This window comes from Terasakiella pusilla DSM 6293 (assembly GCF_000688235.1).
Taxonomy (GTDB): domain Bacteria; phylum Pseudomonadota; class Alphaproteobacteria; order Rhodospirillales; family Terasakiellaceae; genus Terasakiella; species Terasakiella pusilla.
This window is the reverse complement of sequence record NZ_JHYO01000005.1, coordinates 115,344-173,014: the sequence shown is the minus strand read 5'-3', so window position 1 is coordinate 173,014 and position 57,671 is coordinate 115,344. Positions and strand designations below refer to the sequence as shown.

General features: G+C 49.7%; 43 protein-coding genes, 4 tRNA genes and 2 riboswitches (2 of these 49 cut by a window edge). Of the genes, 23 read left to right on the top strand and 24 right to left on the bottom strand.

Annotated features, from left to right (window positions below):
* The 8 genes from Q397_RS23885 to Q397_RS0105045 all read left to right on the top strand — a co-directional run.
* Nucleotides 1-74 carry the 3' portion of an OmpA family protein gene (locus Q397_RS23885; protein WP_028878474.1) on the top strand. Its footprint begins 1,063 nt before the window's first position, so the window shows 74 of its 1,137 coding nt (coding positions 1,064-1,137); its start codon lies beyond the left edge, outside the window; its stop codon occupies nt 72-74.
* A gap of 137 nt (nt 75-211) precedes the next feature.
* Nucleotides 212-1,408 (top strand): LL-diaminopimelate aminotransferase, encoded by a 1,197-nt coding sequence (locus tag Q397_RS21195; protein ID WP_038012873.1) that lies wholly within the window; start codon nt 212-214, stop codon nt 1,406-1,408.
* Nucleotides 1,409-1,449: 41 nt separating this feature from the next.
* Nucleotides 1,450-2,742: a homoserine dehydrogenase gene (locus tag Q397_RS0105070; RefSeq protein ID WP_028878473.1), complete on the top strand. Its 1,293-nt coding sequence runs from the start codon at nt 1,450-1,452 to the stop codon at nt 2,740-2,742.
* Nucleotides 2,743-2,751: 9 nt separating this feature from the next.
* A complete protein-coding gene (gene glpX / locus Q397_RS0105065) occupies nt 2,752-3,735 on the top strand; it encodes a class II fructose-bisphosphatase (protein WP_205618795.1) in 984 nt (327 codons plus the stop codon).
* A 19-nt stretch (nt 3,736-3,754) separates the two neighbouring features.
* Nucleotides 3,755-5,515: a single-stranded-DNA-specific exonuclease RecJ gene (gene recJ, locus Q397_RS0105060; protein WP_028878471.1), complete on the top strand. Its 1,761-nt coding sequence runs from the start codon at nt 3,755-3,757 to the stop codon at nt 5,513-5,515.
* Nucleotides 5,516-5,627: 112 nt separating this feature from the next.
* Nucleotides 5,628-5,703 (top strand) — tRNA-Glu (locus tag Q397_RS0105055).
* A gap of 28 nt (nt 5,704-5,731) precedes the next feature.
* Nucleotides 5,732-5,807: transfer RNA gene (locus Q397_RS0105050), tRNA-Glu, on the top strand.
* 22 nt (nt 5,808-5,829) lie between these two features.
* Nucleotides 5,830-5,905: transfer RNA gene (locus Q397_RS0105045), tRNA-Glu, on the top strand.
* A 64-nt stretch (nt 5,906-5,969) separates the two neighbouring features.
* On the opposite strand, the gene Q397_RS0105040 is transcribed toward Q397_RS0105045, so the two are convergent.
* The 8 genes from Q397_RS0105040 to Q397_RS0105005 form a co-directional block, all read right to left on the bottom strand.
* Nucleotides 5,970-6,965: a response regulator gene (locus tag Q397_RS0105040; protein ID WP_028878470.1), complete on the bottom strand. Its 996-nt coding sequence runs from the start codon at nt 6,963-6,965 to the stop codon at nt 5,970-5,972.
* A gap of 23 nt (nt 6,966-6,988) precedes the next feature.
* Entirely contained in the window at nt 6,989-9,391 is a 2,403-nt protein-coding gene (locus Q397_RS21190) for a response regulator (RefSeq protein ID WP_051609732.1), read from the bottom strand.
* Between the two features lie 4 nt (nt 9,392-9,395).
* Nucleotides 9,396-9,932 carry a heme NO-binding domain-containing protein gene (locus Q397_RS0105030; RefSeq protein WP_028878469.1) on the bottom strand — a complete coding sequence of 179 codons (537 nt, stop codon included), beginning with the start codon at nt 9,930-9,932 and terminating at the stop codon, nt 9,396-9,398.
* Nucleotides 9,933-10,077: 145 nt separating this feature from the next.
* The gene (locus tag Q397_RS0105025; protein ID WP_028878468.1) at nt 10,078-10,746 is read right to left on the bottom strand and encodes a hypothetical protein; all 669 of its coding nucleotides are present in this window, start codon (nt 10,744-10,746) and stop codon (nt 10,078-10,080) included.
* A 10-nt stretch (nt 10,747-10,756) separates the two neighbouring features.
* Nucleotides 10,757-11,077 carry a peptidylprolyl isomerase gene (locus Q397_RS0105020; protein ID WP_028878467.1) on the bottom strand — a complete coding sequence of 107 codons (321 nt, stop codon included), beginning with the start codon at nt 11,075-11,077 and terminating at the stop codon, nt 10,757-10,759.
* A 92-nt stretch (nt 11,078-11,169) separates the two neighbouring features.
* Nucleotides 11,170-11,334 carry a hypothetical protein gene (locus Q397_RS24950; protein ID WP_156950635.1) on the bottom strand — a complete coding sequence of 55 codons (165 nt, stop codon included), beginning with the start codon at nt 11,332-11,334 and terminating at the stop codon, nt 11,170-11,172.
* Between the two features lie 116 nt (nt 11,335-11,450).
* Complete coding sequence (locus Q397_RS0105010; protein WP_028878466.1) at nt 11,451-12,080, bottom strand: TetR/AcrR family transcriptional regulator; 630 nt, start codon at nt 12,078-12,080, stop codon at nt 11,451-11,453.
* Nucleotides 12,081-12,130: 50 nt separating this feature from the next.
* Nucleotides 12,131-12,541 carry an HIT domain-containing protein gene (locus Q397_RS0105005; protein ID WP_028878465.1) on the bottom strand — a complete coding sequence of 137 codons (411 nt, stop codon included), beginning with the start codon at nt 12,539-12,541 and terminating at the stop codon, nt 12,131-12,133.
* Between the two features lie 31 nt (nt 12,542-12,572).
* On the opposite strand from Q397_RS0105005, the gene Q397_RS0105000 reads away from it, so the two are divergent.
* The 3 genes from Q397_RS0105000 to Q397_RS0104990 all read left to right on the top strand — a co-directional run bounded on the left by Q397_RS0105000 (nt 12,573) and on the right by Q397_RS0104990 (nt 15,803).
* Entirely contained in the window at nt 12,573-12,911 is a 339-nt protein-coding gene (locus Q397_RS0105000) for a DUF1491 family protein (RefSeq protein WP_028878464.1), read from the top strand.
* Between the two features lie 142 nt (nt 12,912-13,053).
* Nucleotides 13,054-13,818 carry a histidinol-phosphatase gene (gene hisN / locus Q397_RS0104995; protein ID WP_028878463.1) on the top strand — a complete coding sequence of 255 codons (765 nt, stop codon included), beginning with the start codon at nt 13,054-13,056 and terminating at the stop codon, nt 13,816-13,818.
* 185 nt (nt 13,819-14,003) lie between these two features.
* Complete coding sequence (locus Q397_RS0104990) at nt 14,004-15,803, top strand: PHA/PHB synthase family protein (protein ID WP_338056274.1); 1,800 nt, start codon at nt 14,004-14,006, stop codon at nt 15,801-15,803.
* A 58-nt stretch (nt 15,804-15,861) separates the two neighbouring features.
* On the opposite strand, the gene Q397_RS0104985 is transcribed toward Q397_RS0104990, so the two are convergent.
* Nucleotides 15,862-18,225 (bottom strand): LPS-assembly protein LptD, encoded by a 2,364-nt coding sequence (locus Q397_RS0104985; RefSeq protein WP_028878461.1) that lies wholly within the window; start codon nt 18,223-18,225, stop codon nt 15,862-15,864.
* Between the two features lie 127 nt (nt 18,226-18,352).
* Nucleotides 18,353-18,877, bottom strand: coding sequence for a glycine cleavage system transcriptional repressor (locus Q397_RS0104980; protein WP_028878460.1), 525 nt, complete (start codon nt 18,875-18,877; stop codon nt 18,353-18,355).
* A 214-nt stretch (nt 18,878-19,091) separates the two neighbouring features.
* On the opposite strand from Q397_RS0104980, the gene Q397_RS21185 reads away from it, so the two are divergent.
* The 3 genes from Q397_RS21185 to Q397_RS0104965 are packed head-to-tail and all read left to right on the top strand — an operon-like array spanning nt 19,092 to nt 24,641.
* Nucleotides 19,092-21,077 (top strand): peptidase domain-containing ABC transporter, encoded by a 1,986-nt coding sequence (locus Q397_RS21185; protein WP_051609731.1) that lies wholly within the window; start codon nt 19,092-19,094, stop codon nt 21,075-21,077.
* Nucleotides 21,070-23,268, top strand: a complete 2,199-nt coding sequence (locus tag Q397_RS21180; protein WP_084148948.1) for a peptidase domain-containing ABC transporter — start codon at nt 21,070-21,072, stop codon at nt 23,266-23,268. Before Q397_RS21185 ends, Q397_RS21180 begins: the two co-directional genes overlap by 8 nt.
* Entirely contained in the window at nt 23,265-24,641 is a 1,377-nt protein-coding gene (locus Q397_RS0104965; RefSeq protein WP_051609730.1) for an HlyD family type I secretion periplasmic adaptor subunit, read from the top strand. Before Q397_RS21180 ends, Q397_RS0104965 begins: the two co-directional genes overlap by 4 nt.
* On the opposite strand, the gene Q397_RS21175 is transcribed toward Q397_RS0104965, so the two are convergent.
* Nucleotides 24,605-25,048: an NUDIX hydrolase gene (locus Q397_RS21175; RefSeq protein ID WP_038012872.1), complete on the bottom strand. Its 444-nt coding sequence runs from the start codon at nt 25,046-25,048 to the stop codon at nt 24,605-24,607. The genes Q397_RS0104965 and Q397_RS21175 overlap by 37 nt on opposite strands.
* Nucleotides 25,049-25,154: 106 nt before the next feature.
* On the opposite strand from Q397_RS21175, the gene Q397_RS0104955 reads away from it, so the two are divergent.
* On the top strand, nt 25,155-25,538 hold the full coding sequence (locus Q397_RS0104955; RefSeq protein ID WP_038012871.1) for a cyclic nucleotide-binding domain-containing protein: 384 nt from the start codon (nt 25,155-25,157) through the stop codon (nt 25,536-25,538).
* On the opposite strand, the gene Q397_RS0104950 is transcribed toward Q397_RS0104955, so the two are convergent.
* Complete coding sequence (locus Q397_RS0104950) at nt 25,535-25,783, bottom strand: hypothetical protein (RefSeq protein ID WP_028878457.1); 249 nt, start codon at nt 25,781-25,783, stop codon at nt 25,535-25,537. The genes Q397_RS0104955 and Q397_RS0104950 overlap by 4 nt on opposite strands.
* A 95-nt stretch (nt 25,784-25,878) precedes the next feature.
* Here Q397_RS0104950 and Q397_RS21170 point away from each other — a divergent pair, with 95 nt between their 5' ends.
* Complete coding sequence (locus Q397_RS21170; protein WP_084148945.1) at nt 25,879-26,664, top strand: DUF502 domain-containing protein; 786 nt, start codon at nt 25,879-25,881, stop codon at nt 26,662-26,664.
* Nucleotides 26,665-26,672: 8 nt separating this feature from the next.
* On the opposite strand, the gene Q397_RS21165 is transcribed toward Q397_RS21170, so the two are convergent.
* Together Q397_RS21165 and recG are read right to left on the bottom strand one after the other, a co-directional pair.
* The gene (locus Q397_RS21165) at nt 26,673-27,533 is read right to left on the bottom strand and encodes a type 2 periplasmic-binding domain-containing protein (RefSeq protein ID WP_051609729.1); all 861 of its coding nucleotides are present in this window, start codon (nt 27,531-27,533) and stop codon (nt 26,673-26,675) included.
* A 70-nt stretch (nt 27,534-27,603) separates the two neighbouring features.
* Nucleotides 27,604-29,685 carry an ATP-dependent DNA helicase RecG gene (recG, locus tag Q397_RS0104935; RefSeq protein ID WP_028878456.1) on the bottom strand — a complete coding sequence of 694 codons (2,082 nt, stop codon included), beginning with the start codon at nt 29,683-29,685 and terminating at the stop codon, nt 27,604-27,606.
* Between the two features lie 74 nt (nt 29,686-29,759).
* On the opposite strand from recG, the gene Q397_RS0104930 reads away from it, so the two are divergent.
* On the top strand, nt 29,760-30,017 hold the full coding sequence (locus Q397_RS0104930; protein ID WP_028878455.1) for a succinate dehydrogenase assembly factor 2: 258 nt from the start codon (nt 29,760-29,762) through the stop codon (nt 30,015-30,017).
* Complete coding sequence (mfd, locus tag Q397_RS0104925; protein ID WP_028878454.1) at nt 30,017-33,490, top strand: transcription-repair coupling factor; 3,474 nt, start codon at nt 30,017-30,019, stop codon at nt 33,488-33,490. Before Q397_RS0104930 ends, mfd begins: the two co-directional genes overlap by 1 nt.
* 4 nt (nt 33,491-33,494) lie before the next feature.
* Here the strand turns inward: mfd and Q397_RS0104920 are convergent, their stop codons facing one another.
* The 4 genes from Q397_RS0104920 to Q397_RS25490 all read right to left on the bottom strand — a co-directional run bounded on the left by Q397_RS0104920 (nt 33,495) and on the right by Q397_RS25490 (nt 36,981).
* The gene (locus Q397_RS0104920; protein WP_028878453.1) at nt 33,495-34,121 is read right to left on the bottom strand and encodes a DsbA family oxidoreductase; all 627 of its coding nucleotides are present in this window, start codon (nt 34,119-34,121) and stop codon (nt 33,495-33,497) included.
* Between the two features lie 17 nt (nt 34,122-34,138).
* The gene (locus Q397_RS0104915) at nt 34,139-35,470 is read right to left on the bottom strand and encodes a diguanylate cyclase domain-containing protein (protein ID WP_028878452.1); all 1,332 of its coding nucleotides are present in this window, start codon (nt 35,468-35,470) and stop codon (nt 34,139-34,141) included.
* A 114-nt stretch (nt 35,471-35,584) separates the two neighbouring features.
* Complete coding sequence (locus Q397_RS21160) at nt 35,585-36,763, bottom strand: adenylate/guanylate cyclase domain-containing protein (protein ID WP_051609728.1); 1,179 nt, start codon at nt 36,761-36,763, stop codon at nt 35,585-35,587.
* 95 nt (nt 36,764-36,858) lie between these two features.
* Nucleotides 36,859-36,981, bottom strand: coding sequence for a hypothetical protein (locus tag Q397_RS25490; RefSeq protein WP_276202107.1), 123 nt, complete (start codon nt 36,979-36,981; stop codon nt 36,859-36,861).
* 238 nt (nt 36,982-37,219) lie between these two features.
* Here Q397_RS25490 and Q397_RS0104895 point away from each other — a divergent pair, with 238 nt between their 5' ends.
* Together Q397_RS0104895 and Q397_RS0104885 are read left to right on the top strand one after the other, a co-directional pair.
* Nucleotides 37,220-37,927, top strand: coding sequence for a Crp/Fnr family transcriptional regulator (locus Q397_RS0104895; RefSeq protein ID WP_028878451.1), 708 nt, complete (start codon nt 37,220-37,222; stop codon nt 37,925-37,927).
* Between the two features lie 278 nt (nt 37,928-38,205).
* Nucleotides 38,206-39,081, top strand: coding sequence for a pirin family protein (locus Q397_RS0104885; RefSeq protein WP_028878450.1), 876 nt, complete (start codon nt 38,206-38,208; stop codon nt 39,079-39,081).
* On the opposite strand, the gene Q397_RS0104880 is transcribed toward Q397_RS0104885, so the two are convergent.
* The 6 genes from Q397_RS0104880 to Q397_RS0104855 form a co-directional block, all read right to left on the bottom strand.
* Nucleotides 39,082-41,046 (bottom strand): metallophosphoesterase family protein, encoded by a 1,965-nt coding sequence (locus Q397_RS0104880; RefSeq protein WP_028878449.1) that lies wholly within the window; start codon nt 41,044-41,046, stop codon nt 39,082-39,084.
* A 122-nt stretch (nt 41,047-41,168) separates the two neighbouring features.
* Nucleotides 41,169-42,728 carry an inorganic phosphate transporter gene (locus Q397_RS0104875; protein ID WP_028878448.1) on the bottom strand — a complete coding sequence of 520 codons (1,560 nt, stop codon included), beginning with the start codon at nt 42,726-42,728 and terminating at the stop codon, nt 41,169-41,171.
* Between the two features lie 508 nt (nt 42,729-43,236).
* Nucleotides 43,237-43,324, bottom strand: a tRNA-Ser gene (locus Q397_RS0104870).
* A 124-nt stretch (nt 43,325-43,448) separates the two neighbouring features.
* The gene (locus Q397_RS0104865) at nt 43,449-43,640 is read right to left on the bottom strand and encodes a DUF2783 domain-containing protein (protein ID WP_028878447.1); all 192 of its coding nucleotides are present in this window, start codon (nt 43,638-43,640) and stop codon (nt 43,449-43,451) included.
* A 17-nt stretch (nt 43,641-43,657) separates the two neighbouring features.
* A complete protein-coding gene (locus tag Q397_RS0104860) occupies nt 43,658-45,277 on the bottom strand; it encodes an FAD-dependent oxidoreductase (protein WP_028878446.1) in 1,620 nt (539 codons plus the stop codon).
* A 24-nt stretch (nt 45,278-45,301) separates the two neighbouring features.
* Complete coding sequence (locus Q397_RS0104855) at nt 45,302-45,838, bottom strand: VOC family protein (RefSeq protein WP_028878445.1); 537 nt, start codon at nt 45,836-45,838, stop codon at nt 45,302-45,304.
* Between the two features lie 170 nt (nt 45,839-46,008).
* Here Q397_RS0104855 and Q397_RS0104850 point away from each other — a divergent pair, with 170 nt between their 5' ends.
* The 3 genes from Q397_RS0104850 to Q397_RS21155 all read left to right on the top strand — a co-directional run.
* A complete protein-coding gene (locus Q397_RS0104850; protein ID WP_028878444.1) occupies nt 46,009-46,497 on the top strand; it encodes a MarR family winged helix-turn-helix transcriptional regulator in 489 nt (162 codons plus the stop codon).
* Between the two features lie 48 nt (nt 46,498-46,545).
* Nucleotides 46,546-46,637, top strand: a riboswitch (glycine riboswitch).
* A 3-nt stretch (nt 46,638-46,640) separates the two neighbouring features.
* A riboswitch (glycine riboswitch) is annotated at nt 46,641-46,730 on the top strand.
* A gap of 55 nt (nt 46,731-46,785) precedes the next feature.
* Nucleotides 46,786-48,195 (top strand): L-serine ammonia-lyase, encoded by a 1,410-nt coding sequence (locus tag Q397_RS0104845; RefSeq protein ID WP_051609727.1) that lies wholly within the window; start codon nt 46,786-46,788, stop codon nt 48,193-48,195.
* 439 nt (nt 48,196-48,634) lie between these two features.
* On the top strand, nt 48,635-57,671 hold the 5' portion of the coding sequence (locus Q397_RS21155; RefSeq protein WP_038012870.1) for a tandem-95 repeat protein. 11,762 nt of this gene lie beyond the right edge of the window; only the first 9,037 of its 20,799 coding nucleotides appear in the window; its start codon is at nt 48,635-48,637; the stop codon falls past the right edge of the window.

Here is a 57,671-nt window from a genome sequence, read left to right as displayed (position 1 = left end):
AGCCCCTCTATCGCGAGGTGATGCCGTCCGGTGAAGCGGGCAACCGACGGACGGAAATTTTCGTGGATTACTGATTTTTTTAAAAATCCACCCTAATTCAAATTTTAGGCTTTCCGTTTTGCCGGACCTGTGTTCTAAAACAGAGGTGCGCTCCTTATACGGAAAGCCTATTTTATTTTAAAACCCCCAGTTAGAAAGGTCTCTCGAGGTCATGGAACAAGAGTTTCACCGCATTAAGCGTCTGCCCCCATATGTTTTTGCTGAAGTAAATGCGATGAAGGCAGCGGCGCGAGCGGCGGGGGAAGATATTATCGACTTTGGCATGGGCAACCCGGACAGCCCAACCCCGCAACATATCGTCGATAAACTCGTTGAAACTGTCAAAAATCCGAAGGCGCATGGATATTCCGTTTCGCGCGGGATTAAAGGTCTGCGCAATGCAAACGCAGCCTATTATGAGCGTCGTTTCGGTGTGACCATTGACCCGGAAACGGAAACAGTTGTCACACTTGGGTCAAAAGAAGGGCTGGCGAACCTTGCGTCTGCAATTACGACGCCCGGTGACGTCATTCTGGTGCCGAACCCAAGCTATCCGATCCACCATTTTGGGTTCATGATCGCGGGCGCATCTGTGCGTAACATCCCGGCTATCCCGGGTGAAGATATGATCGAAGCGTTGAAGCGCGCGGTTCAGCACAGCTTGCCGAAGCCGTCTGCCATCGTTTTGAACTACCCAAGCAACCCGACCGCCTGTGTGTGTGATCTCGGTTTCTATGAAGAGATCGTGGATTTTTGTCGTGCGCATGGCATCTGGATCCTGTCCGATCTGGCCTATGCTGAAATTTATTTTGATGACAACCCACCGCCCAGCATCCTGCAAGTTAAAAATGCGTGGGACGTTGCTGTTGAATTTACGTCCATGTCCAAGACCTACTCCATGGCGGGGTGGCGTATTGGCTATGCGACCGGTAACAAGCAACTGATCGGTGCGTTGACCCGTATTAAATCCTATCTGGATTATGGCGCATTTACACCGGTTCAGGTCGCTGCTGCAGCGGCTTTGAATGGCCCGCAAGACTGTGTTGATGAAATTCGCGCGCTTTACAAACAGCGCCGTGATGTGTTGATTGAAGGGTTGGCGCAAGCTGGCTGGGATATCCCAAGCCCGCCCGCAACCATGTTTGCGTGGGCACCTATCCCTGAGAAATTCGCGCATTTAGGCTCGCTTGAGTTTTCCAAACTATTGCTGAAGGAAGCACAGGTCGCTGTGGCTCCGGGCGTTGGTTTTGGGGAACATGGCGAAGGCTATGTGCGTATTGGTCTGGTTGAAAATGTCCATCGGATCCGTCAGGCGGTACGCAACATCAAGACGTTTATGCGCAACCACAACGCTGGCGAAGCGCTTTAACTCATCCTTCCTTTTTATACCTAGAATATTGTAAGTGAACCATGGACAAGCCTATTAAAATTGCCATTGCCGGCCTTGGTACTGTTGGTGCCGGTGTCATCAAAGTTTTGAACGATAACGCGGAGGCGATCGCAGCACGTTGTGGTCGCACGATTGAAGTGTCGGCAGTCAGTGCACGTGATCGCAATCGTGACCGCGGTGTGTCGTTGGATGCGATGACATGGTATGACAATCCGGTTGAAATGGCGGCGGATGAAAATGTTGACGTTGTCGTGGAATTGATCGGCGGCTCGGACGGGATTGCCAAGGCGATGTGTGAAGCGGCGATTGCCAATGGAAAACACGTCGTAACAGCCAACAAAGCCTTGATCGCACATCATGGGACGGCCCTTGCAAAAGCGGCAGAAGCCCAAGGCGTCAGCCTGTCTTATGAAGCGGCGGTCGCGGGTGGTATTCCCATCATCAAGGCGCTGCGTGAAGGCTTGGCAGGGAATACGTTTAACCGTGTGTACGGTATCCTGAACGGGACTTGTAACTATATGCTGACCAATATGCGTGAGACAGGTCGTGACTTTGACGTCATCCTGTCTGAAGCGCAAGAACTTGGGTATGCTGAATCTGATCCAAGCTTCGATGTGGACGGGATTGATGCCGCTCATAAGCTAGCGATCTTGAGCAGTGTTGCCTTTGGATGTGAAGTCGATTTTGACGGGGTGCAGGTGGAAGGGATCCGCCATGTCTCCCCGATCGATATCGACTTTGCAGAAGAACTGGGCTATCGCATTAAGTTGCTGGGCATCACATCTTGTCAGGATGGTCGTTTGGAACAACGTGTCCATCCGTGCATGGTCTCTAAAGAGACACCGATTTCCCGTGTGGAAGATGTGTTCAATGCGGTTGTCGTTGAAGGTAACTTTGTTGATCGTTGCGTCTTTGAAGGCCGTGGGGCAGGGGAAGGCCCGACCGCATCAGCTGTGGTTGGTGACCTTGTGGATATTGCCCGTGGGCTGGTTGTGCCGACATTCTCCACACCTGCGGAGAAATTGGTGAAAATGGAATCAGCTTCTCTTGCGCGCCATCAAGGGGCTTACTATGTGCGTCTTATGGTGCTGGATAAGCCGGGCGTATTTGCGGATGTCGCAAATGTGTTGAAGCGCAACGAAGTTTCTATGGAAACGATTGTTCAACGCAACCGCGCACCGGGCGGTCATGTGCCGTTGGTTCTGACGTTGCACGAAACAAATGAGACTGCAATGCTGAAGGCGCTTGAAGAAATTGATGCACTGGATAGCGTTGTTGAAACACCAAGGATGATCCGCATCGAAGACTTTTAAAGGAATCTGATGATGGCACAATTAGGTGGGGTAAACCGCAATCTGGCTCTCGAAGCTGTGCGGGCAACCGAAGCGGCGGCGATTGCCTCTTCTTCCGTGATGGGCCGTGGGGATGAGGAGTTGGCAGACAGATCTGCCGCTGAAGCCCTGCGCACGGCCTTGAACGGGATGTATATCGACGGTCGTGTCGTCATCGGTGAAGGTGATGAGGACCACACGTCCGTCTTATTTACGGGCGAAAAAGTGGGGACAGGTGAAGGGGCGAAAATCGATTTCGCCCTTGAACCGCTAGAATGTATCACGTCGGCTGCCAAGGGTGGGCCGAATGCGCTGTCTATCGTTGCGATGGCAGGACGTGGGCAATTGTTTCAGGCGCCCCCTGTCTATATGAACAAAATCGCTGTTGGTGGCGGCTTGCCGGATGGGATCATTGATCTGGATGCGACACCGGAAGAAAATCTACGTGCCATTGCGGACGCTAAAGGGTGTGAAGTTTCTGATCTTGTGGTCTGTGTGTTGGAACGCCCCCGCCACGAAGCGATTATCAGCAGCATCCGCGAGACGGGTGCGCGCATTAAATTGATCCCGGATGGGGATGTTTCAGCCGTCATCGCGACGAGCCAACAGCAAAGTGGCATTGACGTCTATATCGGTATCGGCGGCGCGCTTGAGGGGGTATTGGGCGCTGTTGCGCTTAAATGCATCGGCGGGCAGTTTCAAGGCCGTTTGGTCTTTCGTAGCCCGGAAGAACGCAAAATTGCACATGATATGGATATCGAAGACCTCGATAGGAAATATGCATTGGACGACCTGGTAAAAGGCAATGTGATGTTTGCCGCAACCGGTGTGACGGATGGGGCGTTGCTGCGCGGCGTGCAACGGGTGGGGAGCTATGCCCAGACCCATTCGCTGGTTATGAACTCCCAAAGTGGGACTGTACGGTTTGTTGAGGCCCATCACGACCTTGACCGCGCCGGTATCTTAGAACTCTAGAACAAAGACGAAGTAGGATATGGATTACCTTCTGAATGTAGAAAAATCCGTTTCCGGTAAAAGATGGGTTGGGCGTGCGTATGACGAACGTACCGCCATGGCATTATCGCAACGCCTTGGTGTTTCCGAACTGACCGGACGGGTAATGGCGGCACGTAATGTGACGCTGGACGACGCACAAACGTTTCTCAACCCCACTTTGCGCGACCTTTTGCCGGACCCGAACCAGTTTCAAGGCATGGCAGACGGTGTCGCCCGTGTGGCTGAGGCTATCCAGAATCAGGAGCTTATCGCCATTTTTGGGGATTACGACGTGGATGGTGCAACGTCGTCTGCGCTCTTTCGACGGTTTCTCAATGGGGTGGGGGCTAAATCCACGATCTATATCCCTGATCGTATGACTGAAGGCTATGGTCCCAATGTGGATGCCATGGATGTGTTGAAGAAACAGGGCGTCGATGTCATTGTAACCGTGGATTGTGGGACAACATCGTTTGAACCGTTGGCCCGTGCGGCTGAGTTAGGTATGGATGTCATCGTGGTTGATCACCATGAGGCCGAAGTGAAATTGCCAGAGTGTGTAGCGCTGATCAACCCCAAGCGGTTGGATGAAGATGGCCGTTATGGGCATCTGGCAGCCGTGGGAATGACCTTTATCTTTGCGGTAGGGATCAACCGCGCACTGCGTGAGGCTGACTGGTTTAAGGAGGGACGTAACGAGCCTGATCTGCGCTCTTTGCTGGATCTCGTGGCTTTGGGGACTGTTTGTGATGTGGTTCCCTTAAAGGGCTTGAACAGAGCTTTTGTGATGCAGGGGTTGAAGGTTATGGCCCGTCGGGGGAACGCAGGGCTAGCCGCCCTTGCCGATACGGCTGGTGTGAATGAACCACCCGAAGCTTATCACGCCGGATATATTCTGGGGCCGCGGGTTAATGCTGGCGGTCGTGTTGGGGAATCATATTTGGGGGCAAACTTGCTGTCCACCGACAATGCTGGATTAGCGGCAGAGATTGCTGCGCAACTGGATGGGTATAACGCAGAACGCAAAGAGCTGGAACAGCTCGTACTGGATGAAGCGATCACCCAAGTCGATCAGCAGGATAATGGTAGCTTTATTATCGCCGTAGGCGAGGGCTGGCACCCCGGTGTGATCGGGATTGTCGCGTCGCGCCTAAAAGAGCGTTACAGCCTGCCAGCATGCGTTATATCGCTTTCTGAGGGCAAAGGGCATGGATCTGGCCGTTCGGTAACAGGTGTTGATCTGGGGACGGCGATTATTGCGGCGCGTCAGTCAGGCTTGCTGGTCAAAGGTGGTGGACATGCGATGGCAGCAGGTTTCACGGTCTCTCAAGACAAACTGGAAGAGTTTAAGGCCTTTATGGTAGATCGGATCGGAAGTCAGATCGAAGAACAGAATGTGATCCCGACCTATAGCTGCGATGGCGTGATTTCCCCAAGCGGCGTTACGCCTGCGTTGGTGGAAGAACTTGAACAAGTCGGTCCATTTGGGGCAGGCAATGCCCAGCCACGCTTTGTGTTGGGCGATGTCACCGTCCAGCGTGCAGATGTGGTCGGGCGTGATCATGTGCGTTGTTTTTTAAGTGATCAATTTGGTGTGCGTCTTAAGGCAATTGCGTTTCGTGCATTGGATAGCGAACTGGGGCAGGCCCTGTTGCAACATAATGGTCAAAAATTGCATATTGCGGGTCGTTTAAAGCTGGATACGTGGGGCGGCGGGACGTCCGTACAGATGTTAATTGATGATGCAGCACGTGCTTAATGGACTGTTTTTAAGTCTTATTTCAATAAAATGAAAAAAGTTTGAAAAAAATTAAAATTAGCACTTGCCATGATCCGCAACCATCGTCTATAACCCGCTCACCAACGCCGATGACCCCTTCGTCTAGTGGCCTAGGACACCGCCCTTTCACGGCGGTAACACGGGTTCGAGTCCCGTAGGGGTCGCCATCGCGCTTGGTAAATGAAGTTGAATAGTGACCCCTTCGTCTAGTGGCCTAGGACACCGCCCTTTCACGGCGGCAACACGGGTTCGAGTCCCGTAGGGGTCGCCACTCAACTTAAAAAAACATATATGACCCCTTCGTCTAGTGGCCTAGGACACCGCCCTTTCACGGCGGCAACACGGGTTCGAGTCCCGTAGGGGTCGCCATTAAAAAGCGCTTTCCAGTCTCTGGTAGCGCTTTTTTATTGTCCGTTTTTTAGGGGGAGTGTGATCACTCCGCGGTGTTTTCCCAAGCGTCTTTGATTTGGACCAGATCGTCCTTCATGGCGCAAAACAGGGCCGCAAGGTCAGGGTCCAAGTGTGTGCCTGCGCTGTTGCTGATTTCTGCGAGCGCGTCATCGACGCTCCAGGGGGCCTTGTAAGGACGTTTCATGGTCAAGGCATCAAAAACATCGGCAATCGCCACCAGTCGCGCAGATAAGGGGATATCAGCACCTTTGGTGCCGGTGGGATAGCCTGTGCCGTCCCATTTCTCATGATGAAACAGGGCGATTTCTGCTGCAATCTCAAAAACGGGATTCTTTGAATGACTGAGAATTTCAAATCCGATTCTGGAATGATCTTTCATCACGGTCCATTCTTGCGCGTCTAATTTGCGCGGGGCCTTGAGGACGTTATCGGGAATACCGATTTTTCCTGTGTCATGAAGGGGGGCCGCTAACTCCAGCATTTCGGCATACTCGGGTGATTTTCCTGCCTTTAACGCCAATGCTTTGGCGTAAGCCGCCATGCGCCAGATATGTTGCCCGGTATCGGTATCATTGTAATGTCCTGCTTCCCCCAGCATCCGAATGGAGGCCCGCGCCAGTTCCTCCAACTGTTCTGTTTTTACCAGCGATAGATGGTTTTGGACACGGCGCAGCACGATTGGGGCAGAAACGGGTTTGGTAATGTAATCAACCGCACCGACATCAAACCCTTTCGATTCGTCCACCTCTTCGGTTTTGGCAGTCACAAAAATCACCGGTATACGGTGGGTCGAGGTATTTTCTTTGAGGGCCTGACAGACCTGATAGCCGTCCATGCCGGGCATCATGACATCTAGTAAAATGAGGTGGGGTTGCGTCTTTTGAGCGATCTTAAGAGCCGTTTCGCCATTTTTGGCAACGCGGATATTGTAATCATCAATGAGGATATCTTTGAGTACATCGATATTGGCTGAAATATCATCCACAATCAGGATGCTTTTTTTCTCACTGTTGCTCAAATCTGCCCCCTGTTCGATTTATCTCAATCCATTGTTTCAAGGATTTTGCGGACTATATTGGATGCTTCTTCGTATTCGTATGTATCGACGCTTTCTTGCGCTTTTATGAGCTTCTGGCGTATTTTTTTATCTGTGATCATGCGTTGGATCGATTTTAACTGTTCCTCTGATTGCACATCGTACTGGTCTAACATGTCCAAAAGAATGAGGAGATCGGCTTTCAAGCTTGTCTGGTCGGGTCGATCCGTCGCGGTGATGGTCGATGGTTGAGTTCCTTCATAAAAGTGGTCTTCAATCTGGTCGACGATATGGAGAAGTTCACGATTGAGTTTATCATAAAGATCGCAACGGGTGTATGATTCTGTTTCTTTGAGGGTCGATTCCAAGTCACGGGTATGGGCGTACAGTTTTGTTGCCCCGACAGTGGCGGCCAAGCCCTTGAGCGTATGCGCCGCGCGAACAGTCATGTCGTGATCTTTGTCGGCAATGGCTTTGCTTAAATCATGATGAAGGCCCCGCGCAACAATCCCAAAGGTGCGCAGAACTTCAATATAGATAGATACTTGGCCACCCAGATTGTTTAAGCTGCCTTTAACGTCAAGGCCTGCAATATCCGGGAGGTGAGCGGCCTCCTGATCATCTGTCTGGCTGCGGGTGATGGGGATCGGGCGTTTCTTGTGGGGGATGACGTTGTGCAATACTTGAAAAAGTGTCTTTGTATTAATCGGTTTCGAAATGTGATCGTTCATCCCCGCCTTAAGTGCGGCTTGCTTGTCAGATACCATCGCATTTGCGGTCATGGCGACAATGGGGAGGTCGGCAAAGCGTTTTTGGGCACGGATCAGCTTGGTCGCTTCATATCCCCCCATTACCGGCATTTGAATATCCATGAGGACGCAGTCATAGCTGTCGGTGTTCAGTTTATTTAACGCCTCTTTACCATTTTCGGCGATCTCTACGCTGAATTTTGCTTGTTCCAGTAATTCTTGTGCGACTTGCTGGTTGATGCGGTTGTCCTCTACGAGCAAAATGTGTGCGCCTTGAATATTTTCCACCGCGAGGTTTTTAACAGTCTCGAAGTTTGTTTCGACCACTTCCTTAAGAACTTCGTTCCCGAAAGCTTCAAGAATACTATCAAACAGGAAGGATGGATCGACTGGTTTTTGAATAAAAGAGGTCAGGGGAGTGGGGGTAACAGTCTCCTTCAATTCATCCGTATCTTCGTTGGTGATCAGGATAAGGCGGGCTTGTCCCTGAACGGCCAATTGGTTGCAAAAAGACAGCAGGTCCGGAGTTAGGTCATTTTCGAGATCGGATAGGCAGAGGATAATAAGGTCGTGTTGTTCCGTCTGATACATCCGTTGAATAGTGTCAACGCACAGACTGCTAACTGGTGTGACGTTTAAACCACAGCCGTTTAGATAGAGATGAAGACTGGCGAGGGAAACATCATGGGGATCAATCAGTAAGGCTGATTTGTCATTCAGTGCCTGAGGGAAACGATGTAAATCTGCCTCTATATCAGGGTTCTGGGAGAGCACGACACTAAAGCTGAAGGTGGAACCAACGCCTTGTTCGCTTTGAACGCGGATATCCTCATTCATTTTTTGTATGAAATCTTTGGCAATCACCAATCCAAGTCCGGTGCCTTCATACTTGCGGGTGTCGGTGTTATCGACTTGAGAGAAAGGTTTAAACAGTAATTTCTGCTGTTCTTGCGTCATGCCGATTCCGGTATCGGACACGGCAAATTCCAGTCGGCATTGCCCGTCTATTTCTTCGCACTTGGTAACGGCGAGTTTGACGTACCCGGTGTCGGTGAATTTAATTGCATTATAGGTCAAGTTTAATAAGACCTGCCCCAAACGGCCGGGATCGCCGATAAAGTGATCGTTAAGGTCAGGGGAGCGTTCGATAATGAAATCAAGGTCTTTCTTGCGCACCTTTTCAGACAGCATGTTTGTGAGATTTTGGAAAACTTGTCCCAAGGTAAAAGGGATGCGCTCCATCTTCATTTCCCCGGCCTCAATTTTTGAAAAATCGAGAATATCATTAATGATGCCAAGTAAGGCGACGGCGGATTGATGGATCTTTTTTAGATATTGCTTTTGCTTGGGACTGGGGGAGGTTTTGGTCATGCAAAGTTCGCTCAGCCCGATCATGGCATTCATCGGGGTGCGAATTTCATGGCTCATGTTTGCAAGGAAAGCGGATTTAGCTTTATTGGCTTTCTGTGCTTCCTGAACAGCGACGCTGAGTTCGATGGTGCGTTCGGCAACGCGTTTTTCAAGATGTTCCAGCGTTTTTTGCAGTTGCTGGTTCACCTCATAAAGTTCTTTGCTTTTGAGTTCCAGAATGTTCTCGGCTTCTTTTCGCGCTTTTCTTTCACGCTCGAAGCGTTTTTTCCATTTTTCTGCATCATCCATGGAATTAGGCTTTTGTGATGTTGAATTGTACTTTGTTACTACCATCCAGATCGACACGCTCAACAAGGAGCGGTTCGTTGAAATGCTCGCCGCACCCGGCAATTAGCCCATGAGCGAGATCGCCAAATGGTCGGGTGGAGGTGTATGTCATTTCCAGTTGGGTTTCAGAAATGCGCATGCAGTCAAATTTTGGAAGTTCCGCATTCGGGTACAGCTTGAGGACTTGGCGATGTATTTTGTCTTCAATCCCTTCAAGGAAATCAAGGGAGCAACCATTATCGGCAAAGAACATGGGGTATTTTTTGACGAATTGTCCAAATAGGTGGGCGCCAAAGACCTTGATGAGGTCGTCAATCGGTGTGCCGGTTTCCTCACTAAGTGCGACGACAAGTTTCACCATCTGTTTGTGGTCGTAATTTCCAACAGCGGTAAAGGCGGCGGTATCGCCTAAGCCCGCGTTTTCCAGGACTTTATCCGCCAGATCGTAAGAGAATCTCTCTTCGACCATTTCAAGAAATTCCGTAAATACAGCACCAAGCATTGAGCCCTCCTGAGAACAACAGAAAAATAGACCAATCGATCAACTTTATATGGGGTTCAATTTTTATAAAGTTGAGCTAAATCAATTTTGTATCAATTTGTTCAGGTGGGTTGTCTTTATCTGTAATCAAGGGAAGAGTTGCTATCTATCGATTTCTTTCGATAAGCTGACCTTTACGATTTAAAGTAAAGGCATGACATTCTACGCCAACGCCCTGATGTTCATGTTCAAGGGGGGTCGGCAGTCCGGTCATAATAGAAGGGGTGCGCTTGTAAAGGCGATAGATAAGCTGGGGGAGCCAGACTTGTCGGGTCGGCGGTTTGCTTGCTAGCCGTTTAAACTCTTCCGGGCTATCAAAAAAGGTACAGAGGCCGCCGCCTTCTGCTTTTGCCCCTAAAATAATGGCAAGGGGATAGCCGGGATGTTCTAGAAATTCGAAGCCTTCTCGCAAGGTGACATCATCGCCTACTTGTTCAATGACCACGCATTGCGGTACTTCTTCGCCCCACTTGGTCTCCGCAACACAGGAAGCCGCGACGCAGCGTGCCGCATCAATACCGGCGGCATCTTCCCAGTTGGGGTCGAACACTTTTTCTATGGAGGTGAGGGAGGCTTTTAAACAGAGTTCGCCTACATTCTTGGGTGTTTTCTGTTTTTCTTCGGATTCTTGTCGAATGCGCTCTTTGATCGGATAGATAAATCCGTCAGCGGCATTGTCGAATTGTGCAGGCGTTGAATAGAAAAAACCATAGCCAGTTCCGTCAAGACGTTTGACGAAAATAACTTCGGGATGTTCGAGATCAACGCCTGTCACAATGCACCTGTTAGGCTGTACGTTTGATCAGGTGATAACCGAAATCGGTTTCAACCACGTCACTTGTCGCGCCAACTTCCATGCTGAATGCGGCTTGCTCAAATTCCGGTACCATTTGGCCACGGCCAAACATGCCGAGATCGCCACCGTTTGCACCTGACGGGCAATCAGAATTTTTCTGCGCCACTTCAGCAAAGTCCGCACCGCCATCAATGTCAGACTTCATCTGGTTGATTTGTTCCAGTGCTTCTTCTTTTGTACGCGTTGCTGTTGAACGGGCAGAACCCGCATACATTAATAGAATATGGGCGGCGCCAACTTGACCTGACATAATGATTCTCCAGTTATATAAAAACAGAAGCGCCCAAACATTTGGACGCTTTTGCTTCAATCTACAACTGTCTTGTCAAAAAGAAAAGGGGGCTAGGCGGCTTTTTTGTCCAAGTGCTGCCTCGCTTTTTCAACCACCTGCAGAACATCATCTGCTTTAAGGTTGTCGCGCGCCATCACAAGTTCAACGATTGGATCGTTCAACAAATCTTTTAAATCAGGTTCTTCACCACGTTGGGACCATTTCGCCATAGTCATTTTCTATCTCCGTTTCGACGGTACCTTATTTTTTTGCTTCCTCGCTCACGGCGAGAAATCACACTATAGGTACGTCTTTCGTATAATGGCGTGACCTGGATCACACAAGTGACGAATTAATTAAGGTTGCATAACGAAAATATTGCACTGACGATCATGTCGGTGGCGATGTCGTAATCTTTATCCTCAAGTTTATCTTTATGCAGGACGACTTCCATCTGGGTGGCGAAGTCGGCGTAAGTTTGTGTCATCGACCAGATCAGGAAAAACATATGGGGAATATTAACTTCGCCCATTTTGCCTTCACGGATCCAGCATTTGATCACCTCGGTTTTACGCATCATCCATGGATTGATGTCGTCTTCCAGATGTTTTTTCAGGAAGGGGGCACCGCTGATAACCTCTTTTGCAAAGATGCGCGAGGCTTCCGGGCGGGCGCGAGATAGTGCAATTTTTGCCCGAATATAGTTTTCCAACGCTGTTTTGGGATCGTGACCTTCGACAAAATCATCGGCGGCCGTCAACCATGTGGTCAGGATATTTTCCATGACACGCAGGTAAAGATCTTCTTTCGTATTGAAATAATAATGAAGATTGGCTTTAGGAATACCCGCATTTTGGGCAATTTCAGCCGTGGTCGCGGCCCCGAATCCTCGCCGTGCAAAGACGACTTCTGCCGCTTTCAGGATGGCTTCTTCATTTTTTTCACGAATGCGTGAACGTCTTTTCTGCGTTTTGACTGTCATGGTCGAACCTATATCATCCCCCTATACAAACCCGAGATGGTTCTAATGCCTCAGGCGCGACTTTGCAATTGCTGGAATGTATCTTTCAACAATTGCAAACGGTCGCTGTTGGTATAAGGGAGAGCTTCTTTCTGACCCCAGACCGGACCGGGCCAAGTGGCATCGTCTTCAAAACGGGCGATGACGTGGATATGCAGCTGGCGAACCACGTTACCAAGGGCCGCGACATTGAGCGAGGTTGGCTTAAAGGTCTGTTCCATGACGCGAGAGGCAAGGTTGATGTCTTTTAAGACGGCTTCCTGTTGATCCATGCTCATGTGGTGAAGTTCCGTTACATCGGCGACTTTGGGGACGAGAATGAGCCACGGGTAATTCGCATCATTCATGAGCAGAACTTTGCAAAGGGATAACTCGCAAACCTCAAAGGTATCGTTGTTAATTTTTTCGTTTAGTTTAAACATAGTAAAACTTCTTATGTATGGGTGAATGCGAATGTCGGATCGATTGAAAGCCGGACTGTGGGTGAAAGCTCAACTGCGACTGTGTGATATTAATTTTATCTCCGCTATGGTCGTTCGTAAAGGGGATGAAGATTCCGGCTCGGTGTTATTGAAGGTTAATCGCTTTGGCGAGGGGTGCGCCGTCTTTGTGCCCGTTACGACCATTGACGGGGAGCGGGGCTGGATGCATGCGCTTAAGGCAGGTTATACCGATGAAAGAAGTTGTGATGAGTATATCAGCCGCCAAACGTCGCGAGATGAGGATTTATGGGTCTTGGAAATCGAAGACCCAAAAAGTGCGTATAGTCTGGATGCAAAACTTGTTGAATAGCCGTTGCTGAGCTACCTTCTTAGTCAAATGTTTTTAAAAATTAACACAGGTGACTGTTGTCTGCGCGTCTTTCCAGACGTATACATAGGCTAACGAATATTTATTATTTTCAGACAGTTGTCGCTGATGGAGTGAACGCCGTATGTCACAGGAATTGTTAGAATTTGCCGAAAGTCTTTCTGAGGCATCCCGCAAGGTTATCAAACCATTTTTTAGAAGCAATCTGGGGGTGATTGACAAAGCGGATGATAGTCCGGTCACGGTGGCTGATAGAAATGCTGAAGCCGCGATGCGTGACTTGATTGAAAAGCACTATCCCGATCACGGCATTTTTGGGGAAGAACACGGCATCAAAGAAGGGGATGGCAAACATATGTGGGTGCTCGACCCCATCGATGGCACGCGCTCGTTTATTTGCGGTGCGCCTTGGTTCGGTACCCTTATTGCTTATCTGCAAGATAACAAGCCGCAAATCGGTGTGTTGGATGTCCCAATGATGCAGGAACGCTGGGTCGGCACGGCTGAAGGTACCAAATATAATGGCGAGTTTTGTCGGGTCCGAACAGGTGTGGTGCTGGAGGAGGCGAGCTTGTTTACGACCGACGAAGGTTTGTTCAGTGATGATCAGCGCACGGCATTTGGTCGCGTAAAGTCAAAGGTCAAATGTACCCGTTTCGGGACGGATTGCTATGCGTATGCGTTACTTGCTAGTGGACATATTGATCTGGTGATTGAAGCAGGCTTGCAAGCGTATGATGCGATGGCATTGGTGCCGGTGATTGATGGGGCAGGTGGAATCGTTACCGGATGGGACGGTGAACCCGTGACCCTAGACTGGGACGGGCGGCTTGTCGCGGCGGCAACACCGGAATTGCATGAGCAGGCGCTCGCGCTGCTGGCAGGCTAGGCTGGCTTAATTACAACTTGGTAAACAAAGGGTTGGGCCTATTTGTCGGTTGCTTGGAAATGTAGGGGATTTATTTGCAAGGTTTTTTCCCTTCTAACGAGCAACTTCAAATTTGACATTAATCCAAAATTAGATTGAACTGTGCACAATGTATGTGAACAAAACATTTTCGGGAGGAATGGGGATTGTCTGAAAAACAGCCAAATATGCTGAACGTGGACCAGCAGGAAATATTAGACTCAATGCAGGATTTTGCGGATCGCTCTCAGCGGATCATGACAAAGTTTCTGGAGGCACAGGCCGAAGATGATGGCTTTCAAATCCCTGATCCATATGTGGTTGGCAAAGCCTTTTTAAAGGCATCGACCCAATTGATGCAGGACCCGCAAAAACTGGCGGAAGCTCAGATGGGGTTATGGCAGGAATATACGGCCTTATGGCAGCATGTGACCCAACGGATGCTGGGGCAGACGAGCGAGCCTGTCGCCAAACCGGTCAGTGGCGACCGACGCTTTAAAGATGAGGCGTGGGAGGAAGAAATCTATTTTGATGCGGTGAAGCAGTATTACCTGCTGACGGCGCGTTGGATTAAAAGCACCATGGCAGATGTCAAAGGTATTGATGAAAATACCCAAGCCAAGGTCGATTTTTATACCCGAAATTTTGTTCAGTCCCTTTCGCCCAGCAACTTTATCGCGACGAACCCGACTGTCTTGAAAGAAGCTGTGGAAACGCAAGGCAAAAGCTTGCTCAAAGGGTTCCAGCATTTTCTGGATGATCTGGAAGAAGGTAAGGGTAAACTGCGCGTATCCATGACGGATGTGAAGGCATTTGAACTGGGTAAAAACGTTGCTTCAACGCCGGGGAAGGTGGTGTATCAAAATAGCCTGATCCAATTGATCCAATATGCGCCGTCAACGGATAAAGTGAATAAAAACCCGCTGTTGATCGTGCCGCCATGGATTAACAAGTTTTATGTATTGGATTTGCAGCCCAAAAACTCTTTGATCAAATGGGCCGTGGATCAAGGCCATACGGTCTTTGTGATCTCATGGATTAACCCGGATCAAACTTTGGCCCATAAAGACTTTTCTTGCTACATGCAGGAAGGCCCGGTGACAGCCATTGACGTCATCCAAGAAATTACGGGTGCTGAACAAGTCAATATGGCGGGCTATTGCATCGGTGGGACGTTGACCTCTTGTACACTGGCTTATCTGGAACGTATTGGTAAAGCTGATAAAGTTAAATCTGCAACCTTGTTTACGACCCTGACAGATTTTGTTGATGCGGGTGAAATTCGCGTCTTCATTGACGAAGAACAGATGGACCTGCTCGATGCGCATATGGAACGTCTCGGTTACCTTGAAGGGTCTGAGATGTCGCAGGTGTTTAACCTGTTGCGTGCTAACGATCTGGTCTGGTCTTTCTTCGTAAATAACTATTTGTTGGGGAAAGAGCCGTTCCCGTTTGATTTGCTCTATTGGAACTCTGATCCGACCCGTATGCCAGCGATGATGCATAAGTTTTATTTGCGTAAAATGTATCTGGAAAACAAGCTGTCCCAACCGGACGGTATTGAGCTGAATGGGGTGCCAATTGACTTACGCCAGATCAAAACGCCAATGTATATGATTTCGACTCATGATGATCATATTGCGCCTTGGAAGTCGACTTACACGTTGACGCAGCTGGTCAGCGGGCCATGTAAGTTTGTTCTGGGTGGGTCCGGGCATATTGCCGGGATTATTAACCCGGAAAATTCCGGCAAGTATGGTTACTGGACCAATACAAAGAAAACCGCTGATCCCGATGAATGGCTGAGCACGGCCACTCAAAATGAGGGATCATGGTGGCAGGATTGGAAGAAATGGATTGGCCGCCATTCTGGTGGGAAGGTTGAAGCCCGTGAACCTGGCAACAAGAAATATAAGCCGCTTGAAGATGCACCAGGCTCTTATGTCAAAGTAAGAATGGTTGATTAGTCTATTGGTCAATCAATAATGAAAAAGGGTGGTCTTGGACCACCCTTTTTTTATGGGGTTAGAAGAGGTCGATACCGCCGAGGTTCTTAAGCTCTAGTCTGATGGTGATTGAATCTGCAGGCTCAATGTCACGGTCATCAGAGAAATTGCGTCGGAAATCAAGGTAGAGTTCGGTGCACTCATCTGCATAGCCAACTTTTCCCCCGTAAGAAACGCTTCCTTTCGGGGCGTTCATACGATAGCGACCATCGATGGAGGAGTACCAGTTTTTGGAAATTTTATTTTCCAGACTCCCGTAGATTTCCTCACGTGTGCCGTATTCGGCATCATCGCTCTCACTCTCTACATAGAGGTGGGAGAGGGTAAATTTGGTTGAATCAGGCCCAACGGTCATGGCTGTTTCACTACGGTTCAGTTGCATGTTGCTTTTATCAAGACGGAAACGATAGAGGAGGTCGAGGTAGCGTGAGGGGCTGACTTTTATGCGACCGACGAGATCGGACAGGTTATCTTCATGGCCGGAGTTGAGGCCGTAGGTTCCATCATTTCTCAGACGGTAGCTTTGCCCCATGAAGATCTCACTAAAGCCGCCTTCTTGGCCGTAAATACCCCAGTTAAACCCGAAGTCGACCCGTTGACCGCCGTCAATCCGGTCAATCCCTGAGAAGCGGTTGGTCTTGAATAGGTTGGTATCGTCGAATTCAAAGTCCTGACTATCTTCATTTGGGATTTTATAGTTGTTGCCAACGTTGGGGGCGGCGGACACTTTTATGATTGGCTCCAAAACTTCGTTTGCACGTCCATCCATGTGTGACCGGCTAAGTGGTTTCTTCCATTCTAGAGACAGGCTAGGAACAACGCGTGCTTGTGCGCCGGTATATCGACCGGGTTCATTGCCTGTAGAATAGCCTGAGACATAATAAGCGGCTGTGATCAGATTGGCATCCAATGTAATCAAATCACCGGTTGAGGATGTGTAAGGTACAACCCAGGATGTGTCGGCAGAAAGACGGGTGGTTCGTCTGTCATTCTTGCTGTTGATGCCATACATATTCCCGTCGAGGCGAAGGTAGGATCCCGTCGAAGACGGTGTGCTAATATGCTGGAATTGATACTCCAGTTTCCCATCCTGCAGATCGTTTGTGTTTGCTTCGCGCTGTTCCTGATAAATGTTCAGGTTGGCTTTCATATAATTTCGTTTACGGAAACCTTCGAGGTACAAATCTGAGGTGAGATGACTGTTTTCGGTGTTGTCGTCCATGCCATATCGGCGAATGTATGTTTCGTCTGAGGCATGATTGACGTCGAACCCCCAGCGCCAGGTCTGGTTAATATCAAACAGTCCCTCTGCATCGATATGACCGCGAAACTCTTCTTCTGTGGCATCTGTCGATCCGGGACCGCCATCTGCATAAGTCAAGCTGCCCCGTAGACTCATTTCGCCATCGGTTGTGTGCTGACGGTACTCTGCATCCATATGCAGTTGATCCAGGTCATAATACCATGTTGGAATTAGGGTCAGGTCTTTTGATGGCCCCATTTCCCAAAAGTAGGGAGTGCTGATGAACCCGTTAAGGTTTCCACGGCTGCCGAAGCTGGGGGAAAGGAAGCCTGTTTCGCGCCGCCGACTAGGGTCGGGATGGGTGAAGTATGGAAAATACATGACAGGTATGTCATAAACTTCAAAGAAAACGTCGGAGTATTCGATACGTTTTTGCTCTGCGTCATGCTGAATTTTTTTTGCGGATAAGTTCCAAAGTGGCGGCCTTTCCGGATCGTCCGCGCATTTGGCGCAGGGCGAATAGGTTGCGTTATTTGCAATAGTATAACGCCCCTCTTTTCTCTCCGCGCTTTCGGCGGTAATGGTGGAACGGTCGCTGAGTGACAAAACAAGCTGCTTTGCCACCCCACTTTTGAGGTCAGAAGTGATTTCCAGATATTCGGTCAGGGTCACATTCCCGTCCGCTTCAATAACTTGGACATTCCCGGATGCGGTGACGACATTTTTATTTTGATTATACGAAACTGTATCTGCAATCAAAATCCGCTCCCCATGTATAATTTCAACATTCCCGGATGCGGTGATAATGCCAAGGTCTTTATGGAAACCAATTTCTTCAGCCGAAAAAGCCGTGTTGGGTGCATTCGTGAGCGTTGGTTGGGCGCTATAAACTTGCGGGGGCGTAAAACTGCGGGTAGGGGGATTTTGAAAACGCTGGCTGAGTGTGTCTTTATTTGAAACCTGTTTAACTTGTGGTGTGGCTGTTTGTTTTGGCTTGAAATGTGACCGGGTATCGAGCACCCCCATAATGGAGAGTTGAGCAAAAGCGGGGAGAGTCTGCAAAGTGACAAGCGCAGTGCAAGTTGCAAAGACCGTTTTTAGCGGCAACTGTAAGCACTTATTTTTTTTGTTCAAAGACATACCCAATAACTCTAATCAAGACACAGCAAAAGCGCGCGGATACTAGAAAATAAATGCAATCCGCGCAAGTCTATATCATGTTGCCTGTCAGGGGTTTCTATTTCGTTAAGAAGAAAGGAAAGCTGTTTTATAGCACTTCCCACTCACATGTGAGTTTCATTTCGCCAGCCGTATTTGCGATGGTGGCCTGACAAATCTCGGCTTTTTCTTCAGGGAGCCAAACGGATAGTTGAACAAAATACTGATCTTGTGTGCCGTCAGGGATGCGATCCGCATTCAGGCGGACGATATTGGCATGATATTGTCCAAAAACTTCGCATAGTCGTGCGATAAGGCCCGGTCGATCCCCGCCGGTAATGGTGACTTTATGGGTTATGGTGCCGGATGGGCCTTGGTTTGAGTCAAGGTTGAAAGGCGAGACTTTGACGTCCGCCCCCTCTAGTTGGGCAAGGGCGTTCAGGCTTTCTTCGATCTCTAACGCTGTGGTGTCCGGTGGCAGGGCGCTGACTGTGGTGAATTCAGCGCCACTCCCCAAAACGTTAAAATTGGTTGCAGACAAGCTCATGCCCAAGTCAAATAAAGTACCGGTGATAGCAGCGATGAGACCTGATTGATCTTGGGCGAAGACAGAAATAAGTACTGAATTTCTCATGAGGAACGGTCCTTTTCTTAACAATTTGTTTGCTAATTTCTGACTAGACTAAAGCGTTAAATACGGTTGTGGCAAGGTTTGGTTTGTAGGGTTTTGAATTATAACGCACAAGTAGATAAAATTTTATCTAAATTACTGTGATATTCTGGCGTTATTGAGTATAAAGTAAAGAATAGTGGTTGTGTTTTCACTTTTGGTTGAAAAAGCGTTCTAGATGTTTTATCGAGAAAAAGACAAAAAAATAGATTGGCTCGATCGTTTGGGGAAAAGTTCAAAGATACCTTTTGGTGTTTTTGATATCCTCGTTGCGTCGTTGTTTATCAATCTGTTGTCTTTGGCGATGCCTTTGTCTCTGCTTCAGATCTATGATCGTATTCTCCCCAATAGTTCTTTTAATACCCTTGCGATGCTGATTGCCGGTATTGCACTGGCGTTGTTGTTGGAAGCTGCGTTAAGGATTGGGCGTTCTTATCTTAGTGGCTGGGTTGGGGCGCGCTTTGAACATATGGCGGGCTGTGCTGCAATCGAACGTATATTGTCCACCAGTGTCAACGACTTCGAAAAAGAAGGCTCAGGTGTACATTTGGAGCGTATTGGCTCGCTTGGTACCTTAAAAGAGTTTTATGCGGGCCAAGCAATGATGACGTTGTTTGATCTGCCCTTCGCTTTTATTTTCCTTATGTTGATCAGCTATCTGGCGGGGAGCCTGGTTTTTGTTCCAATCGTTCTGATTTCTCTTTTTGCATTTAGTGCGTGGGTTGTGGGGAAAGCGTTGCGCGGGTCGTTGGCGGAACGTATGGAAGCTGACGAACGACGTTTTAACTTCATCATTGAAGTTTTGGGCGGTATCCACACCTTAAAATCGATGGCGATGGAAACCCAGATGTTGCGTCGTTATGAACGTTTGCAGGAAGCATGTGCAAAAACAGATTATGATGTGACCAAACATAGTTCTACGGCCATGGGACTTGGGGCTTTGTTCTCGCAATTGACCATGTTTACAGTCGTTGGATTTGGCAGCACTTTTGTGATCGATGGGCAACTGACCGTTGGCGGATTGGCAGCTTGTACTATGTTGTCCGGTCGGGCCATGCAACCGCTACAGCGTGCTGTAGGGATTTGGGCACGTTTCCAGTCTATTCAGTTGGCACGTGGAAAACTCCGTGAAGTTTTTGAATTGCAGCCGGAGTCAGAAAGTAATCTCCCCGCCATCGGGAATAACTATCGTGGTGGTGTGGAGCTACGAGATGTGACACTGCGTTTCAAAGACGATGGTCCTGCACTGTTTGAAAATGTTAACCTGAAGGTCGAGCCCGGTCAGATCATCGGTATTTCCGGCGGCAACGCCAGTGGTAAAAGTTCGCTTTTGTACATCATGATGGGGGCGATGCGTCCGACATCTGGTCAAGTCTTGATGGATGGTATGGATTTAAACGAACTCGACCCCTCAAGTGTGCGTCGAAAAATTGGATATTTGCCGCAGCATGGGGTTTTGTTCAATGGGACAATCCTCGAAAACCTCACCATGTTTAAGTCTGAGCTTGAGGACAAAGCTTTGCGAATGGCGCGTTTGTTGGGCTTGGACGATGTGGTTGCGCGGATGCCGTTAGGGTATGACACAAATGTCGGTAACGGCGCTTATGATTCCCTGCCGCGCGGGATTAAACAAAGGGTGGCCATTGCCCGCGCCTTGATGACGGATCCGGTTGTGTTGTTGTTCGATGAAGCCAACGCTGCCATGGATAGCGCGGGTGATCGCGTTTTGACGGAATTTTTAGAGCAGGCGCGGGGCAAGCGGACTCTTATCCTTGTTTCTCACCGTCCGTCCCTGTTGAAGATGGCCGATGAGATTTATGATTTAAATGATGGCAATCTGGAAAAACGTCAGCCCCAAGCGCATCAGCCTGCGAACGTGCGCCCCACTGGTCAGTCCGCACCGCAGCAGATCACGCAGCAGGAGGTGACACCACCGAAGCCGACAGAAAAACCTGAACCTCCAAGGACTTCACAAGGTCCACAGGACGCGAAGACGGTCTCCAAGCCTGCGGGGGAGCAGGGGGACGTGGCGGAGAAAGTGAAAACCGTGAAATCCAAAATCCAGGTTATTCCGCCCAAAAATGAAAAGGTTGATCCAACTGCCCAGCCGAGATTTATCCTGAAAAAGAGAAATAAAAAAGAAACGGATGGAAAAGATGGCTGAAGCATTAGGTCAAATTGAGGTGAAGCAGGTTCCCGTTGATGCGCCAAGAAGCATATTGACGCCAACGGCGGACTCAATCAAAAAATCACCCCTGTTAGCGAACTTACGAGAAATTTCGGATTTTGCCGCTTGTTTAGAAATCCTGCTGTTGGCATTGAGCTGGCGTGGACAAGAACGCAATATTGCGGAAGCCATGCCGCACTTTGCGGACGAGTTGGATTTGACCGGCTTTCGGAATGTTATGGCTAACCTGCAGTTTTCTAGCCGACCGGAACGCATGGACCTGCACAAGATCGATCCGCGCTTGATGCCTTGTCTATTCGTGCCGGATGATGGCGCGGCTTGCGTACCTTTGGCGCGCAGTGATTTTGGCTTGCGCGTATTTGATGGTGGCGAGGGCGACTATCGTACCCTAACGGGTAAAGAGATGGTGCGAAAAGGGACAGCCTATTTCTTTAAATCGGTAGATTTTGAAGAGCAGAAGATTGTCCAGCACAAGATCGGCTGGTTTTGGATGGTGATGGAACGGTTCCGTGCCCTCGTTTATCAAATTCTTGGTCTGACCCTGTTGTTGAATTTGCTGGCACTGGCGACCCCGCTGTTTGTCATGGCGGTTTACGATAAAGTTGTTGCAACCGGATCGATGTCGACCTTGGCCTACTTTGGCATCGGGGTCAGTATTGCGATCATTTGTGATTATGTCCTACGGCGTATTCGAACGCGTATCTTCGCCTTTGTGGGGGCACGGATTGATAATATCGTCGGCAACGAAGTTTTTAAGCGGATTATGTTTTTGCCGCCGGCCTTTACTGAACGTGCGACGATTGGGGCGCAGGTTGCCCGAATTAAAGATTTTGAATCGGTGCGAGAGTTTTTCACAGGCCCAATGGCGGTCGTTTTGTTTGAAATTCCGTTTTCCTTCATTTTTGTTATCGTCATTTTTATTTTGGGCGGTCCGGTTGCGCTTGTTCCTATCTTTATGTTGGTGTTCTTTTGGCTGACGGCCTTGGCTTTTGGGCCGATGGTACGTGATGCGATTAGTGCGACCGCGCGATTTGGCTCCAAACGTCAGGAACTGGTGATCGAAACCATTTCCAATATGCGCGCAATTAAATATACCAATGCCGAAGACACATGGCTGGCGCGTTATCGCGAGTTGTCGGCGCAGTCCTCGATGGCAAGTTTTAGATCTGCACAAGTGACATCATATTTGCAGACGATTTCGCATGTGTTGATGATCTCCTCGGGCGTGGCAACCATTGCGTTTGGGGTCTTTCGGGTGTTTGAAGGGGCGATGTCGATTGGCGGACTGGTTGCTTCAATGATCTTGGTCTGGCGTGTGTTGGGACCGTTGCAATCTGGCTTTGTGACACTGACGCGGGTTGAGCAGGTACGTTCTTCGATTACGCAAATTAACAACCTTATGAACATCAATTCTGAACATAAGGATGATATGGTCAATTCTAACCGAAAGATTGAAGGTTTTATTGAATTTGGCCGGGTTTCTCTTCGATATTCACCGGATGCCGATCCGGCGTTGGTCGGTGTGAATTTTGATATTAAGCCGGGTGAAGTGTTGGCCGTCCTGGGCGGGAATGGATCGGGTAAATCCACCATCCTGAAACTTCTTTTAGGCATGTATATCCCGCAAGCAGGCAGTATCCGCATTGATCAGACCGACATTCGTCAGCTTGATCCGGTGGAACTGCGTCAAATGATCGGGTATGTCCCGCAGGCAACTCAGTTTTTTTATGGTACAATTGCGCAAAACCTGCGTTTGGCAAACCCGGCGGCGTCTGACGAAGAAGTGGCGGACGCCTGTCGTAAGGCCAACCTTCTGGATGATATTGAAGCATTACCCAAAGGGTTCTGGACGCGCATTGGTGAAGGGACTGGCGGTCAGTTGCCATCCAGTTTCCAGCAACGTCTGAATTTGGCGCGTTGTTTCATTAAAAAGCCGAAGATTATGTTGTTCGACGAGCCGGGCAATGGCCTTGACTTTGAAGACGATCAGGCCTTTATGAAAACAGTATCTAAAATGAAAGAAGAGGGCGTGTGTAGCTTTATGGTTACCCACCGTCCAAGCCACTTGAAGATCGCTGACAAAATCCTTTGGTTGGAAAATGGGCATATGAAAATGTACGGCCCGACAGATGATGTGAAACCCCACTTACCGAAAGAATTCCTATGAGCGGTAAAGAAGTTACAAAAAATACTCAGGGCCATAAGCCGCTGCATCCGGTTCATTTTAAAATCGGTTCACGACAGACACGCTATCTCGCTCAATCTGTTGTGTTGGAAGAGGCCGGCAGCTCTTCGCTTATTCGTGCGGGGATGATGACTGTCGGGATCGTGATCATTGCTTTTATTTTATGGTCTTACGTAACGGAAGTGGACGAAGTCTCTATTTCCTTTGGTGAAGTGGTGCCCTCTAGTCAGATCCAGACCATTCAGCACCTTGAAGGTGGGATTGTGTCAGAAATTTTGGTGCGCGAAGGGCAGATTGTAGAAGCCGGTGATGTGCTGTTGCGTTTAGATCCCGCCGCCGCCTATTCCGAACGAGCACAAATGCAGGCGCGTCGTGCCTCCCTGCTGTTGAAGGCCGAACGGTTGCGCGCTGTTGGTTTAGGGCGTGAGCCTGACTTTTCAATTGTAGGCAAGGAATATGCAGCACTGATTAAAGATCAGCAGACAATTTATGATGTAACAACGAGCGCGCAGCAGAGCAACCGTCAGGTCTTGATCAATCAGATCGAACAGACACGCACCGAACTGGACGTGTTTGACGAACAAGTCTCCACCATGCGCCAGCAGGTCAGTATTGTTGAGGATGAACTGCAAATGCGCGAAGACCTCTATAAGCGAGGTTTGTCGTCAAGGGTTGTTTATTTGGGGCTGAAACGTGAAGCCAATCAGGCGAGGGGGGAGGTTAACAAGCTTGTCCAGCAACGTCTGAAGGCCCTAGAAGCACATGAGGAAGCCCAAAGCCGCTTGGCGCAGGACATCGCACAATCAAAGGAACAAGCTTTACAGGAAATGGGGTCGGTGACGTCAGAGCTTGCACAGATCCGTGAAGGCCTGGCGAAGTTGGATGATCGCGTAAAGCGTCTTGAGGTGGTCGCCCCTGTACGTGGGATCGTGAAGGGATTACAGGCCAACACGGTCGGCGGTGTTCTTGCACCCGGTGCGACCATCACAGAAATTGTTCCGCTGGATAAAGAGCTGATCGTAGAGACCAAGATCACCACGCGTGATGTGGGGCATATGCGGGTCGGCCAACCGGTGACGGTGAAAGTAACCAGCTTTGATTTTGCGCGATATGGCGGCATCACGGGGGAATTGACGAGTATTTCAGCAACTACTTTTATGAATGAGAAAGAAGAGCCTTATTATAAAGGGATTGTGACGCTTGATCGTAGCTATGTGGGCTATGATCCGGAAAATAACCGGATTATGCCGGGGATGACGGTTCAAGCGGATGTGACAACGGGCAAAAAGACCCTGTTGCAGTATCTCTTGAAGCCGGTCTATTCGTCCGTCAACGAAGCCTTCCGCGAAAGATAGGATTTCTCAATAATCAATTGGGTGTTTTTTGGCAGGTTCATTCCTTGAATTTGGTCGAAAGGCACCCATTTTGCGTTTGTGGCGTCGTCTAGGGCACGTAGGATACCTGATTGATACAGGCAGGAGATTTCGATCAGCGTGTAGTGGTACTCCACCTTTCCCTGCTGGTCACGATGTATGGAATCGAGGCAGTCAATCAGGAAATGATCGCAGGTTTCAATGTTTGTCTCTTCCAAAACTTCGCGCTTGGCGCCTTCAATGATGGTTTCACCAAGGTCTTGGGCTCCGCCGGGCAGGCTCCAAACGCCCTTATTCGGGGCTTTTGAGCGTTTAATGAGCAAAATATCCTGCCCCTTATGAACGACGACGCCAATACCAACCCAAGGGCGAGCTGGGTACTGTCTCATTTTCAACCCTTTCGTTTTTTTCGTTGCTTTATTGGACCTGATTGCATAAGTAATTTAAACTGATAAATTACTGAAATACTATAATTTCGCTCGAAAGGTCTTGTGAATGGCTCAGGGACATGCGGCTAAACGTTTCATAGAAAGAAAAGTCTTCTATTCAGGCGACAGGGTTTTCAAAGAAGGGGAACCGGGGGATCGCGCCTATATCGTTGAACGCGGCATGATTGAGATTTTCAAGCTGGTCGATGGCAAAGAAGTTGTTTTAGGGACCATCAATAAGGGCGGGATCTTTGGCGAAATGGCCTTGATTGATAATTCACCGCGTATGGCAGCCGCCCGCGCGGTGCAACAGACCACACTGGTTGTGATCACCCGCGATATTTTTGAAAGCAAGCTTGCAAAAGCTGACCCCTTCGTGCGCGGCTTGATTAATATTTTCGTTAAAAATATCCGTCGGATGGGTCAAGAACTGGTGCGCTACAAGACCTAACTGTCTTGGTCCTGCGCCGAATAGTTGTCGGCCTTGCCACTCATAATGTTAGCCTGATGTTTGACGCTACCAAGAAACTGTTCATCTGATTGGGGGTGGACAGTGAAAATATATTCTTTGGCGACGGCTTTTTCTTCAGCAATTTTTTTAGCTTCAGCTTCATTCTCCGCCTGAATGTGAATAATGGAAACGCCATTTTCACCTTTGTCAGTTGCGTAGACGTATTGAATGACCCAATTTTGCATTGAACTCTCATTTCGTTCTTTTTTATTCAATACAAAAACTATACCATGCCCTCCTGCGACTTTGCAGCACCAAATTTACAAACTGGACATTGATCATGAAGTTTGAAGACATACCTGATAAAGAACCCGAAAAAGTTAAGGGGTTGACCGTTGCAGCGCGTCTAAGGGCTTATTTCCTAACGGGTATTCTGGTCATTGCGCCAATTTCTATTACAATTTTACTGACATGGCTTTTTATCGATTTTGTTGATCAGAAAGTCACACCGCTGATCCCGACAGCCTACAACCCAGAAACGTATTTGCCCTTCACCTTACCTGGCCTTGGCCTGCTGATTGTCATTGTTGTACTAACCCTCGTGGGGATGTTGACTGCAGGGATCGTTGGTAAGCTGCTTCTGCGGATCAGTGAAAGTATTATGGCACGTATGCCGGTTGTTAGCGGCATCTACAGTGCGGTTAAGCAGATTTTTGAGACAGTGCTGGCCCAAAAATCTCAGGCGTTTCGTGAGGCGGTGTTGGTTGAATACCCACGGCGGGGAATTTGGGCCATTGGGTTTGTATCGGGGACCACACAAGGGGAGGTGCAAAACCTGACGGAAGAAGAGTGTGTAAACATCTTTTTGCCGACCACACCTAACCCGACATCGGGATTTTTGCTGTTTGTCCCCCGTAGTGACCTGATCCCATTGAGCATGACGGTTGAACAAGCGGTTAAAATGGTGATTTCCGGGGGGATCGTAACGCCGCCAGATCGGCGTCCGTTGGAGGAGCAGCAGAAGCCACAGACCTCCGCCAAAACTTACGAGGATATCGATATCATGCGTGAAAAATCTGGTGCGCCGATTATTCTCGCGAAAAAGCCTGACGGCAGTAAAACTTAAGCTGTGTCCTAGAATTTGTGCCAATACTGATCGGGTATTGCCTGTGCACGCGGGGAAAGAAGCGGGTTCGGGATCCTAAAGGTCCGACGCTCAGCCATTTTGCTAATTTGTAAAGCATGGGCAATTGTGGGGTGATTGATAAAATGCTCCATGAATTGCCCATTTTTGTAGGCCTGTTCTAATCCTGCCTTTAGGATATGATAGAGGTCTTCGGAACGGCGATTTACATAGATAAAATAGTCAAAAGGATAGGTTACGCTTAGGTATGGATCGATCGCAAAGTCGTATCCGGCTTTACGTTGTTGCTCCAGTTCAACATAGGCCTCGTTTATGCCACGGTTAAACAGGTCGTATCGTTTAAAGGCTAACATTCTCCATAGGTTTTCATAGCTTGCTTGGATGACGTGAAACCCGGCATGTTTAAAAATTTCCGTGTCAGGCCACCCTATGCCAGACCCAATCCAAAGCTTTTTCAGATCAGCCAGGCTCTCGATATTTTTCAGTGAGGTGTTCTGCCGGGTTATGAAGATGCGATGCCCCAAAAGGCCGCGGGTCAGCGGGATATCGATTTGGAGAAACTGTTCTTCGCGCTCTCTGGAATACCCGGTGAAAAACAGGTTTATTCTCTCACCATGTTCCAATAGATTTAGAAAGCGTTTTTGGGCAGTGTTTTTTAAGAGGACCAGTTCCAGTTTGTGATTGCCGGGGGCATTTGCCAAACCAAGCTTTATAACGCTGATTTCATAGGCAAACACATCTTGGTCCCCATGGAGAATGCCGAGCTTAAACGTTTCACCCCAGACAGGGGACGTGAAGAGGAAAAGGCTAGCGATGAAAAACAATCGCGTTAAGTGCTGTTTGCCGACCATTTCTGTCCCCCGACATAATATTCCATCTTTATAATGTTGGGTGGTTTATCGTCAAAAGCAAAATGTTTTTTCAACCTGAGCGCAAATATGTGACGCTGGCGTCTTCTTCAAATAAATAAAGCAAGACGCGCAGGGCTTCGCCGCGTGCGGATTTTAGGTCGGGGTCTTTCTCTAAAATCAGTTTGACGTCATCGCGCGCCACTGCCAACAGGTCTTCATGGGCAGGCAGTTGGGCAAGACGGAATTCGGGCAGGCCGCTTTGACGGGTGCCTAATACCTCACCTGCGCCGCGTAGACGTAAATCTTCTTCTGCAATCACAAAACCATCTTCGGTTTCCCGCATGATTTTTAGGCGGGCTTGTCCATTTTCGGATAAGGGCGCACCGTAGAGCAACAGGCAAGTGGAGGCCGCAGACCCCCGACCAATACGCCCACGGAGCTGGTGCAATTGCGCCAGACCAAACCGTTCGGCATGTTCGATAATCATAACCGTGGCTTCCGGGACGTTGACGCCGACTTCAATGACTGTGGTCGCAACCAACACATCAATCTCACCCTTGGCAAAGGCTGCCATGACGGTGTCTTTTTGCGTCCCCTTCATCTTGCCGTGGACCATGCCGACACGGTCGCCGTAGAGCTTTTGTAAATGCTCAAAGCGTTCTTCCGCCGCGGCAACCTCGATTTTATCGGACTCTTCCACCAAGGGGCATACCCAGTAGACGCGCGCCCCTTTAGACACCATGCGCCCGATCCCTTGCGCCACTTCGTCCAGCCGTTCCAGTGACATGACGCGGGTATCAACCGGTTTGCGCCCTGCCGGTTTTTCAAGCAGGCGCGAGACATCCATATCCCCATACGCGGTCAGCATGAGCGTGCGCGGGATGGGGGTGGCGGTCATGACCAGTACGTCCACATGCTTGCCTTTCCCCGCCATCGCAAGGCGTTGATGGACGCCAAAGCGATGTTGTTCATCAATCACCGCAAGGCCAAGGTTATGAAAGCCGACATCTTCTTGAAAAAGGGCATGGGTGCCGATGGCAAGCTGGGCGCTGCCGTCTTCAAGTTGATCAAGGATGGCGGTGCGTTTTTTGCCCTTATCGCGTCCGGTCAGCACGACGGGCGTAATGCCTGTGCCTTCTAACAAAGGCTCGATGGTTTCCATATGTTGGCGTGCAAGGATTTCGGTCGGGGCCATAATGACGGCTTGCATGCCGCATTCAATGGCATTGAGTGCCGTCAGGAGGGCGACAACGGTTTTACCGCTGCCCACATCACCTTGTAAAAGACGCAACATCCGTAAAGGTTGCCCCATATCGTCGTTGATTTCTTTTAACGCCTCTTCCTGCGATCCGGTCAGGGCAAAGGGCAGGGCATCTCGGACTTGTTTGCGCAAACGACCATCGCCTTTGATGCTGCGCCCGGATGCTTTGCGAACAGTGCGCCGCACAAGCGCAAGCGCAAGCTGGTTTGCCAGCAGTTCATCATAGGCCAGCCGTTCTCGCGCAGGGGCATCGGCGTAAAAGTCATCTTCTTCCTGCGGGGCATGTGCGGTCTTTAGGGCATCCTGCCAATCTTGCCATTTTTTGCGATCCTTAAAGGCGGGATCCAGCCATTCCGGTAAGGGGATGGTTTTCTCAAGGGCGGCGCGGGCGGTTTTTCCCATCAGTTTGTTGGTGATGCCTGCGGTTAGGGGGTAAACCGGATCGACCGTCTGGATGGCGTCGCGTTCTTCTGGTGTGCCCATGCGGTCCGGGTGGGTCATCTGTAGAATGCCGTTAAACCGTTCCACCGTACCGCTGACGATGCGGGTTTCACCTTCCGGCAGTTGTTTTTGCAGATAATCCCCACGAGCGTTGAAAAAGACAAGCTCCAGCGGTCCGGTTTCATCAAAGCAGGTGATTTTGTAGGGCGCAGGACGATTGCGCGAGGGGAAATGCTTCATCACCGTGACTTCAAGGGTCACGACCGTATTATCCGGTGCCTCGGCAATGGTGGGGGAAAAACGACGATCCACATAAGATGTCGGCAGGTGCCACAGCACATCCACGATATGCGCACCCGTAATTTTCTCCAGCAAAACAGAGATACGAGGACCGACACCGGCAAGGGTGGTGATGGGCTTAAAGAAGGGAAAAAGTATTTCTGGGCGCATGGTTTGAAGGTGACATCCGAGTAAAAGGAAGTTATATCCTAAGCAAATTTTTTCATCTAGCAAATGGTGTTCTCATGGATGGTCGTCTTAAGCGCTTGCATCACAAATGTAAATATATGGGTATGCATGAAAATGATGTGATCTTTGCCCGTTTTGCTGAAAGGTATCTGGATAACCTGTCTGAAACAGAAGCCAGCCAGTTTGAAGCCTTGATCGAAGAAAATGACGTGGATATCTTTAAATGGATCACGGGCAAGCTTGATTTGCCGCCAGAATATGACAACTCTGTCATGACCAAACTTCGCGAATGTCAGGATTACGAACCGGCCTAATGAAACTTTCCCTTCGTGCTTTGCCGACAGCCGGCAGCTTAACCTATTCGGCCGTGCCGGAAGGTTATGACAGTATCGTTCTTGGATATTTGACCAAGCAACATGGTGACTTGCTGTTCGTCTGTGTGGACGAAGCGCGTATGGTCAGGACCGCGCAGGCCCTGAGTTTCTTTTATCCCGACATTGACGTGATCCAGTTTCCCGCATGGGACTGCCTGCCTTATGATCGTGTCTCACCGCACCCTGAAATTATCGGGCAACGGGTGGACGCTTTAACGTCACTGGTTGAAAAGCGAACCTCTTCGCGCATCGTGTTGACGACTGTATCGGCTGTTTTACAAAAAGTGCCGCCCCGCAAAAGTTTTGAAGGCACAGTTTATAAAGCGCAAAAAGGCGACGAAGTTCGCCGTGAAGAGTTAACGGCTTTCCTTGAGAAAAACGGCTATCAGCGCAGCGAAACGGTGATGGAGCCGGGCGAATATGCCGTGCGCGGTGATATCGTTGATGTATTTGCACCGGGATTTGACGAACCTTTGCGCCTTGATCTGGAATGGGACGAGGTCGCCGGTATCCGCACCTTTGATCCGTTAAGTCAGCGCACAATCGATCAGGCGAACGATTTTGTCTTAAAGCCCGTCAGCGAACTGCCGATGGATGAGGCTGCGATTTCGCGCTTTAGAACCTCGTTTCGCAAAATTTTTGGCACCAAGGCAGAAAAAGACCCGCTTTATGAAGCCGTGTCAGAAGGCCGCCGCCCCATTGGGGTGGAGCATTGGTTGCCCCTGTTCCATGAAAATATGGAAACGCTTTTGGATTATATGCCGAAAGCCAGCAAGATCGTGCTTGATCATCAGATGGATCAGGCCCGTGATGCGCGCTTGGAAATCATTCAGGATTACTATGACGCCCGTCAGGATATGGTGGATGCGCGCCTGAGTGGCGAAGCGCCCTATAATCCGATTGAAACCAGCCTGTTGTATCTAAACGCTGATGACTTGGCAAATATGCTGGACGGTTATGGTGTTGGCCATATCAGCCCCTTTAGCTTGCCGGAAAGTGAGACTGTGCTGGATGCGCAGGGGCGCCGTTGCCTTGATTTTGCCGAAGCGCGTGCCAACCCGGATGCTAATGTTTACGATGCGGTTCGCCAATATATCGTAGCGGAACAGGCAACGGGCCAACGTGTTGTCATCGCTGCGTATTCTGAAGGATCGCGCGATCGCTTAACCAATGTGTTGAAAGAACATGGCGTTGCGGGCTTAGCGGCAGTCGGGTCCATGGATGACGTGCAACGCTTGCCAAAAGATGCAGTTGCCTTGGTCGTCTTGGGACTGGAACATGGGTTTGCTTATCAAGGTCTGACGGTTTTATCGGAACAGGATATTCTGGGGGATCGGATGGTGCGTCCCGCGCGTCGTCGTATGCGTGCGGAAAACTTTATTGCGGAAGCCTCCAGCCTGTCAGAGGGGGATTTGGTGGTCCATGTGGATCATGGGATCGGCCGCTATGAGGGGCTGGAAACCATTGATGTGGGCGGTGCACCGCACGATTGCTTGATCCTTGTCTATGATGGCGGCGATAAGCTGTTTTTGCCGGTTGAGAATATCGAGCTTTTGTCCCGCTTTGGCTCCGATCAAGGCGCGGCCCATCTGGATAAGCTGGGTGGCGTGGCGTGGCAGGCCCGTAAAGCGCGCTTAAAAGAACGTGTTAAGGATATGGCAGAAGGGCTGATCAAAGTCGCTGCCGAACGGGAATTGCGCAAAGGTGAAGCCATCAGCCCGCCCGATGGACTATATGAAGAATTCTGCACCCGCTTTAAGTTCGTGGAAACCGATGATCAACTGCGCGCCATTGGCGATGCGATTAGCGACTTAAAGAGTGGCCGCCCCATGGACCGATTAGTCTGCGGCGATGTCGGCTTTGGCAAAACCGAAGTTGCTCTTCGGGCTGCCTTTGTTGCTGCCATGAGCGGGATGCAGGTTGCCGTTGTTGTCCCAACAACTTTGTTGGCGCGTCAGCATTATAATAACTTTGTCGAACGATTTGCTGATTTCCCGTTACGTATTCAGCAACTGTCCCGTCTCGTCACGCCTGCAAATGCGAAACTGACGAAAGAGGAAATGGCGAACGGCACCGTGGATGTCGTGATCGGCACCCATGCGTTGCTGGCAAAGACAATCAAGTTTAAACGTTTGGGCCTGTTGATCATTGATGAGGAACAGCATTTTGGCGTGACCCACAAGGAACAACTGAAAAAGTTGAAAGCCGATGTGCATGTGCTGACCCTAACCGCAACGCCGATCCCGCGAACCTTGCAAATGGCCCTGACGGGCGTGAAGGAAATGAGCCTGATTGCCACACCGCCAGTGGACAGGCTGGCGGTGCGCACCTTTGTGATGCCGTTTGACCGCGTGGTTATCCGTGAGGCCATTCAGCGTGAACGCTTCCGGGGCGGGCAGTGTTTCTATGTCTGTCCACGCCTTGCCGATATTGATAAGGTCGCGCGGGAACTGGATGAAATTGTCCCTGACGCCAAGGTTGCCGTTGCGCACGGACGTATGAGCCCGAAAGAGCTGGAAGAGGTCATGACCGCGTTTTCTGAGAAGGCGTATGATATCTTGCTGGCGACCAATATCGTTGAATCGGGTCTTGATTTACCGTCCGTGAACACGATCTTCATTCACCGTGCCGATATGTTTGGTCTGGCCCAGCTTTATCAGCTGCGCGGCCGAGTTGGACGATCCAAGACGCGGGCTTATGCTTATCTGACATTGCCACCGGGGCAAAAGATCTCAAAAACGGCGGAAAAACGTCTGGAGGTCATGCAGACGCTGGATACCCTTGGCGCAGGCTTTACGCTTGCTAGCCACGATCTGGACATCCGCGGGGCAGGCAACTTGCTGGGCGATGAACAATCCGGTCATATTAAAGAAGTTGGGATTGAATTGTACCAACAGATGCTGGAAGAAGCGGTTGCCGAGGCCAAAGGCACTTTGGGCGATGAAGGGGAAGGCCATGACTGGAGCCCACAAATCGGTATTGGTCTGCCTGTCCTGATCCCGGAAAGTTATGTCGCGGACCTGAACGTCCGTATGGAGCTTTACCGCCGTCTTTCCACCCTCAAGACAGAGCAAGAGCTGGACAGCTTTGCCGCCGAATTGGTGGACCGTTTTGGTAAGTTGCCGGGTGAAGTGGAAAATCTGTTGGATACGGTGCAGATGAAAGCGCTTTGTCGTCTGGCATCCATTGAAAAAATCGATGCGGGGCCCAAAGGGGCCGTTGTCAAATTCCGCAACAACGAGTTTGCAAACCCTGATGGGCTTGTGCGCTTCTTAATGGATCAGGCGGGTACGGCAAAAATGCGACCGGATCATTGTCTGGTGTTCATGCGCCGTTGGGACGATATTGCCTCACGCGCAGCAGGCGTGAAGCGTTTGTTGATTGACCTGAGTGAAATGGCAAAGGGTGGGTGAGTGATCAGCCGTTGAGGGCGGTATCAATAAACTTACCCAATATTTTTGGGTCTTGCGCACCGGAGATCACGTAGCGGTCGCGGGCCACAAAAGCAGGCACCCCGTGAACGCCCAGTTCGCGGGCTTCCCGATCAGAGGCCATGACTGCGTCTTTTTGCGCATCACTTTGCAGGAAGCTACGGACTGCATCGGCATCTAATCCGACCTCACGGGCAAGCTCGATCAGGCAGGCTGTATCGCCAATGTTCAATCCTTCCATGAAGAAGGCGTTGAACAGACGTTCAACCATCTTTTGATCCAGGTCATAGGTTTCGGCAAAATTGACAAGACGGTGGGAGTTAACCGAGTTCGGCGTGTATTTGATCTTATCGAACTTAAAATCAATGCCGTTTTCAAGGCCGGTGCTGGCAATCACGTCATAGACCCGTTTTGCCCGTTGCGTACCGCCAAACTTATGTTCTAGATAGGTCTGGCGATCCATGCCATCTGGCGACATGTTGGGATTAAGCAAAAAGGGTTTCCAACGCAGCTTTAAAGAGGCCTGCCCACGACTTTGCAGCGCCAGTTCCAGCCTTTTTTTACCGATCAAACACCAAGGACAGATGGTGTCGTAATATATATCCAGATACATGACGCTGTGTGTTCCGCTTATTGTATTCTGTGATGGGCTCTGTTTAACAAGCTATTCATATCATCGGATTTTTCAAGGGTTGCGATACCTGTTTCTACCCAAACGCTGATCGGTTGGAAGACATCGCCAAGGGCAAAGTCCGTATAGCTCAGGATCCCTGCGATCCGGTGCATGACCAATTGTGCTTCCTCCAATGGGGTATCGGGTAGTGAGATACAGAAATCGTGAGGGCCGTATCTGGAAACCATATCCTCTACCCGTGACAGGTTTGTGATCCATTGATGGATTTGCTGAAGGAGTTCCTGAGAGGCGGTTTCACCAAACTGTTCTTCCACGCTTGGCAGATTGACAATGGAGAAAAAGATGACCGTATGATGTTTTTTCCAAAGCTGTGCGTTCTTAACCTGTAGAAGCAGGTTTTCGTTGAAAAAGTCTTTGGTATAGGCGTTTGTAATGGCGTCTGTATTGGACGGGTTGCGCGTTGTCTCGATGGCGTTGCGCAAATTCCAACGCAGGCGTTGACGGCGCACCAGCATAACCAGCTTCGCTTTTAGTGACGATAGGTTTAAAGGCCGTTTGACGATCCGTGTAATGCCGCGGCGATAAGCGTCGATCCGGTCTTCAATCTCCCCGTTACTGAGCACCAGAACAGGGAGGTTAAACAGCCGTGGATTATTTCTAATCCGCGTGCTTAAGCTCAGGACGGTTTCGGTGTTGGTTGCATCAAGGTGGCAGATGCAGGCGTCATAAAAGCCGTTTGCAAGTTGTTCCTCTGCCTCAAAGACGTTGCTACAGATATCGACGTTGCAGTTGCCATCTAATATGGTTTCAATAGCTGCGCGGTCGCCATCTATGGGGCCAATTAGCAGAATTTGATGGGGGGCGCTGACATCAAAATCGGTTTCCGCCTGCGCGTTAATGCCATGCTTTCGCGCAAGTTTAAAGCGGTTATCGCGCTCCATATACATAGTGGAAAGACGGAGCAAGGATTGGATATGTAATAAAAATTCCTGCACATCAAAGGGGTAGATGAATATATCGTCGACATGATGCTCAAGGGATTTTGTGTAAAGTTCGTTTGATTTTTTACGAGAAATAGCAACGATGGGGATATGGGCGATGTCGGCTATATTTTTGAGGGTCTTAATGACCTCAAAACCGTCAAAGTCATCACAAGAGACATCTATGAGAATGAGATCCGGGTGATTTTTTTGAGCGATTGTATCGACAACATCGCCGCTACATTCAATGACCGTGTAGTTATTTTGTTTTAGCTGAGCTGATACGTCTTCCAGCTGCTTGGTATTGGTCGTTGCCAATATCAAATTTGCAATGTGATGATTGCTCAATGTAATTTCCTACCCTATCGCATCGGATATGCGCCTGAACGTTTTTTCTACTCTAAAACGCTTTCCTTGAAATATCTAGTCTTTCAAAGCGGAAAAAGATTAAAAAATAGCATGTTAGAGCGTAAATAATTCTCTTTTACGCTTAAACCCTTTGAGATCAAACAACCCGAGTGAACGCCAGTCGCCACCATGAAAGCGCGAGAATTGATCTGAAACAATCAACGGAACCTTTAGTTCCTTAGTCATGCTTTCAATGCGGGCTGCTTCGTTAGCAGACGTCCCGATGACGGAAAATTCCAAACGGTCCTTTGTGCCGATATTGCCATACATCACCTCGCCGATATGCAGGCCAATGCCAATGGCGATTTCTGGTTGGTTATTGACCTTTTGGGTGTGGTTGAGTTGGTCGAGACAGGCAAAGGCCTCTTGCGCGGCTTTGAGGGCATTTTCGGCTGCAAGGCTGGAGCTTTCGCACTGGTCGGTGGGGCCTAGTGGGAAAATTGCGAGGACAGCATCTCCGATATATCTCAGCACTTCACCTCCGCGATCAAGTACGGAGCCTGCAGTGCAGTCAAAATATTTGTTTAAAAGATCAAGAAAAGCGTCACTTTCCATGGTCTCTGCCAGATGGGTGGATTGCCTCAGGTCTGAAAACCAGATGATCGCCCGGATACGTTGACCGTCGCCGCGTTTGACATTGCCATTTAAGACCTGTTGACCGCTGGCGCGTCCCAGATAGGTTTCTAAAAGGACGCTTGCCGTATGTTTGAGGGCGTGGTTTTCAACGATGCGCGAGAGGGCCGACAAGCTGTCATAGATCAGCGACAAGTCTTTAGAGCTGAAACCGTCTTTGCAGCGACTGGAAAGGGTGATGGCGCTGCGCCGTCCGTCAGCAAAGATCAGGGGCAGAGCAACATAATCGGTAAAGCCCTCTTTCGTCAGGTCTTCCAGGATGGGGTAGTCAAACTGGCAATCGGGATCAATCAGTTTGCGTCGGATCGCGCCGGCACCTTCATCAAAAATGGCGGCAAAGGGGCTGTTGAGGTATATATCGCTGTCGCGGAGATCGTATCCGGCTTCAAAATAATCGACAGTGTTAAAGCGGTCATCCCAAGTATAGCCAAATCCCATCACTTGGGGATGGAGCAGGCGGATTGTCAGGCGGATGCGCGACACAGAAACCCCTGCATCTAAAAAAGCTTGCGCCAGATGCTGGGTGAATTCTGACCGGTCAGGGTATTTCCATCCCTCTTCCAATAGCCAGTGTATGATATGATTCTTTTGGTGCGGCATAGTTAGCTCTTTGATTTAACAAAAAAGATTTAAGCCGCACGGCACGAAAGTGCAATAGAAAAGGCAGGACTTAGCCTGCCTTAATCGTGTGTAGCTTAACCGGTGATTAAGTCACCCAGGAAAAAGACCCAGCACAGCATGAAAATGCCAATGCCCATGATGATGAAAGGAAGCGCATCGCCGGTCAGTTTTTCGGTGAGGGTAGTTTGGTGTGACATTTAAATAACTCCGAGTTACACGTAATTTGGCGAGGCCAAAATAGGGGGCAGGGCGTAAAAGTCAATTGGAATTATAATTATTATAAAGAAATGACTAGCAGGCCTGCGTGCGCTGCGAAAAGAAAAGCAGATAAAATCAGGGATCCTGCCGAATTTGACGCAGAAAGTCTTGCGAAAGCGGGGGAAGCCATATACTTATTTAAGTCCTTGGTTGGCATTTTTATTTGATGGGTGCAAATTGGAAAAGCAAGCAATCGCAAACGCATGGACAGGAATATCTTCGTGTGAAAGTTGTGTGATCCGTCATATGGCATTGTTCGCCGATCTTGAACATGAGGATTTTGAACTGATCCACAAGCCTATCCTTGAAATAAGCAAGTTTAGTGGCGAGACCCTCTACAATCAGGGGGAAGAAGGACAGTATCTTTACACCATCCGCAGCGGGGTGGTGAAATTGACCCAATATTTGCCGGATGGTGGGCAGCGCATTGTGCGTTTGTTGCGCCAAGGAGATATCGTTGGTCTGGAAACTCTGGTCAGTCCTGTCTATGAACATTTTGCGACTGTTTTACGTGATGCGGAGCTGTGTCAAATCCCACGTGACGTCGTCGAACGGCTGAACAAGGAAACGCCGCGCTTGCATAGTCAGTTATTATCGCGTTGGCATGTCGCGGTCCAGCGTGCCGATGAGTGGTTGACGGAGCTATCGACGGGCAGTTCCAAATCACGTGTAGCGCGGCTGGTGATCGGTTTGTCGGATAAAAATGATCAAACTTGCCATTTGTTCAGTCGCGAAGATTTGGGCGCGATACTTGGCGTTACAACCGAGACAACGTCACGCATTATTGCAGAATTTAAACGCGATGGCGCCCTGAAAGATAAAGGGAAAAACCATTTTTGGGCCGACCTTGAGCGGTTGGAAACCATCGCTAATCAAAATAATTAGATCAAATTGATATTTCGCAATGCCCGCTTCCTGAGATTTTGCGATGGTTGTCCAACGGCAATTTTTTGGAGTAGGTAAAATGGACGAAATTGCAATTTATGGCATCGGTGGTGTGGTCACAACGGTATTGGTCGTGATCGGTTTACTAACCTTCCTGATCCTCAAAATCAACAAAAGCTAGAATCCACATACAAGAAACAATCTGTTGCGCAATGGGGCATTGTGGTTTGCAAGGTCCAATGTCATTCTTTCTCTAAGGTTTCAGAAAGGACAGTGCAATGGCTGTTTCAAGCGATCAAATCTCAGAGATTATCCCGAAGTTGAGCGATATCGGCGGCTTTGACGTCAAAAGATATCTCCCCACACGGGGTAAGAAATCGGTGGGCCCGTTTGTCTTTTTTGATGAAATGGGCCCGACTCTTTTGCAGGACGGCGACGCTATGGACGTGCGCCCCCATCCTCATATCGGTCTTTCCACCCTCACCTGGTTGATTGAAGGGGAAATCCTTCATCGCGATAGTCTGGGGTACACCCAGTTGATCAGACCGGGCGAAGTCAATTGGATGACAGCGGGTAAGGGCATTGTCCATAGCGAACGTTCCCCGCACGCAACCCGCGACCAAAACCGCCCCCTCTATGGTTTGCAAATCTGGATGGCCTTGCCGTCTGATAAGCAGGAAATTGATCCGAGCTTTCAGCATGTGAGTGCAGAGGAGTTGGCGACGTTTAAGGAAGGTGATGCCAAGATCACTTTGATAGCAGGGCAGGCATTTGGCTATACTTCCCCGGTCGAGGTCCATTCTCCAACCATTTATCTCGACGTAAAGATCAAAGACGGTGGACTGTTTACGTTACCTGCGGATTATGAAGAACAGGCGATCTTTATTTTGAAAGGGAAAGGTCGTTTTGACGGGCGCTTGTCAAAAAAAGGGGAGTTTCTTGTTTTGCCGCATCGCCGATTGGAGGTACAGGCCGACGAAGACCTGCATTTTGTTTTGCTAGGTGGACAGGCCTTAAAACACAAACGCTATATGTGGTGGAATTTTGTCTCCACCAGCAAAGAGCGAATTGAGCAGGCAAAGCAGGATTGGAAAGAAGGCCGTTTCCCGCAAGTGCCTGATGAAGTTGATTTTATCCCTTTACCTGAAGGGTGATTACTCCCAACGAGAATGATCTTCCATGCGTTCAAAGCCAAGGGCGTTGCCGCCAGCGATCAGTTGACGGATACGCCAAGGACGACCGTTTTCATCCAGTTCAACTAACCCAACGCCAGAGCCATTTAACGTGCGATGACCATGGGCGCGTCCTTCGGGTTTGCGGGGGATAATGCGCATATGGCGGCGTTTCGTCAGCCAGTTCAGCGGTGACTTGGGCGCAAAGAGCCATTTGTTTGCCACATCAAGCAGGTTTAACAGCTTGTGGGGGAATTCGTTTCGAAGACCGCTGCTGGTGATCTGCCAGATATCCGGTCCGCCCTTGATGCGCCGCAGTTCCACGTCATAGACAAAGGAATAATGAACATCACCGGATAGAATAACAAAGTTCTCCGGCGTGTTACGGTGCATGAAGACATTGAGAATGGAGTTTGCGGTCCCCGGATGAGCCATCCAGTTTTCCGCATCTACCACCAACGGCTTGCCAAACCATGTGAATATCCGCTGGATTGTCTCAATCAGTTTGACACCAAAGATGGGCGCAGGCGAGACAAGCAGCACGTTGTCTTGATCACGCAGGCGTTGCTGCAAATCTGTCACCGCTTCCCAATCCAAAAGACCAGAAGGGCGCACAGCGGAGCTTTCGGAGCGCCAACGCCGTGTTCTTGTGTCAATGACGATCAGCGGCGGGCTGCTCTCCCACGTATATTCCCAATTTTCAAATCCCAAAATGTCATTGATAAACTGTTCGTGAGACTGGCGGCCGGGTTCTTTTAGGGACTGGGTTAGATGTCCCATCATATTGTCATCAAAGGCGCTTGGGTTATTCCCCCAGCCCTGATTGAGGAGATATGACGTTAAGGCATTGCCGATCATGCGTTTGGAAAAAGGATTATTATAGACGGCTTCTTCCCATTGGCGATTCAGATTCCAATCATCGGTGACATCATGGTCATCAAAGATCATGGCAACGGGCAGGTGCGCAAACACCCGCTGTACCTTGGATAATCCTTGGATAAATTGGTCCAATATTTTTTGTTCATCGCGATAAAGGGCGGCATTTTCGGTGGATAGGCCTTTGGGGATTTCTTCTGTATCGACAAAGGGCCACAGGGTCGGGGACCAGACCATAAGATACATCACCAGATGTTCGGCGATGGTGATCAGATGGTTGTGGGCCGTGTCGGTGGTAAAGATCGGTTTCTTCACCCCTTCGAACACAAGGTCCAGAAGTTGTCGCGCCCCTTGGGTCTTGGGTAGAATTTTTTCACGGTTATAATAGCAGTCTTCATGTTCATACAAACATTGCGAGTCCGCGACATCCTGCCCCTTTAGTGACTTCATCTCTTCAAGGTTAAGCCCCAATTGAGCGATGATTTGATGGATGGCGTGCAGCATGGGGCCGGCAACGTCATCGGCATAGACCTGATCCCCTGTCAACACCAACATGGAAGGCCAATCGGGTAGATCTTCCCCGTTTTGTGACAGGATATTCCCAATAAGTTTATCGGCTTCTACCAGCCCATCTTCTGAGTCATGATGGGGTTTGCGACAAGACCCGTGTAAGAGGGATTGAACCCGTGACGGGATTTTAAAACCCAGGCTTTTTCGCCCGTCATAATAAAGGTCTGAGTTTGGTGCGCAGATGTTTCTCCAACGCAAACGACCTTTTACTTTTTCCCCCAGTTCGAGCTTGTAATCGATCCAGGTATCACTTGGTAGCTCTTCTGGAAGATGTGCATCGATCAGCAAGTAATAGAGATGGGTGCCAGCCTGAATGAGGCGGCAGTCCGGTGTATCTTCTTTGAGGGTCACTTTAATGGGGGCGCCGCCATCGGGCGTAAAGGTGATGCGGGCACGCGCAGGGGTGCTTAGGGCCAGCCAGATCGCCACTTGCTTTGTATTTGTGCGGCGTAGAATTGGTCCGGCAAGGACGGTTTCATTCTGGATAGAATTAACTGGCATGAAATAAACCCTCTTACATCACAATGACTTAATAATGTAGAGGATCGTCACAAAAAAGAAAGGGGAAACCTGTCATTGTGACTTTAAAGACAATGACAGGTTCAAGATATGCCGATCTATGCTCAGGGCAGCAACATGCCGCGCAGGGTGAAATAGATCAGCGCAGCCAGTAGACCGGATAGGGGCACCGTAATGACCCAAGCTGCGATAATCTTGAGGGCCGCAGAGCGTTGGACCAGTTCTTTTTTATATTCCTTCACCAGACTTTTGCGTTCTTTTTTAGTGACGGTGGGGGCTTGTTTGTGTTTTTTGAGGTCGGCAAGCATATGGCCTTTTTCTTCAAAAGAGGCGGCTTCAAACTTGTCGAGGAAAGCGGTGACTTCAGCTTCGTCAGCCCCTGCGTGGTGGGATTTGATTTCCACGATCATCTTCCCATAGTTGGCCTTGATCGCTTCACGCAGAAAGCCGATACCAAAAATGGCCCCGATTGCGATGTGTGTAGAGCTTACAGGTAAGCCCAGTTGACTCGCGATGATAACGGTAATGGCAGCCGCCATGGCGATACAGAAGGCGCGGGCCTGATCGAGTTCGGTAATTTCTGAACCAACAGTTCGGATCAGCTTGGGACCAAACAAAGCAAGGCCAAGAGAAATCCCCAACGCACCGATGACCATTACCCACAAGGGGATGCTGGCTTTTGCGGCCATTGCCCCGTGAGAAATAACGTCATAGATCGCGGCCAAGGGGCCAACAGCGTTGGCAACATCGTTTGCGCCATGGGCAAAACTAAGCAAAGCCGCGGCACAAATAAGGGGAATGACGAAGAGTTTATTGACGGACGCCTTGCTGTTTTTAAGTTCGGCTGATGTGCGTGCAATGATCGGTGATACGATGAAAATGACACCCACCCCAATGACAAAGCCAATGCCGAGTGCGTATATAAAGTCGATTTTAAAGAGCTTTTTAAGCCCTTTCATAATCAGATATGTTGTAAAGGCCCAAGCCATAGTGCCGATCAAGAGGGGGACAACTTTACGCGCGGCGGCAATTTTGTCGCACTTGTAAGTGATGGTCCTTTTGATGGTATAGAGAAAGCCTGCAGCGATGATGCCGCCAAAGACAGGTGAAATTACCCAGCTTGCTGCAATCTGTCCAACTTTGCCCCAATCCGCGATGTCCCAGCCAGCAGCGGCAATACCCGCCCCAAGGACGCCACCAACGATGGAGTGTGTGGTTGAAACGGGCAGGGCAAGGAAGGTTGCGAGGTTAAGCCAGACGGCACCGGCAAGTAAAGCAGCCATCATCAACCAGACAAAGACTTGCGGGTCGGAAATGGCGCTCGGGTCAATGATGCCTTTGCGGATGGTCCCGACCACATCGCCCCCAGCGATAATGGCACCGGCTGATTCAAAAATCGCAGCAATTATGATGGCGCCTGTTAGGGTCAGTGTCTGGGATCCGACGGCGGGACCAACATTGTTTGCGACATCGTTGGCGCCAATGTTAAGCGCCATATACCCACCAATTACAGCAGCGGAAATAAGCAAAATACTGCCGGGCATTTTGGTGCCGACAAAAATGATGATAGCGACGAGAAAGATTGCCGCACTTCCCAAGCGGACAAGTTCTCTCCTGTTTACATATTGCGCCTGTTCAATCTTTGCGATGTTGTTCAGGTCCATGTTGTTCTCTCCTACAGAGCACCATTCACGTTCTACTTCGAAGTTATTTTGCACCGTTATTGTCTACGGCTTTTATAATAAACGTTTTAATTGTTTATCGTTTTATGACAGTTTTATCACACTCAGGGGTTCTAGTGAAACTGACAAATATTGCAACGATAAAAGCCATCAAATTAGACTGTTTTCCCGCATGAATCCGCTTCGAGACGGAAACGAATAGAATGCAGTGAAAATGTGAAATAAAAAATCCATGGTTGGGATCTAACTTGGCTCGATGGTCCCTTAAGGACATAGGCCGACCTTGAAGTAGAAAGGTTATAGCTGTGCTTCAATCAGCAACTTTAAACCTGATCTTTTAGGCGATGGGTTTACTCTGGTATGAATTAAGTGTGGGTATGAGTACGTGGCATTCCTAGAAAAAGCACATCAATCTGTGTGCTTTGCTCATCTACAGGATGTTGGATGAACAAAATAAAAAACCCCACGAAATTAATCGTAGGGTTTTTAATGGCGGATGGCTAGGGATTCGAACCCCAGGTACCTCTCGGTACAACGGTTTTCAAGACCGCCGCTTTCGACCACTCAGCCAGCCATCCTTAAGTTTGTGGAGAGGGTAATAGCCCAATCTTTATGGTCTTGGCAAGGGTGAATTTTGCTTTTTTTGAGTTTTTTTCTATTTCATGGAAAAAGGCCCCCCATCATTGTGGGAGGCCTTTGTTTCTATGTGTCTTTTCTTGCTGCGCTCATAGCGGCTTTCAGGATATCCATATCCCCAATGTGATTGGCGAGGAGGAGGATCAAGCGGGCATTGAGGTCGCGGCTTTCTTCGTCGCTTAAATCGCGGTGTAGATCGATCAGGTCCTGATAAAAATCATCAGGAGAGGCGATGTTCGGTTTTGTGTTGAGGCTCATGGTTTGCTCCCTATGATTTATTGCGCTGTTGCGGTGAGGACGGCTTTTTTGATTTTGTCTTGGTCAAACGTGCGCCAGCGGGCGGCAACATGCTGGTCTGGACGGATGAGGTAGGTTGTTTCACCCGTTCCGTCGTAGCGTTCTTGCAGGCAGCCTTTGCTGTCCATGATGTCTTTACCAACGACCAGAATGTCGCAATCGATGCCGTTGATGTTTACTGTTTTGTCTGTGATGGAGGTATCAAACGTCAAAACAACAAATTTCGAATTTGCAATCTTGTTTAAGAACCAAGTGTCTTGCCCATCTACGGTGATAGGGGCATCGGCACAGTTTGTGCCCGGCCTCATTTTTCCGCTGAAGGTATCTTCATCTGGGGTGTTGAGAGAGCTGTTGAGGTAAGGTGTCGGCATAGACAGACGACCGGAGTTTACCAATGGGCGGGCAAATTCGTACTCACTCGCCAGATCCAAAACCGCATCACGAAAGGCTTTAGAGATCGGGCTTTTGGGCGTGATAAAATCTGTCGAGCGGGTGGAGTTCAACAGGTTGTCCGCAGCCGCAAAAACCCGTTCCTCGCTATAGCTATCGAGCAGGCTTTCAGGGACCTTACCGTCCATGACAAGCTTAAGCTTCCACGTCAGGTTGTCAATATCCTGCACACCTGTGTTTGCGCCGCGTGCACCGAAAGGGGAGACTTGGTGGGCTGCATCACCTGCAATGAAGACGCGACCGCATTTGAAGTCTTTGAGCTGGCGACAGGCAAACTGATAGACGGATACCCATTCCAGTTCAAAGTCAACGTCATCACCTAACATGGCTTTGAGGCGCGGGATGACTTTTTCCGGCTTCTTTTCTTCTTCCGGATCGCAGTCCCACCCAAGCTGGAAGTCGATACGCCAAACGTCATCTGACTGCATATGCAGGAGAACGGATTGATTACGGTGGAAGGGGGGATTGAACCAGAACCAGCGTTCCGCCGGGAAATCGGCCTTCATCACCACATCCGCAATGAGAAAGCGGTCTTGGAAGAAATGACCATCAAATTCAAGGCCCAGCATTTTGCGGGTGTCTGAATTTGCACCGTCACAGGCAACCACATAGTCAGATTCCAGCCCATAAACCCCATCCGGTGTTTCGACCTGCATTTTGACGTGATCATCGTTGTTTTTCAGGCTGATGATTTTAGATTTCCAGCGAAAGTCGATCAGGTCGCCATACTGTTTTTTGCATTCATCAATCATATATTCTTCAAGGTAATATTGTTGAAGATTGATGAAGGCCGGGATTTTGTGGTCATCTTCAGGCAATAAATCGAACTGATAAACCAGTTCTTCATCGCGAAAGACTTTACCGACTTTCCATTCCACGGATTTTTCGATCATGCGCTCGCCTACGCCCAGACGGTCCCAAACCTCTAACGGGCGCTTGGCGTAACAGACAGCACGTGAACCGATAGAGACGGTGTTGTTGTCATCCAGCACCACTACTGGAATGCCTTGCTTTGCAAAATCTAGGGCGGTCGTTAGCCCGACCGGTCCTGCGCCAATGATAACGGCTTTATGACGTTTGACGGTGTTGTGTTTTTGTTCATCGCACTGAATATACTCAAATTCAGGATAAGCATATGTATTAAGCATGTTTTCCTCCCCTTATTAATAGTGTTACGCCGAAAATTCTTTTTCGTGCATCCATTTGGCGTGATCTGGCGCGCGTTTGGTTTTGGACCATTCTTCCAGCATCTGCCATTTGACGTCGTCTAAGCGTTTGTTCATATCTGGCGTGGCGGTGTTGGCAGCGAGTTCCAGACGATGCCCGCTTGGGTCAAAGAAGTAGATGGATTGGAAGATCGTATGGTCTGTCGGGCCGACCACGTTAATGCCATCGGCTTCCAGTTTCGCTTTGATAGACATCATTTCATCCGTTGACCCAACCTGAAAAGCAATATGCTGGCACCATTCCGGGGTGTTCGGGTCGCGGCCCATCTCCGGTGAATTTGGCAGTTCAAAAAACGCAAGGACATTGCCGTTCCCTGCATCAAGGAAGATATGCATGTAAGGATCGGGCTCTTTTGTGGATGGGACTTCGTTTTCTGCAATCGCAAGAACAAAGTCCATATCAAGGTATTTCTGGTACCACTCGACCGTTTCCTTCGCATCCTTGCAGCGATAGGCAACGTGATGAATTTTCTGGATGGTCATTTTTTTCTCCCTGTGGCTTGTGCCAAATAAGTTACAAATGAAACTATAAAGGTTGCAAATGTAACTAATCAAGAAAAAAATGAAGTGAGGCGAAAAAACTTGCAAGGAGGGGGAGGGTGGCCTTAAATAGTTATTTATGAAACTAAATTGTAAACACTCAGGAATAAGAGATGAAAAAAGGGCCAGCAGACGCTTTTCAGCTTGAGAGCTTTTTCCCCTATTTGGTACGAATTTATTACCGTTCCGTCAGTCAGTCTGTGACAGAAATCTATGAGCGGGAATATAAATTAACCGTGTCAGAATGGCGTGCAATGGCGGTGCTGGGCAATGAGCAACCGCTGTCTGCCGGGGAGATTGTCAAGCGATCCAGTATCGACAAAGTGAAGGTGAGCCGCGCGATTGCCGGACTGACAAAAGCGGGGTATCTGGAACGTCGTGTGGACGAGGATGACCGTCGCAAAGTTGCGTTGCAGTTGACACGATCCGGCCAGTTGGTTTTTGAAGATTTGGTCCAGAAGGTTCGCCAGTTGGAGGAAGATCTGCTGGATGGGTTCACGGATTCCGAGCGTGATAGCTTACGTAATATGATGGCGCGCGTGCGACAAAACGCAAAAGCGATCGAAGAGAAGCATAAAGAAAAGTCCGCTTCAGGAAATTAAGAGTTAGTTTTCGGTCTCAACTATAGTATATTGGATTCACATACCTTTTACACCTGTGCAGGAGAGACGGCTATAGACGCCGGCGCCGAAGGAGCAATCAGCCCCGACAAACTCTCAGGCACATGTACTGCGCAGGTTTAAGGCTCTGGAGAGAGGATAGTCATATCCCACCGAAGGTCAGTCCGCACCCTGCGATAGTCAGGACGGGGATAATCTCAGGTCACAGGACAGAGGGGGCACATCTTAACGGCAGTTTGCAATGAACTGCTTATCTAAGGAGTGCCAGATATGAACGCCAAACAAAAAGCCCAATTAGAAACAAACCTAAGTGTCGTTGATCTTTTTACCATCGGCATTGGCCCGAGCAGTTCCCATACGGTTGGTCCCATGCGGGCAGGGTATCTCTTCTGTCAGGATTTGATCCGTTTAGAACAATTGGGTAAAACCGTTTCGGTAAAAATTGATCTGTTCGGTTCCCTCGCGCTGACAGGTAAAGGGCACGCGACGCATGATGCGGTTTTATTAGGATTGAGCGGGCAGCGCCCACGGAGCGTCAATCCAGATGAAGTCCCCGATATTTTAAACAGAATTCGCAGCAATAACCGCATAGTGTTGGCGGGGCAGCACGATATTGCTTTTTTTGAAGATGACAGTCTGATCTTTAATTATGACGAGGTCTTGCCGGAACATCCCAATGCCATGCGTATTGCGGCCTTTAATGCCTTGGGGCAAATGATCCATCAGCAGGAATACTATTCTGTCGGCGGTGGCTTTATCGTGTCCAAGGGGGAGCATAATCACATTGAATACAGTAAGGATAACCTTGTTCTCCCGTATCCCTTTACGTCTGGTGACGAATTGTTGGAGATTGGCAAGCGAGAAGGTTTGAGTATTGCTGAAATTATGCTGGAAAATGAAAAAGCTTGGCGACCGGAAGAAGAAACCAAGGAATTTCTGGGGCGCATTCATCAAGCCATGACCGATTGTATAAAACGTGGAATGGAGCAGGAAGGGTATCTCCCCGGGGCCTTCAAAGTAAAACGCCGCGCGCGTGACATGTATCGAGAATTGACAGAACGTCCTGAAGCCGGTTTGAAGGACCCGTTGACCGTTATGGATTGGGTTAATCTTTATGCGTTGGCCGTCAATGAGGAAAACGCCTCTGGCGGACGGGTCGTAACCGCGCCGACAAATGGGGCGGCAGGTATTATTCCTGCTGTTTTAAGGTACTATGAACGGTTTTGTCCGGCTGCCAACCAGCAAGGGATTGAAACCTTTTTGCTGACGGCTGGTGCGATCGGGGTTCTTTACAAAAAACGTGCGTCAATCTCTGGTGCAGAAGTTGGTTGTCAAGGCGAAGTCGGGGTTGCTTGTTCAATGGCGGCTGGGGCACTGGTGGCGGCTCTTGGTGGGACCAACGAGCAGGTGGAGAACGCTGCTGAAATTGGGATGGAACATAACCTCGGTTTGACCTGCGATCCTGTCGGCGGATTGGTGCAAATCCCCTGTATTGAACGCAACGCGATGGGAGCGATGAAAGCGATCAACGCCTCACGTTTGGCTTTGCGTGGGGATGGGACTCATCTGGTGTCACTGGATAAAGTGATTGAAACCATGAGGCAAACAGGTCTGGATATGCAGAGCAAATATAAAGAAACCTCTCAAGGCGGTTTGGCCGTCAATATTGTCGCCTGTTAATCGTAATACGCGTGTTTTCTGCCGGAGAATACCCCTTTTTTGGACGGGGAGATAACGGTCTCTCTATGTGTTTTTACCTATACCTTTGGGTGAGTTTTTATCGTAAGGAGTGTTTTTTTGATGCGAATCAGAAGACGCTCTTTTGCTGTAAGGATTCGCAAGTTTTTGATCCTTTAAGTGACTTGCTTCCGCTTGGGGTTGTCGCTTTGATTGAAACTGAAGGTAAGAGTCTTTGCTTAAATTAGATTTTTAATACAAATAAAACAAATGGTTAGCTGTGTTTCTTTATGAGCAAGAGGCGCTATCCAACAATTGTGATTTTTATTTGAGAGTTTGTTTCTGTCTTTTCGAGAAATTTGATAAAATTCTATCAATTATAAATATGCATAATTCATGCTTTTGAGGGGCATGGGGAAACTTTATTTAGGCAGGCAAACTGATGAATTTTTTTGATCGTGGGAATGGGCAGTCCGATGATGCGCGAACTGTAGATTTTGTGTGGACCAAAGATAACTCTGAGGTTGTGTTGCCACCGGATTTCAAGGTTTCCAATGTTCAGTTTGACCGGGCTGGTCCAGATCTCCTCGTTCAGTCGGCTGACGGTCAAACCCATCTGATTGAAAATTATTTTGCTGCCGAGAAAACGCCCTCTGTTGGTTTTGCCGATAATGTCATCTTGCCTGCTGACATTATCGCGAAGCTCGCTGGCCCTATTGCCCCTCAACAAATTGCCCAACAAGGTGAGTTAACCTCGCCCGAACCCATTGGCACGGTCGAAACCGCACAAGGCGGGGTCTCCGCGATCCGGGCCGATGGTACACGTGTAGAGCTGCAAACGGGCGATCCTGTCTATCAGGGTGATGAGCTGGTGACCGATGCCAATGGCGCTGTCGGTATTGTTTTTGCGGATGATACGACCTTTGCTTTAGGTGAAGATGGTCGCATGATCCTGGATGAAATGGTCTATGATCCAGCAGGTAGCGATGGCGCGGTTGGCCTGACGCTGCTGAGTGGGGCGATGACGTTTGTGTCCGGTGCGGTTGCAAAGGTAAACCCGGACGCAATGCAGATCAACACGCCGGTTGCCACAATCGGTATTCGCGGGACAGGCGGCATCGTGAAAGATGGTAGCGTCGCGCTGATTGGGGAAGGTAATGGTCAGGTCGGGGAGATCTCTGTCACCGCGCCAAATGGCGACGTGATTACCCTGAACCAAGAAAACCAGTTGGTGACCAGTAGCGCGGGCGGATTGTCCCCGATTACAATCGCTGATCCCGCAACGCTGGCGGCGTTAGGTGGCGCTGCGGTTGCGATTATGGCAGCAGCGGGATTGATTTCCGATGCGATTGCATCTGCTGCCAAGCAAGCCCAAGATAAAATTGACCAAAACAACGATGAACAAGCTCAAGATCAGGTTGATCAGGATTCTGCTGAGGGTGTGGAGTTTACCGATGTTTTAAGCGCGCTTGGTGAGGGTCTGCAAAAGGCGAGCTTTGATATCAGTAATTTCCTGAAAGGCCTTCAAAGCGAGATAGAAGACGCGCAGGAGAATCGTGTGCGGGCTGCTGTTGAGGAAGAGAACCAATATGCAGAAGCTGAATCGATTTTAAAGCAGGCCTTAGCCACAGCAAATAGCGCGAGTACCACAGCCTCAGACGCAGAAAATAAGGTTCTAAACGCAACCGATGAAAATGCGGCGGCAAACCAGCTCGCCGGGATCGGCGTGACGGATACTGCAGCGGTTATTGATGTTGTCTATGCGGGGTATGATGCCTTCGGGTCAGCTTTGGCATTATCTGCGGCGGCAAGCGCGGTGGCCGAGCTGGCAAACGCAGCCCTGTACACCACAGGGGAAGGCATCACAGGTGATGAACTGGTTCGTATCGCGCAAGAAATTCAGGCTGCGGCGGATGCCGCTTTACAGGCAGCGGAACAAATTGATTTGGTCATTGATGCCATCATTTCGGCTGCCACGGATATGATGAATGATATCGTCGCGAACCATGCTTCAATTCTGGCAAATGACGGCGGCAATGACCTTGATCTGGCGCTGCAAAATTATGCAGCGACCGACGATGATGTTCTCGTCAATAACTATCTGTCAGCTCACGGGTTTACGCTGAGCGATGTCGATACCTTTTTGGATGGCGTTCTGGCCGCTGTTGGTCAGGCCGTAAGTCAGATTCTTGATATTCAGACAGAACGCGATGATACCGGCTTTCTTTCTGGTTTTAAAGATGTCCTGAATGAAGCGGTTAGCTTTATTGTAAATGCAGACGGCGTAACGGGTACTGCTGAAAACGCACTTATCAGCGATATCGTGAACACAGTGACGGGGGATGCGTCAAGCGCACGTACATCCGGCTTGGATTTTGAGCAGCTTTTGACCAATTTCAAAAATGCGGCTCTCTCAACCTATAAAAACGCACAGATCGGCAATGTGGATGCGAGTGTTGCTGACTCGATCGCAAGCGGTGAAGCGCAAAACAGTGAAACTCAGAACAAGCTGGGTACAACGACGTCCACTTATAAGGCGACCTCAAATTCAGGGGCTGCCGCAGAAGATTATATGAGTGGCAAGACCGAACAGAAATTGTACGGCGCGGACTGGGATTCCGGTGTTACAGATAATAAAACCGTCCTTGCTGACGGGGATAACGCGGATAAAACCGACGGTTCCGAAGGGGCGGTTGCAAGCACCCAAACTGATTATGTTACTGAAAAAGGCGATCTATCGACTGCGACCAGTAATCTGCAAACGGCTTCTGCGAATGTCCTTCAGCCGATGATTGAATGGGCGAAGGCCGAGGCCAAGCTGGATGTTTTGACGACCCGCACGGGTAACGCACTGGATAAAGTGCAGGAATATGCTCTTGATGAAATTGAAGTCGCGAGCGAAAACTTCATTGATATGATGGAGTTTACCGTCGATGCACTTGAAGAGAGCTTAACTCAGGCGCAAAACAAACTGACTGGCACTGCCCCGGCAAGTCTGGATGCGGCGGATAGCAAACTTGGCGAGTTGAAAACAGCCTTATCCAATTTGTCTGACAGTATTGACGGTATTTCGGCTTATGAAGAAAATGCCGCTGATAATCCGACCCAGACTCAACTTCAACAAATGGTGGATGATGCCCTTTCTGTCGGTAATTTGATTGAACAGGTTAAAGCCGCCCTCACGGCAGCATCCGCTGACTTGACCGGGGAAGCGGCTGCGAAAGGGTATGTTGACTCCCTTATTCTTGCTGTTGGTTCGGTTGAAACAGCATATGACACTGCATTGGTCCAGTTGGATCAGGCGATTGATTTTGATACCCGCGGGGCGGATGATCTATCCGTTGGGGACAGCGCGACGATTCTAACCGCGTCTGTGGGGGAGATTAATGAAGCGATTGCGGCGATCAACACTGCAATGAATGACGTTGCCTCTGCGATACAGAGCCTGTCTGACCGTCATCCCAGCGACACTGTGCTCGCACAAAATGCACAGGATGTTTCGACACAAGCCGACAATGCGAAGTCTTTAAACGACTTTGCCAAGTCGCTCACCGATTTGTGGGAAGATGCGTTTAACACGGCAAATGGGGAGCGGGAAACGGCAAAGACAGATTTCACAACCAAAGAAACAGCCTATAATAATGCCCTTGATGCGGAAGAGGCGGCAAGGGTCGCGCTTGTCGGGGATAACGCAACGACTGGGGCGTTGAAAGAATTTCAAAACGCATCTTCTGCTAAATATCAGGCAGATAAAGATTTTGCCTATGATAATGCCTATCTTGATGCGGGTCGTGCCGTTGCTGAACAACGCGCTGAAAACTTCGTTAAAACAGAAGAAACAAAAGTCGATGAGGCTTTAACCAAAGCATTGGCTGCCATCGAAGCAGCAAAAGCCGCAAGCACCGCTGCCAAGGCCGCATCAACCGACAGCAGTAACGACCCTGCCGTCACCGCACAAGCGCAGATTGATGCGGCCGCAGCGCGCGATGATGCCTTGGCAGCCGTGTCTGATGCGCAGGCGGCGATTGCCCGCGTTAAAGAAATGCGCGATGATCCAAGCGCTTTCAACAATCTGGGCAAAGCATCTCCCGCAGATATTGCAGAACGCTATACGGCACTGGAATCAAAGTTTGCCGCCCTTAAGTCTATAGCGGCTGTTAATGGTCAGACGTATACAGAGATCGATGGCACGACCCAGACATTTGGATCGGACGGAACGGTTGAAAAATATGTGAAGGCCGTTGATGCTTATGACACCTTGGCTGATTTGCGCGCGGGTGGGGCGAATTCAACTGATATTACCAATGCTGAAACGGACGCGACAAACGCAGAAACGCAAGTCGCCTCCGCAGAAGTGGCAGATGCGTTTGAACGTGCAACAGCGTCTGAGAATGAAGCGATCTCTGCTGTTAAAACCGCATCGACCAACAGTGATACAGCCGATGAAACCAACGCTGCGGCCCAGACGTTGGATGGCAATAACGTCGAGATTGTGCCTGAGAATATCCAGTCGCAAGTCCAAAATATTGTTGATCAAATCGCAGCAGAACGTTTGACGTTGCAAGGCCATAAAGATGCGGCAACCAATGCCAAGAACTCAATTGACCTCGGCACATCCACACCGACAGAGGCAAATTCGGCGGCTGTAAGCGCAGACACGGCAGCAGATCAGGCACAGACAGTTGCTGACAATATCGTGTCTTTATCTAAACAAGCTTCAAATATTCTTGTGGCTTGGGCGGTTGCGGAAGTATCGCGCCAACTGGCACTGGCCCAAGCGGCAGAAGCCGCAGCGGCATCGGCAAATGCGACGCTGGAAACGGCTTATGACCAGATTAACACCAATTATTCCACGCAAAATGTGACGCAAGGCGCTGTGGATGATGTCACCGGTCATGTTGGCACTACAATCCGACCACAAGCCGCGATCGTTGAAGCAGAATCTGCAAAAGCAAAAGCCGCTTATGAAGCTGCGGACGCGGCCCTTGAAATCGCACGCAAAGGGTCGGGCGATTATAATGACTTTGCGGTTGATTTACAAAAAGCCGCAGAAGAAGTTGGCGACGCTCGCGAAGCTTCGTCGACTGCTGAAAATACATCTGAAAGTGCGCAGGCAAATCTGGCAACAGCTGAGTTACGCCAAACCTATATGGAAACTTTGCTGCAAGCGCGCCAAGATCGTGAACAGGCAGAAGCTGATGCGCAAGCGGCCGCTGATCAGGCTGCACAAGACACCCAAAATGCGTTGGATCAGCAGGAGACGGATCAGGCTAATGCGGATGAGAAAGCAGCGCAGTTAGCGTCTGATCAAGCGGAAATCGCCCAGCAAAAAGCCGCCTTGGCAGATCAATATGCGCAAGCGGCAGAACAGGCAGCCATCCGCGCAGATGCAGTCGAAGCAGATGCCCAGTATAAATTGGCGCGAGAGGCCGCACAGGATGCGCAGGCCGCGGCAAATTCGGCTGCGGAACTGGCAGCGGGACATGGGTCTGCAGCCCTTAATCATGCGACAGCTGCATCAGCTTCTGCAGCTGAAGCCGAAGCAAGCCTTGCTGTTGCCCTAAGCGCCAAAGAAAACGCATCCAGCTCTGCAAGCGCTGCGGACAAATGGCGTTCGGGTGCGGCGGCGACGGCTGTTGATGATGCAAATGACGATGTGGATGCGGTTTCTGGCGCAAACGGGCTTGTCGCACGGGCAAACCTAAACGCCCAAAATGCGATTAATGCAGTTAATGAAGCCAAATTTGGCAATGGGACGGATAAACCCGGTGCAATCCAGTTGCAGGTGGATGCGGCGGCGGCTAAGGCGGCATGGGATTCAAAAACCCAGTCGGAAGCCAGTTCCGTTGATCGCTTAGTCAATGAAATGGCAAAAGAAGGGATCGTCAATGCCGGGACAAATAATGCCTATACAACTGCCGAAATTGCGGCATTGGATAGTGCGGGGTTGGACGGTTTAGACCTAACTGCGGCCGGTGCGAAAGAAATCGTGCTGCGCATATGGGTGAATGCCCTTAAATCCGCCATGACAGCAACGGAAAATGCTGAAGCTGCTTATGATACAGCTCAAGAGGCGATGAACGACGCCTTGTTAGAACTAACCATCGCAGAAAATGAGGCTGTCGCAGCTTTGAAGGCTGCCGTCAATGCCGCAGCGCAGGTTGCCGACCTTGTTGCCACCGCTGCCGCGGCAGACTCTACACAGACGCTTGGGCGTTTGGCTGCCGATTTGCAGGCAGAAAGTAGTGCGGATGATGCACTGGAGACCACTAAATCTGCTCAGGCCGCGTTGGATAGCGATGCGTCTGATACGGATGCAACCGACATCATTGATGCACAAGGCGAAATTCTGTCCAATTTGGCAACGGTTACGTCTGGGACAGTGACGCAAGGGGATGTGACAGCGGCGACCAATGCCTACAATGCAGCAAGTGCGGCGTTGGCGAAGGCGTTGATCGCCAAAAATCAGGCAGATGCGGCGGTTGCAAAACTGCAGGATATCGACGGGGCCGGTCCGGGCACAATGTCTGCGATCGAACAGTTTTATGTTGATGTATCCGGTTTGCCCGGTACACCTTCTATTGGCACGCTGGATAATTACGATGTCAATGTCCATGACTGGGTCTATGTGGATGGCACGACCCATGTGATCCATGTGGACTCCATTTCCAAATATCAGTCTGTTAAGTCGAATATCGAACTGGCTGAAAAACAGGCACAGCAGATCGCTAAAACCTATGACGTGCTGGAAACCAAAGTATCAACGGCTGAACAGAACCTTCAATCTGTGTTGGACGCGAAACGCGAAGCCGATCTGATCGCCAACAACGATTTGCAGAATGTAAAAGACGATTACCCCGAGGCGGTAGAGCGTGCGGAAGCATCCACAGAAAAGTCGGTTGATTCCGCTTATGCAGCCGTAAAATCTACAAAATCAGCGTTGGATGGGGTGATTGACCTCGTTGAAGGATCATCGGTCGACGGCAGCAATGTGGTGACGGTGAGTGGCGATGGCGCGCTTGGCACAACACTGACCACCGATTTACAGCAACTGGTTGCCACGCTGGATGCAGCTGCGCAGCTCAGTACAGCGGTTGATGGCTGGTCAACCAATGACAATGATCCGACAAACCCAAGTGATGCTGCCATTCAGGATGTGTTGAGTGATATCGGCAATGTGATCAATGCGCTTGATACAACGATCCAAAACCTGACCGACTTATTGGCAGATTTGACGGATGGCACCTATGCGGATGATGCTGCCATCTTGGCCCTTGATGCAGCACAACATGCGCGCAACGCAATGGCGGAGGCCCAGTCGGCAACGACTAACTTACAAACTTTCCGTGGCAATCAGGCAGATTTGAACGCCGCGACCACAGTTGAAGATGCATTGGCTGAACTGGAACCGGCAAATGCCGCCGCAGCTGATGCTAAAACAGCGGCGCAGGAAGCTGGACAAGCAGCAGATAGTGCTTCAAAGGTTGCCGACATTCAAGAAACCCAGTCGCAAGAAAGTGCGGACGCTGCCTCTCAAGCTGCACGACAGGCAGATTATGACGCGGTTATTCTGGCGCGTGACAACGCAGCAAATGTGTCAACAGATGCAAGAGATGATGCGAACGCAGCTAAAGCGGCCTATGACAATGCTGTGGCCGATTTGACAACCGCGACCACACAGGCGGGGAATGCCCAAACCGCAGCGACCTTTAGTGGTGGTGCGATTAGCGACCAAGAAGTCAAAGAGCAAATTGACGAAGCCAATAGCGCGGCACAACGGGCGTTAGGTTCTGATACAAATAATGCGGACTCACTCAACCTGACAAATGAGGTCGCAAAAACCAAGGCTGCATGGTTGGCGGCATCAAATGCAGCAGATTCCGCAGAAAGTGCATATAGCAAAATTCAGGCAGCAGCCGTTAATGCAAAGACTGCATTGGATGGCGGGCAGTCTGTTTCTCAATACCGTCAGACAGCCGAAACCAACTATAAAACCCTGACCGATAAAAATAAGCTGGCGGATACCGAGCGCCAGAATGCTGAAAAAGCGGAAACTGACGCCCAAACGGCGGCTGATCGGGTCGAGGCCCAATCGCAAACAGCCGTAGATAATCGCGCTGTTTACAATGTGTCAGATAGTGTCGCAAACCTGTCTGAAAATGCGGAAGATCAGGTCGATGCCGCGCAAGCTGCCCTCACAAATCTGAAAACAGCGCGCACCAATACGTTGGCGCAAGCTGAAATCGTTGCGACGAATGCAGAAAGCGCAGCGACTAAAGCAGCGAACGTGATTGATGAAGCCGGGGCAAGTGCCCTTGATGTGTCCGGTGAACTTGGCGCTGCCCAAACGGCACAAGGTCAGGTTGCGACCTATGCCCAAAGCGCAAAAAGCAATCTGGATACGCTCAAGGCTGCCTATGATCAAGCGGTGAGTGACCGTGATGATGCGCAAACCATTGTGGATAATGCAGGCAGCACCGCCAATGATTTTGCGAAGGAAGAACTGGCCTTGGCAAAAGCGGCAGTATCTGACCTGTACGCTTTGTTGCAAGAAGCCACGAAAATAAACGAAGAAGCCCAAAGCGCCCTGCAACAAGCCAATGAGTCTGTAGATACAATTGCGGAGATTGGCGGAACCTTGGCGGACGTGCAGGCGAAAGGTGCCGACACGAAAGCGCAGGTCATTGCCGCTTATGAAGCACAGGCCGATGCGTCAGCGCAAACGGCGCAACAGTTGGCAACACGTGCACAAGAACTGTCGGATGAAGTATCGTCTGGCGGGCAGGGGCTATACCATGATGCCAAGACTTTGGCGGCGCAGGTCGATGCAAATATCCAAAGCTGGTTGGATGACACCGGATTACAAAATGCCTTGCAGACCGATTTGGGGGCCACGGCCTATAATGACCTGATTGCATCCGTTCAGGCGTTGCAGGACAAGGTGGATAATACCGCCAATAACCTGAATGCGCAGCTTGATGACGCCTTGAGTGAAATACCTGGTGCCTTGAGCGCCGCAATAAATGCCGCACAACAAGCGCAAGTCTTGGCAGGTTTAACCCATACCGAGATTGCGGATGCGCGCACCACTGCGCAAGCTGCGGCAGATCAGGCAAAGCTTGCAGAAAATAATAAAGAATCTATTGAGGGGAAACGCTCATTGATTCAAGGCCTCTATGATAGCGTACAGGCAATTGAGACCGACTTCTCCAATTATAAAGCCGAGGCGGAACAGCAAATTGATTTGAACACGGCTGAAGCTTTGGCCTTGGCAACACCGGAAGCTTATGACGATACCATCACAGGTGTGCAGGAAGATGGTTCAGAAGTGATCGACGTCTTTGCCGCCAACGGCGGGCAGGCGGATGGTCGTGATGACGGTGGTGCCATTCAGTTGGAAAATGTAAGCGACCCTGATCACGGCACGCTGAAAATCCTTAAAGCGGGGGATGTCGGTTATGATCCGGCCAAACCGTGGT

Excerpts from the sequence above, each read along its gene's own strand:
- hisN (WP_028878463.1), top strand. The coding sequence starts at position 13,054 with ATGTCACAGGAATTGTTAGAATTTGCCGAAAGTCTTTCTGAGGCATCC.
- Q397_RS0104850 (WP_028878444.1), top strand. The coding sequence starts at position 46,009 with ATGAAAAAAGGGCCAGCAGACGCTTTTCAGCTTGAGAGCTTTTTCCCC.
- Q397_RS0104950 (WP_028878457.1), bottom strand. The coding sequence starts at position 25,783 with ATGCAAAATTGGGTCATTCAATACGTCTACGCAACTGACAAAGGTGAA.
- mfd (WP_028878454.1), top strand. The coding sequence starts at position 30,017 with ATGAAACTTTCCCTTCGTGCTTTGCCGACAGCCGGCAGCTTAACCTAT.
- Q397_RS0105030 (WP_028878469.1), bottom strand. The coding sequence starts at position 9,932 with ATGCTTGGTGCTGTATTTACGGAATTTCTTGAAATGGTCGAAGAGAGA.
- Q397_RS0104885 (WP_028878450.1), top strand. The coding sequence starts at position 38,206 with ATGGCTGTTTCAAGCGATCAAATCTCAGAGATTATCCCGAAGTTGAGC.
- Q397_RS21190 (WP_051609732.1), bottom strand. The coding sequence starts at position 9,391 with ATGGATGATGCAGAAAAATGGAAAAAACGCTTCGAGCGTGAAAGAAAA.
- recJ (WP_028878471.1), top strand. The coding sequence starts at position 3,755 with ATGGATTACCTTCTGAATGTAGAAAAATCCGTTTCCGGTAAAAGATGG.
- Q397_RS21185 (WP_051609731.1), top strand. The coding sequence starts at position 19,092 with ATGTTTTATCGAGAAAAAGACAAAAAAATAGATTGGCTCGATCGTTTG.
- Q397_RS24950 (WP_156950635.1), bottom strand. The coding sequence starts at position 11,334 with ATGACTATGGCGAAATGGTCCCAACGTGGTGAAGAACCTGATTTAAAA.
- Q397_RS21195 (WP_038012873.1), top strand. The coding sequence starts at position 212 with ATGGAACAAGAGTTTCACCGCATTAAGCGTCTGCCCCCATATGTTTTT.
- Q397_RS0104955 (WP_038012871.1), top strand. The coding sequence starts at position 25,155 with ATGGCTCAGGGACATGCGGCTAAACGTTTCATAGAAAGAAAAGTCTTC.
- Q397_RS0104845 (WP_051609727.1), top strand. The coding sequence starts at position 46,786 with ATGAACGCCAAACAAAAAGCCCAATTAGAAACAAACCTAAGTGTCGTT.
- Q397_RS0105070 (WP_028878473.1), top strand. The coding sequence starts at position 1,450 with ATGGACAAGCCTATTAAAATTGCCATTGCCGGCCTTGGTACTGTTGGT.
- Q397_RS0105000 (WP_028878464.1), top strand. The coding sequence starts at position 12,573 with ATGTCGGATCGATTGAAAGCCGGACTGTGGGTGAAAGCTCAACTGCGA.
- Q397_RS0104860 (WP_028878446.1), bottom strand. The coding sequence starts at position 45,277 with ATGCTTAATACATATGCTTATCCTGAATTTGAGTATATTCAGTGCGAT.
- Q397_RS0104865 (WP_028878447.1), bottom strand. The coding sequence starts at position 43,640 with ATGAGCCTCAACACAAAACCGAACATCGCCTCTCCTGATGATTTTTAT.
- Q397_RS0105020 (WP_028878467.1), bottom strand. The coding sequence starts at position 11,077 with ATGTCAGGTCAAGTTGGCGCCGCCCATATTCTATTAATGTATGCGGGT.
- Q397_RS21175 (WP_038012872.1), bottom strand. The coding sequence starts at position 25,048 with ATGAGACAGTACCCAGCTCGCCCTTGGGTTGGTATTGGCGTCGTCGTT.
- Q397_RS0104920 (WP_028878453.1), bottom strand. The coding sequence starts at position 34,121 with ATGTATCTGGATATATATTACGACACCATCTGTCCTTGGTGTTTGATC.
- Q397_RS0105005 (WP_028878465.1), bottom strand. The coding sequence starts at position 12,541 with ATGTTTAAACTAAACGAAAAAATTAACAACGATACCTTTGAGGTTTGC.
- Q397_RS0104930 (WP_028878455.1), top strand. The coding sequence starts at position 29,760 with ATGGATGGTCGTCTTAAGCGCTTGCATCACAAATGTAAATATATGGGT.
- Q397_RS0104880 (WP_028878449.1), bottom strand. The coding sequence starts at position 41,046 with ATGCCAGTTAATTCTATCCAGAATGAAACCGTCCTTGCCGGACCAATT.
- Q397_RS0104985 (WP_028878461.1), bottom strand. The coding sequence starts at position 18,225 with ATGTCTTTGAACAAAAAAAATAAGTGCTTACAGTTGCCGCTAAAAACG.
- Q397_RS21170 (WP_084148945.1), top strand. The coding sequence starts at position 25,879 with ATGAAGTTTGAAGACATACCTGATAAAGAACCCGAAAAAGTTAAGGGG.
- Q397_RS25490 (WP_276202107.1), bottom strand. The coding sequence starts at position 36,981 with ATGTCACACCAAACTACCCTCACCGAAAAACTGACCGGCGATGCGCTT.
- Q397_RS0104875 (WP_028878448.1), bottom strand. The coding sequence starts at position 42,728 with ATGGACCTGAACAACATCGCAAAGATTGAACAGGCGCAATATGTAAAC.
- Q397_RS0104980 (WP_028878460.1), bottom strand. The coding sequence starts at position 18,877 with ATGAGAAATTCAGTACTTATTTCTGTCTTCGCCCAAGATCAATCAGGT.
- Q397_RS0105010 (WP_028878466.1), bottom strand. The coding sequence starts at position 12,080 with ATGACAGTCAAAACGCAGAAAAGACGTTCACGCATTCGTGAAAAAAAT.
- glpX (WP_205618795.1), top strand. The coding sequence starts at position 2,752 with ATGATGGCACAATTAGGTGGGGTAAACCGCAATCTGGCTCTCGAAGCT.
- Q397_RS21180 (WP_084148948.1), top strand. The coding sequence starts at position 21,070 with ATGGCTGAAGCATTAGGTCAAATTGAGGTGAAGCAGGTTCCCGTTGAT.
- Q397_RS21165 (WP_051609729.1), bottom strand. The coding sequence starts at position 27,533 with ATGGTCGGCAAACAGCACTTAACGCGATTGTTTTTCATCGCTAGCCTT.
- Q397_RS0104965 (WP_051609730.1), top strand. The coding sequence starts at position 23,265 with ATGAGCGGTAAAGAAGTTACAAAAAATACTCAGGGCCATAAGCCGCTG.
- recG (WP_028878456.1), bottom strand. The coding sequence starts at position 29,685 with ATGCGCCCAGAAATACTTTTTCCCTTCTTTAAGCCCATCACCACCCTT.
- Q397_RS0104855 (WP_028878445.1), bottom strand. The coding sequence starts at position 45,838 with ATGACCATCCAGAAAATTCATCACGTTGCCTATCGCTGCAAGGATGCG.
- Q397_RS21160 (WP_051609728.1), bottom strand. The coding sequence starts at position 36,763 with ATGCCGCACCAAAAGAATCATATCATACACTGGCTATTGGAAGAGGGA.